This window comes from Longispora urticae, assembly GCF_053902585.1.
Window position 1 is genome coordinate 1 of record NZ_JAQZSH010000032.1, and the last position, 57,671, is coordinate 57,671.

Sequence of the window (57,671 nt, forward strand, 5' to 3'; positions counted from 1 at the left end):
SGGGCGCCCCCCCCCCCCCCCCCCCCCCGGCCCCGCGACCGTAGGTCACCGCTCGCCCCGCCGGTACCGCCGCACCCGCGCCCGGAGCCGCTCCCCGGTCGGCCCCCACCCGGGCTCCGGGGCCGACCGCGGGATGACCACCGCGTTGAGTACCTGGCTGTTGGGCACCGAGAGGGCCCCGTCCTCGCCCTCCAGGCGCACGTACGCCAGGCCGATGTCGGTGACCGCGCCGTCGATCTCGCCGCCCAGCGCGCCCGAGGACAGCCGCACCGTCTGGCCGACCCGGAACGGCCGGGCGACGAGCAGCACGATGCCCGCGAACAGGTTCGCCAGGGTCTGCTGGCCGGCGATGCCGACGACCACGCCGGTGAGCGCGCCGCCGAGCAGCAGCTGGCCGATCGGTACGGACATCAGGCCGAGGGTCGTCAGGAGCGCGACCAGGCCGCCGGTGAGGACGACGACGAGGCGCAGTACCCCCGCGTGGGAGCCGCCCAGGGTGGCCTCCGCGACCCGGCGCACCCGGCCGGCGACGGAGAACGTGGCCGCCATCGCCAGCACCAGGAACGCGAGCGCCCCCCCGACCGCGACGAGCTTGTCGGCGATCCGGTCGGACCGGCTGTCGCCCCAGGTGGACACGACGATCGCGGCGGCGAACGCGGCGACGACCAGGGCGGCGGGTCGCCACGCGCCGCGCAGCGCCCGCCGGGCCATGTCGGTCGACACCGCGGTCAGTTGATCTGGCCCCGCCAGCCGCCGGTCTCGGCTCCGCGTTCCTCGATGAACGTGCGGAACCGTTCCAGGTCGCTCTCGACCCGCTTGGAGATCAGGCCGAGCGCGTCGCCGACGTGTTCCACGAACCCCTCGGGCTCGGCGCTGATCAGCGCGGTGACCCGGGTGTGCTCGGCGTCGATCGCCTGGAAGGTGATGACACCCGCGTGCCGGGGGCCCTGGACCGAGGCCCACGCGACCCGTTCGTCGGGGGTCTGCTCGACGATCTGCGCGTCGAACTCCCGCTCGATCCCGCCGATCTTGATCTTCCAGTGCGTCCGGGCGTCGCCGTGCTGGACGACGGACTCCACGCCCTCCATGAACCTCGGGAACTCCTCGAACTGGGTCCACTGGTTGTAGACGGCGCGCACGGGTACGGCGACCTCGATGGACTTCGTCACGCTGCTCATGTGCTTCTCCCTCTGTCGTCGTCGGTGCCTGACCCATACCCGGAAAACCCGAACTCATGCGGGTACGCCGGGGGCGCCCCCGGATCGGCCCGCCCCCGGACGTCGCGTTACCGCTGGGCCCAGAGCTGGTTGTCGATGGGCCCGACGCAGTCCCAGACCTGGATCCGCGCCCCGTTGGAGCCGGACCCGTTGTTCAGGTCCAGGCACAGCCCCTTGATCCACGTGGTGAACGTCAGGTACCCGGGGGCCGAGGGGGAGAAGGACAACTTCCACCGCTCGCTGGTGTACAGCTCCGCGTTGCACTCGAACTGCTGGACGAGCGTGCCGTTGAAGACCTCGTCGTCGTTGTTGGCCCGCAGGTCCATGCACTTGCCGCTGTTCACGTTGATCAGCGAGTAGTAGCCGGGGGCCGACTGGACGGGCTGGGCGATCCACAGCTGGTTGGCGCCCCGGGCACAGCTCCACTGGTGCACCAGCGCGCCGTTGAGCAGCGACTTGCCGGCCACGTCGGCGCACTTGCCGGTGCCCCGGTTGACGATCTCGAACGCCGCCCCGGCCAGTCCCGGCTGCCCGGCCGACGACGCCGTGACCGGCGCGGGGGCGGTGGCGGCCTGGGCCGGTCCGGCGGTGGCGAACCCGCCGGCCACCGCGCCCGCGAGTGCCACGACGACGGCGAGCAGTCTGCGACTTCTCATGAGTTCCTCCTGATCACGACCCGTCCCCGGCGGACCGGTTCCGGGCATGCCGCTCTGGCACCCCGGAACGATGACCCCGGCCGCCCCCGTCCGCGTCGATTTCCGGACAACCACGGACATGGCCGCGGGTTTACGCTGCCGGGTGGCCGTACCGGACGGATCGGCACCGGACAGCACCGGACAGCCGGAGAGGAGTGTCCACCGTGGAGGAACCAGCCCGGGAACTGCTCGCCTCGCTGTGCGCGGACCTGCGGTTGCTGCGGACCCAGGCGGGCGGCCCCGGTCTGCGGGACCTGGCGCGGCGGGCGGGGCTGGGCAAGAGCCAGGTCGGGGCGATCCTCGCCGGCCGGGTCCGGCGCCCACCGGACTGGCGGGTGGTGGCCGCGCTGGTCGAGGGCGTCCGGGCGCACGCGGTCGAGCACGGCCGGACCGCGCGGCTGTCGCTGAGAACGGGAGTGGAGGAGTACTGGCGGCCCCGGTACGCGCTGCTGGAGCACGCCTTCGAGCACGCGGCACCGGTGTCGGCGGCCCCGGGCCCGACACCGGCCGGCCTGCCCGCCGCCGTGCCCGGGTTCGCCGGCCGGCACGAGGCGCTGGCCACCCTGGACGACCTGCTCCCCGGCCCCGGGAACCCCACCCCGACCGGGGCCCTGGCCGTGGTCTGCGGCCCGGCGGGCGTGGGCAAGACCGCCCTCGCCGTGTACTGGGCGCACCGCGTCGCCGCCCGCTTCCCCGACGGCCAGCTGCACGTGGACCTGCGCGGGTTCGCCCCCGACGGCCGCGCGCTCGACCCGTCCGACGCGCTCCGGGGCCTCCTCGCCGCCCTCGGCGTGCCCGCCCCGCGGATCCCGGCGGCCCTCGACGACCAGGTCGCCGTGTACCGGGCCACGCTGGCCGGCCGGCGGTTCCTCGTCGTCCTGGACAACGCCCGCGACGCCGGACAGGTCCGCCCGCTGCTGCCCGGCGCGCCCGGCTGCGTCGCGGTGGTGACGAGCCGCGACCAGCTCACCCCGCTGGTCGTCACCGAGGGCGCGCGCCCGGTGCCCCTGCGCCCGCTGACCGCCGGGGAGGCCCGGGACCTGCTGATCCACCGGCTCGGCAAGGACCGGGTCGAGGGGGAGCCCGGGGCGGCCGACGAGATCGTCGAGCGGTGCGCGCGGCTGCCCCTGGCCCTGGCGGTGGTGGGGGCGCGGGCCGCGACGTACCCGGAGTTCCCGCTGGCCGCGCTCGCCGCCCAGCTCCGCGACGCCGGGGGCCCGCTCGACGCGCTGGACGGCGGCGACCCCGGCACCGATGTGCGGGCCGTGTTCTCCTGGTCGTACCGCGCGGTCAGCCCCGCCGCCGCCGGACTGTTCCGCCTCCTCGGCCTGCACCCCGGCCCGGACATCAGCCGACCCGCCCTGGCCAGCCTCGCCGGGGTGCCGCCGCGCGGGATCGCCGCCCCGCTGGCCGAGCTGACCCGGGCCCACCTGGCCACCGAGCACGCCCCGGGCCGGTACGCGCTGCACGACCTGCTGCGCGCCTACGCCGCCGAACTGGCCGACCTGCGCGACCCGCCGGACGTCCGGGACGGGGCGGTGCGCCGCTGGCTGGACCACCTGCTGCACTCCGGGTTCGGTGCCGCCCTGCGCCTGCAACCGGGCCGGACCCGGATCCCCCTGGCCGGCCCGCGCCCCGGCGTCACCCCGGAACGCCCGGAGGACGTGGCCGCGGCCCTGGCCTGGTTCACCGCCGAGCACCGGGTGCTGCGGGCGGCCGACGACCTGGCCGCCGGGCTGGGCCTGGACACCGAGCGCTGGCAGCTGGCGTGGGTGCTGTGCGACTACCTGCTCCGGCAGGGCCACCGGCACGAGCACCACGAGCTGCACCGCGCCGCCCTGGGTGCGGCGGAGCGTACCGCCGATCCCGGGGCGACCGCCTACGCGCACCGGGGCCTGGCGCTGTCCGCCGCCGCCCTCGGCCGACCGGACGACGCCCGCCGGCACCACGGGGACGCCCTGCGGCTGTTCGCGAGCGTCGGGGACCTGGCCAGCCAGGGCAAGGCGTACCTCGACCTGGGGGGCCTGTCCGAGGTGCGGGGGCGGCACGCCGAGGCGCTGGACGCGGCGGAGCGGGCCCTGGACCTGTACCGGCGGGCCGGCCACCGGACCGGCGAGGCCCGCGCGCACACGGCGATCGGCTGGTGCCACGCGCTGCTCGGCGACCAGGCGGCGGCGCTGTCCTGGTGCCACCGGGCGCTCGACCTGCACCGCGACCTCGACGACCGCGAGGGCGTGGCCGACACCTGGCACAGCCTCGGGCACGTCCGGCACGAGCTCGGCGAGCACGGGGCGGCGGCGGACTGCTACCGGGAGGCCCTCGACGGGTACCGCGCGCTCGGCCAGCGGCCCGCCGAGGCGGACACCCTGACCCGCCTGGGCGACGAGTACCGCGAAACGGGCTCTCCGGGCGAGGCCCGGGCCGCGTGGCGCGAGGCGGCGGCCGTCCTGGAGGAGCTGGGACTGCCGGGGGTGTCGGAGATCCGGGCCAGACTCAGCACGCACGCTGATTGAACCGGGGCCCGTCTGGGTAGAGAATCGGCAAGGTGAATCGGTTTCGCGGGCATTAGGGGACTGGGATGCTCAATCAGGACGACAGGCGACGACTGGAGGCCATCGAGAGCCTCCTGGAAACGGACGACCCGAGGTTCGTGGCGCGGATGCGCAGGCCCCGGCCACGCCTCTGGATCTGGCTCTTCGTGGGGTACGCGCTCGCCGGTCTCGCGGTCCCCGTGCTCGCCGTCGCGTCCGGCGCGCCGACCGTGCTGCCCGCGGCCCTGCTCGCGACCGCCCTGGCCGCCGGAGCGTGGTCCGCAGCGCGCGCCGCCAGGCGGATGGCGCGACGCGGCTGCCGGTAACCTCCGCCACCGCCGTACTCTTCCAGGACCGGGTCCGCCCGTAGAGTGCACACCTGACAGCCGATGAACCGCGAACCTGGAGCGTAGATGGTGGCACCGCAGGTCCGGGGTGGGCCGCTGCCCGGGTCCGCGCAGGCGCCGGTCGCCGTGGTCCTGATCGAGGACGACCCGGGCGACGCCCTGCTGGTGGAGGAGTTCCTCGCCGACAGCGGCCTGGCCGCGACCCTCACCTGGTGCCGGACCCTGACCGAGGCCGCCGGCGCGCTGGCCGACGGGCCGACGTGCGTGCTGGTGGACCTCAACCTGCCCGACAGCGACGGCCTGGCCGGCGTGCGCTGGGTGCTCCGCGAGGCCCCCGAGGCGGCCGTCCTGGTCCTCACCGGCCTCGACGACGAGGCCACCGCGATGGCCGCCGTCGCCGAGGGCGCCCAGGACTACCTGGTCAAGGGCCGGGTCGAGGGCGAGCTGCTGGGCCGGGCGATCCGGTACGCGATCGAGCGCAAGGTCGCCGAGGCGTCCGCCCGGGAGCTGCGCGACTCGACCCTGCGCGCCGAGGAGAACGCCCGCCTCGAACGCGGCCTGCTGCCCCGGCCGCTGGTGGCGGACCCCCGGCTGCGGGTGGTCTCCCGGTACGAGCCTGGCCGGCGGCGCGCCCTGCTCGGCGGCGACTTCTACGACGTGGTCCAGACCCCCGACGGCGTGGTCCGGGCCCTGATCGGCGACGTCAGCGGGCACGGCCCCGACGAGGCGGCGCTCGGGGTCGGGCTGCGGATCGCCTGGCGGTCCCTCGTCCTCGCCGGGATCAGCGACCCGGCCGAGCTCTGCGGGCACCTGGAGACCCTGTGCCTGGCCGAACGCCTGCACGACCGGGTGTACGCCACCCTGTGCATGCTCGAACTCGGCGCCCCCGACCCGACCGGCGGGTACACGGCGCGGGTGACCCTCGCCGGGCACCCCGCGCCGCTGCTGGTCGAGGAGTCCGGGGTCCGGGCGTCCGTCGTGCCGCCCGCGATGCCGGTGGGGCTGCTACCGGGGATCGCGGTGTGGCGCGCGCACGACGTGCCGGTGGCCCCGGGCGGCGGGCTGCTGCTGTACACCGACGGGCTGACCGACTGCCAGACCGGGTCGGGGGACGACCGGCTCGGGGTGGAGGGCCTGGCCCTGCTCGCCGACCGGTTGGAGCGGGCGGACCCCGACCGGTTCGTCGACGAGCTGGTGGGGCGGGTCAACGCGGACGACGCCGGTCGCAACGACGACGACCTGGCCGTGCTGTACGTGGACTGGAGGGGGTGACGGGCATGGCGGTACGCGGATGGCGGCGGTACCCGACGTCGGGGCTGATGTCCGTCGGGTTCGGCGTCCTGGCGGTGGTGCTGCTGGCGGCCACGGTCGCCGGGGGCCTGGCGATGCGGCGCACGGCGGCCGTGAGCGACCTGCTGGCCGACCGGATCAGCCCGGCCCGGATCGCGGGCCAGAAGCTCCGGGGGGCGATGCTGGACCAGGAGACGGGCCTGCGCGGGTACGTGCTGACCGGGGACAAGACCTTCCTGGGCCCGTACACGGCGGGCATCGAGGCCGAGAACGCCGCGCTGGGCGAGCTCCGGGGGCTGCTCAAGGGCCGCACCGCCGACCTGGCGGCCGTCGGCGCGGCGGAGACGCACGCGCTGACCTGGCGGAACTACGTCGCGGTCCCGGTCATCGACGCCATCGCGCTCGGCGGCAGGGAGGCCGCGCCGGAGCCGGCCGTCAACGGCGGCAAGACGGTGTTCGACGACGTGCGCACCGCCCTGGAGACGCTGGACTCCCGGCTGGCCCAGGCGCGCACCGACGTCCGGGCGGAGGTGGCGGCCGCGCAGAGCTGGCAGAACACCGTGTTCGGCCTGATGCTGGCGACGTTCCTGCTCGCCGGGATGCTGGTGACGTCCCTGGTGCGTCGCGGCGTGCTCCGGCCGCTCGGGCAGCTCGGCGACGCGACCCGAACCGTCAGCGCGGGCGCGTACGACCGGCCGATCACCGTCGACGGGCCCGCCGACATGGTGGCGCTCGCCGGGGACGTCGAGGGCATGCGCCGACAGATCGTGCAGGAACTGGCGTTCTCCAACACCGCCCGCGCCCAGCTGGAGGAGCAGGCCGCCGACCTGAAGCGCTCCAACGGCGAGCTCGAACAGTTCGCCTACGTCGCCTCCCACGATCTCCAGGAGCCGCTGCGCAAGATCGCGTCGTTCTGCCAGCTGCTGGAGCGCCGCTACGGGGAGCTGCTGGACGACCGGGGGCGGCAGTACGTGGCGTTCGCCGTGGACGGGGCGCAGCGGATGCAGGTACTCATCAACGATCTGCTCGCGTTCTCCCGGGTCGGCCGGGTCTACGACGACTCCGAGCCGGTGGACCTCGACCGGGTGTGCGACCAGGCGGTCACCGACCTGGCCGACCGGGTCGAACGGACCGGCGCGACCGTCGAGCACGACCCGCTGCCGACCGTGGCCGGGGACCCGACCCTGTTGACCATGCTGTGGCAGAACCTGATCGGCAACGCCCTGAAGTTCGCCAGCCCCGACCGGGTGCCGCACGTCCGGGTCACGGTCGAGGCGGACGGCGACCGGTGGCGGTTCGCGGTCACGGACAACGGGATCGGCGTACCCCCCGAGTTCGGTGAGAAGATCTTCGTGATCTTCCAGCGGCTGCACGCGCGCGGGGACGCCTACGGGGGCACCGGTATCGGGCTGGCCATGTGCCGGAAGATCGTGGAGCACCACGGCGGGCAGATCTGGCTGGACCCGGAGCACACCGGCGGGGCCCGGTTCGTGTTCACCCTGCCGGCCGCCCACCCGACCGCCCACGACGCGGCGGACCCGGTCGATCCGCCGACCCCGGACACCTCGGTCACGGACCGCGCGTGACCACCGCGTTTTCGCCCCACCCTGCCAAGGAGAACCCGACATGACCACGCCCCTGCCCCAGCCCATCACCGTCCTGCTCGTCGAGGACGACCCGGGTGACGAGTTGATGACCCGGGAGGCGTTCGAGGAGAACAAGGTCCGCAACGACCTGCGGGTGGCCCGCGACGGCATGGAGGCGCTCGACTTCCTGTTCCGCCGGGGCGCGCACGCCGACGCGCCCCGGCCGGACCTGATCCTGCTGGACCTCAACCTGCCGAAGTACGACGGCCGCGAGGTGCTGGCGCAGATCAAGGCCGACCCGGACCTGGCCATGATCCCGGTCGTGGTGCTGACCACCTCCCGGGCGGAGGAGGACGTGCTGCGCAGTTACCAGCTGCACGCGAACGCGTACGTGAACAAGCCGGTGGACTTCAACCGGTTCATCGAGGTGGTCCGGCAGATCGACGACTTCTTCGTCACGGTGGCCAAGCTGCCGACCCGGTGAGGCGCGTACCCGATGAGGCTTTTCGGGGTGTTGGGGATGATCTCCGCCCGACCCCCGGGACCTGCGGAAACAGGGTGCAGTGACGCTGATGGATCTATAGTGGATATATCACGGTCGACAGTGGACGGAATCTTTAGTTAAGACTCTTGACTGTTTCTTCCGGCAGGCCCTACGGTGACTCAGGTCGACGACCGGACGACCCGAGGGGAACGACCGTGGTGCACGAGACCGCTCCGCTCACCCTGGCCCAGGAACGCCTCTGGTTCCTCGACCGTTTCGACCCCGGCGACCCGGCCTACAACATCAACCAGGTCAGCCGGGTACACGGCCCGCTGGACCTCGACGCCCTCACCCGGGCGCTCACGGCCATCGCCGCCCGGCACGAACCGCTGCGCAGCACGTTCCCCGAGGTCGACGGCCTACCCGTGCAACGGATCGCCCCGCCCGGCCCCGTCGACCTCGAACTGGTCGACCTGACCGGCACCCCCGACCGGGAGACGGTCGCCTACGCCCTGGCCGCCGAAGTCACCAACACCCGCTTCGACCTCGGCACCGGACCCCTGCTCCGGGTCACCGTGCTGCGCCTCGGGCCCGCCGAACACGTGCTGTGCCTCGTCGTGCACCACATCGTCGCCGACGGCTGGTCCATGGGCGTGCTGCTCCGCGAACTGGCCACCCTCTACGACGGCGGCACCCCCGACCCGCTGCCCGTCCGGTTCACCGACCACGCCCGGGCCGAACGGGACCGCGACGACGAAGCCTCCTTCGGGTACTGGCGCGCCCGGCTCGCCGACCCGCCCGTCCTCGACCTGCCCACCGACCTGCCCCGCCCGCCGGTACGCTCCTCGCGCGGCGCGTTCGTGCACCGGACCCTGCCGGCCGGCACCCTCGACGCCGTCGCCCGGCTGGCCCGGGAGCGGCGGTGCACGCCGTTCGTGGTGCTGCTCGCCGCGTACCAGATCCTGCTGGCCCGGCACACCGGACAGACCGACCTGTGCGTCGGCACCCCGGTGCTCGGCCGCGACGACGAGGACCTCGAACCCCTGATCGGGTACTTCACCTCGGCCGTCGTCGTGCGGACGGACCTGGCCGGCGACCCCACCTTCGGGGAGGTGCTGACCGCGACCCGGGCGGCGTTCCTCGGCGCCATGGCCCACCCGGCACTGCCGTTCGAGCGCCTCGTCGCCGAGCCGGGCGTCGACCGCGACCCGAGCCGCACCCCGCTGTTCCAGACCATGTTCGGCTTCCACCGCACCGACGCCGACGTGGACGCCCGGCTGTTCGGCGGCCGGGCCGGCCCCGGATTCCCCGGCACCGACGCCGACCCCGGCGACCAGCACGTGAAGTTCGACCTGTCCCTCGACGTGTTCGTCAGCCCCGACCGGCTCGACGTCGGCTTCGCCTACAGCACCGACCTGTTCCTGCCCGGGACCGTCGCCGCGCTCGCCGACCGGTGGGAGCTGCTGCTGGCCGGCGTGCTCGCCGACCCCGACGCCCGGATGTCCGCGCTGCCGCTCCTCGTGCCGTCCGAAGTGGACGCGCTCGCGGCCTGGGGCGAGGGGGAGGACCTTCCGGAGCATCGACGGGTACCGGAGCTGGTCGCGCTCGCCGCGCGCCGGCACCCCGACCGCCCGGCCGTCCGGTGCGGGGCGATCACCCTCAGCTACGCGCAGCTGTCCGCCCGCGCCGACACCCTCGCCGGGGAACTGCGCGCCGCCGGGGTCATCCCCGGTGACCTGGTGGCGGTGTGCCTGCCCCGGAACCTGGACCTGGTGCCCGCGCTGCTGGCCGTGTGGCGGTGCGGTGCCGGGTACGTGCCCCTCGACCCGGAGCACCCGTCGGGCCGGCGCGCGGAGATCATCGCCGCGACCGGCGTCGCCGCCCTGCTCACCGGGGACGGCGCCCGACCCGTCGGCGGCCGGCGCGGGCACGCCGGGGCCGCGTACGTCCTGCACACCTCCGGGTCCACCGGCCGGCCCAAGGGCGTCGTCGTCGGCCACGCCGCGCTCGCCGCCCGGGTCGCGTGGATGGTCCCCGGCTACGCGCTGACCGCGGACGACAAGGTCGTGCAGTTCGCGTCCGTCGCGTTCGACACCCACGCCGAGGAGATCTGGCCGACCCTCGCCGCCGGCGGCACCGTCGTGCTGCTCCCCGACGGCGCGCGCACCCTGACCGACGCGCTGCCCCGGCTCGCCGACGTGACGGTGCTGGACCTGCCCACCGCCTACTGGCACGAACTCGTCGCGCACCCCGACACCGTCGCCTGGCCCGCCGCGCTGCGCCTGGTGATCCTGGGCGGGGAACAGGCGGACGGGACGGCCGTGGCCCGGTGGCGGCGGCTGCACCCCGGGATCCGCCTGGTCAACACGTACGGCCCGACCGAGGCCACGATCATCGCCACCGCCACGGACCTGCACCCGGCGCCCGGCGACGGCTCCCGTGACCCCGGTCCGGGAGGGGGGAGCGTGCGCGCGGACGCCCCCGGCGACACCGGGACGCCCACGCCCGACGAGACCTGGCCCGCGATCGGGCGGCCGCTCGCCGGGAGCCGGGTGCTCGTCCTCGACGGGGCCGGTCGGGTCGTGCCGCCCGGGGCGCCGGGGGAGCTGTACCTCGGCGGAGCGGGCCTGGCCGACGGCTACCTGCACGACCCCGAACTGACCGCCGCGCGGTTCACCACGATCGGCGGCGAGCGGTACTACCGCACGGGGGACCGGGTCCGGTGGCGGTCCGACGGGCAGCTGGAGTTCCGGGGACGGCTCGACGACCAGGTGAAGGTCCGGGGACACCGGGTCGAGCCCGGCGAGGTGGCGGCCCGGCTCCGGGAACACCCGGCGGTGGCCCGGGCGGCGGTCGTGGCGCGCGACGGGTCCCTGGTGGCCTATGTGGTGGCGGCCGCGCCGGGACCGGCCGGATCCGGTCCCGGCGGCGACGCTCCGGCCGTGGACGGTGCGGCCGTGTCCAGCAGGCCGGCCGTCAACGGTGCGGCCCTGTCCGGCACCGGGCGGGCTGCCGGGGTCGCCGTGACCGGGGCGGAGCTGCGGGAGTTCGCGGCGGAACGGTTGCCCGCGCACCTCGTGCCCTCGGCCGTGGTCCTGGTCGACGCCCTGCCGCTGACGTCCGCGGGCAAGGTCGACGTCCGCGCGCTGCCGGCACCGGGGCCGCGCCCCGCCGGCCGGGCGCCGGCCACCCCCACGGAGGTGCTGGTCGCCGGCATCTGGGCGGAACTCCTCGGCGCGGCGGACGTCGCGGCCGGGGACGACTTCTTCGGGCTCGGCGGGCACTCCCTGCACGCGGTCCGGGTCGCCGCCCGGCTCCGGGCGGCCCTCGGCCGGGAGGTGCCGATCCGGGTACTGTTCGCGCACCCCACCCTCGAGAGCCTCGCCGCCGTGGTCGACGGGCTGGCCGGCGGCGCGGAGCCGCTCCGGGTCCGGCCGGCCGACGCGGCCCCGGTGCTGTCGTACGGGCAGGAGCGGTTGTGGTTCCTCGACCAGTTCGACCCGGGCGATCCCGCGTACACGATGTGCGCGGCGCGGCGGTGGCGCGGGCCGCTCGACCTCGACCTGCTGGACCGGGCGCTCACCGCGATCGTCGCCCGGCACGAGAGCCTGCGGACCCGGTTCGTGGCGGGCCCCGACGGCCCCCTCGCGATCGTGGACCCGCCGGGCCCGTTCCGCGCCGAACGTCTCGACGTGACCGGGCCGCCGGTTGCCGGGCAGGGCGGCCCGCCCGACGCCGGGCAGGGCGGCGGCCGTCCGACCGGTGCGGATCCGGACGGTCCCGGCGCGGAGACGGCCGGTCCGGCAGGGGAGACGGCCGGTCCGGCGAAGGAGGCGGCCGGTCCCGCCGGGGAGTCCGCGGCGGAGCGGCGGGCGCGGGTGCTCGTCGCGGAGCGGACCAACGGGGTCTTCGACCTGGCCACGGGGCCGCTGCTGCGGGTCAGCGCGCTGCGGCTCGGCGCGGACGACTTCGTGCTGTGCCTCGTCGTGCACCACATCGTCGCCGACGGGGTGTCCGTCAACGTGTTCCTCGACGAGCTGCTGGGCCACCTCGGCGGGCGGGAGCCGAAGCAGCCGCTGGCGGTCCAGTACCCGGATCACGCGCACTGGCAGCGCTCCGGGCCCGACGGCGCGGCACTCGCCTACTGGTCGGCGCAGCTCGCGGACCCGCCCGTCCTGGACCTGGCCACCGACCGGCCCCGGACGGCGCAGCCGGCCTCGGCGGGCGGCACCGTCGGCCTGCACCTGCCGGCGGGCCTCGCCGCCGACCTGGAGGCCGCCGCCCGGGCCGAGGGCTGCACCCTGTTCATGCTCCTGCTGGCCGCCTGGCAGGCGCTGCTCGCCCGGCACGCCGGCCAGGACGACATCTGCGTCGGCTCGCCGGTCGCCGGCCGGGACCGGGTCGAGCTGGAACCCATGATCGGGTACTTCCTCAACACGCTCGTCCTGCGCGGCGACCTGTCCGGGGACCCGACGTTCCGGGAGCTGCTGGCCCGGACCCGCGCGACGGTCCTCGACGCGTTCACCCACCAGGACATCCCGTTCGAACGGCTCGCCACCGGGCTGCGGCCCGACCGGGACCTGAGCCGCACGCCCCTGTTCCAGACGATGTTCGTGCTGCACAACCAGAACGGCGCGCCGGCGGAGCCCCCGGCGGGCGTGGTCCTCGACGGCTTCGACACCGGGTACCGGTCGGTCAAGACGGACCTCGACCTGGAGGCCTGGCGCGAGCCGGACGCGTTGAACCTTAGCCTCGGGTACCGGGTCGACCTGTTCGACGTCGCCACGGCCGAGACCCTGGCCGCCCGGTACGCGCGCCTCCTGACGGCCGTCGCCTCCGATCCGGCGGCCCGAATGTCCACATTGGTCGATCCGACGCCCGCCGAACGCGCCTGGCTGACCACCGTCGGCACGGGTCCCGACCCGGACCCGGAGGAGCGGGCCGCGGGCTCTACACCCGACGGTGCTGCGGATCCAGGTCACGACAGGCACCCGGGCGGTTCCGTGCTGGGGCTGTTCGAGGAGCGCGCCGCGGCCCGACCGGACGCGCCGGCCGTGTACGACGGCGACCGGGTGCTGACCTACGCGGAGCTGGACCGGCGCGCCGACCGGCTGGCGGCGGCGCTCCGCGCCGACGGGGTGCGGGCCGGCGACGTCGTCGGGGTCTGCCTCCCCAGGTCCGCCGACCAGATCATGGCCCTCGTCGCGGTGTGGAAGGCCGGCGGCGGCTACCTGCCCCTGGACCCGGACTACCCGGCCGACCGCCTCGACCACATGCTCGCCGACAGCGGCGCCGCCCTGGTCGTGACCCGCGAACGCACCCGGTTCCCGCGCACCCTGCCCCCCGACGCGGCGACGTCCGGTGACCAGGAGTCCGGCGGCGCGCCCGGTCCGCTCGCCTACGTCATCTACACCTCCGGCTCCACCGGCCGCCCCAAGGGCGTCGTCGTCAGCCACGCGGCCCTGGCCGTCCGGATCCCCTGGATGGTCGACGACTACGGGCTGACCCCCGCCGACCGGGTCCCGCAGTTCGCGTCGATCAGCTTCGACACCCATGTGGAGGAGGTCTGGCCCGCGCTCGCGGCCGGGGCGGCCCTGCTCACCCTCCCCGAGGGCGGCACCGGCCTGCCGGAGCTGCTGGCCTCGCCGGCCGGCCGCGGGGTGACCGTCCTGGACCTGCCGACCCCGTACTGGCACGAACTCGTCGCCGACCTCGACGCCGTGGCCTGGCCGCCCGGGCTGCGGCTCGTGCTCCTCGGCGCGGACGCCGTGCAGGGGGAGGCGGTGGCCGCGTGGCGGGCCAGGTTCCCGCACGTCCGCCTGGTGAACACGTACGGACCGACCGAGGTCACCGTCATCGCCACGACCGCCGAGCTGACCGGGCCCCGCGCGGACGGGGCGCCCGACGGGGTCCGCCCGACGATCGGCCGGCCGCTGGCCCGCACCACCGTCTCGGTACGGGACGACGACGGCCGGCTCGCCGCCCCCGGCGTACCCGGCGAGTTGTGGGTCGGGGGTCCGGGCCTCGCCGACGGCTATCTCGGCGCGCCCGAGCTGACGGCCGCCCGGTTCGTCACCCTCGGCGGCGAACGGTTCTACCGCACCGGGGACCGGGCCCGCTGGACCCGCGACGGCCAGCTCGACTTCCTCGGCCGGATCGACGGCCAGGTGAAGGTACGCGGCTACCGGATCGAACTCGGCGAGATCGAGTCCCGGCTCCTCGGTCACCCCGGGGTCGGGGGCGCGGTGGCGGCGGTCCGCGACGGCGCGCTCGTCGGGTACGTCGTGGGCGACGCCCCGCACGCCGACCTGCGCGCGCACCTCGCTGCGACCCTGCCCGGGCACATGGTCCCCACCGCGTTCGTCACCCTGGACCGGCTGCCGCTGACCCGCAACGGCAAACTCGACCGCCGCGCCCTGCCCGCGCCCGCGCCGCCGGCCCCCGGGCGGGCCCCGGCGACGGCCGCCGAGGACCTGGTGGCCGGGATCTGGGCCGAGGTGCTCGGGCTCGCCCACATCGGGGCCGACGACGACTTCTTCGCGCTCGGCGGGCACTCGCTGCTGGCCGTGCGGGTCGTCGCGCGGCTGCGGGCCGCCGAGCTGGACGTCCCGGTCCGCACCCTGTTCGCCCACCCCACCGTCGCCGGGCTCGCCGCCGAAGTCGAGGCCCTGATCGTCGCCCAGCTCGAAGCGCTCTCCGACGAGGAGGCGGAGCTGTTGCTCCAGGGAGGACCGCATGACTGAGGTGTCCGCGCTCTCGGCCGCGAAACGCGCGCTGCTGGAACGGCGACTGCACGGGGCCCGTACGGCGGTGGCCGACGGCATTCCGCGCCGGGCGCCGGGGAACCCGCCGCTGTCGTACGCGCAGGAGCGGGTCTGGTTCATGGAGCAGCTCGCGCCGGGGACCGTGGCGTACACGATCCCCGTGGTGCGCCGGCTCGGCGGGCCGCTGGACGCCGACGCGCTCGGCCGGGCGCTCGACGCGCTGGTGGCCCGGCACGAGGTGCTGCGGACCCGGTACCCGGCGACGGAGGACGGGGTGCCCGTCGCGCACGTCGAGCCGGTGGTGCGCGTGGAGCTGCGCCGGGCGGTCGGCGACGCGGACGCCCGCGTGCTGGCCGAGACGGAGGAGCCGTTCGACCTCGCCGAGGGGCCGGTGCTGCGCGCCCTGCTGGTCGAGCTCGGCCCCGAGGAGCACGTCCTGGTGCTCACCGTGCACCACATCGCCTGCGACGGCTGGTCCGTGGACGTGCTGACCGGGGAGCTGTTCGCCGACTACGCGGCCTTCGCGGCCGGCGACCCGTCCCCGGTGGCCGAGCCGGCGGTGCAGTACGGCGACTTCGCGGCCTGGCAGCGCGGCCGGACCGCCGACCGGGCCGGCGACATGGACTACTGGCGCGCCCAGCTCACCGGCCTGGAACCCCTGGCGCTGCCCACGGACCGGGCCCGGCCCGCCGAGCAGACGTACGTCGGGGCCGCGCACGGGTTCACGGTCGACGCCGCCCTCACCGAGGGGGTGCGGGACCTGGGCCGCGCGCACGGGGCGACGCTGTACATGACGCTGCTCGCCGCGTGGGGCGCCCTGCTCGGCCGGTACTCGGGCAGCACCGACTTCGCCGTCGGCACCCCGGTCGCCGGCCGGTCGCACCGCGAGGTCGAGCCCCTGGTCGGCATGTTCGTCAACACCCTCGCCGTGCGGTGCGACCTGGGCGGGGAGCCGACGTTCGCCGACCTGCTGGGCCGGGCGCGGGAGACGGCGCTGGACGCGTACGCCCACCAGGAACTGCCGTTCGAGCAGCTGGTCACCGAGCTGCGGCTGCCCCGGGACCCGGCCCGCTCGCCCCTGTTCCAGGTGCTGTTCGCGGTGCAGAACTACGCCGACCCGGGGCGGACCGGCACCCGGGGGCTCGCGGTCAGCGGCTACGGCTGGCGGGCGGCGGCCACCCGCTTCGACCTGGAGCTGTACGTCGCGGAGGAGGCCGACGGGCTGTCGGTGTCGCTGACGTACAACGTGGACCTGTTCGACGCGGCCACCGTCGAGCGGATGGCCGGCCACCTGGACCGGTTGCTGCGCCTCGTGGTCGCCGACCCCGCGACCCCGGTCGCGGACCTCGACCTGATGACCCCGGCCGAGCGGACCCTGACCCTGGACACGTTCAACGCGACCACGGCCGAGTTCCCCGACACGGCCACCCTGCACGGGCTCGTGGCCGCCCAGACGGCCCGCACGCCCGACGCGGTGGCCGTGCAGTGCGAGGGCCGCACCCTCACCTACGCCGAACTCGACGCCTGGTCCAACCGGATCGCCCGCCGGCTGCGGCTGTTCGGGGTCGGCCCCGAGGTGCTGGTCGCGATCTCCGCCGAGCGGTCCGTGGAACTGGTCGCCGGGCTGCTGGGCATCCTCAAGTCCGGTGGCGCGTACGTGCCGCTGGATCCGGAGTACCCGCCGGAGCGGTTGGCCTTCATGCTGGAGGACGCGGCCGTCCCGGTGCTGCTCACCCGGCGCAAGGGCACCCTGACCGGCCCGACGACCCTGTACCTGGAGGACCTGGCCGTCGGCTCCCGCCGCGACGGCGCCGCGCTGCCCGACCTGGCCACGGCCGACTCCGCCGTCTACTCGATCTACACCTCCGGCTCCACCGGCCGGCCCAAGGGCGTCGTCAACACCCACCGGGGCATCGTCAACCGGCTGCACTGGCTGCAACGCGAGCACCCGATCGACGGCGCGGACACCGTGCTCCAGAAGACCCCGGCCAGCTTCGACGTGTCGGTGTGGGAGTTCTTCTGGCCCCTGATCAGCGGCGCGCGGCTGCTGCTGGCCCGGCCCGGCGGGCACCGCGACCCCGACTACCTCCGGGACCTCATCGCCTCCGAGGGCGTCACGGTCACGCACTTCGTGCCATCCATGCTGGCCCTGTTCCTCGACACGGAGGGTGCGGGGGAGTGCACCTCGCTGCGCCGGATCATCTGCAGCGGCGAGGAACTGCCCGTCGACCTGGCCCTGCGCTGCCTGGACACCCTGCCCGCCGCCCTGCACAACCTCTACGGCCCCACCGAGGCGTCCGTCGAGGTCACGGCGTGGCAGTGCACCCCGGAGGCTCTGGCCGGCCTGTCGAGGGTGCCGATCGGCAACCCGATCCAGAACATCCGGGTGTACGTCCTGGACGCGCGCGGCAACCCGGCCCCGATCGGCGTCCCCGGCGAGCTGCACCTGGCCGGCGTCGGCCTCGCCCGGGGCTACTGGAACCGCCCCGAACTGACCGCCGAACGGTTCGTCGAGAGCCCGCACGGCCGGCTGTACCGCACCGGCGACCTGGCCCGCTGGCGGCCCGACGGCACCGTGGACTTCCTCGGCCGCATCGACGACCAGGTCAAACTGCGCGGCATGCGGATCGAACTCGGCGAGGTGGAGACGCGGCTGCGCGCCCTGCCCGGGGTCCGCGACGCCGCCGCCGGGGTCCGCGACGACCGGCTCGTCGCCTGGATCGTCGGCGACGCGACCGGCCCGGACCTGCGCGCCGCGTTGAAGAGCCGGCTGCCCGACCAGCTGGTCCCCGGCGCGTACGTCACCGTCGAGGCCCTGCCCCTGTCGCCCAGCGGCAAGCTCGACCGGGCCCGGCTGCCGAACCCGACCGTCGGCCGGGACGCCGCCAGCGTGTTCACCGCCCCGCGCACCCCCACCGAGACGCTGATCGCCGCGATCTGGGCCGCGATCCTCAAGCTCGACAAGGTCGGCGTGGACGACGACTTCTTCGACCTCGGCGGGCACTCGCTGCTCGCCACCCAGGTCGTCGCGCGGCTGCGCCGGGAGGTCGGCGCGGGCGTGTCCGTGATGGACCTGTTCCGGTACCGCACCATCGCCGACCTGGCCGCGTACATGGACGTCCCCGACGGCGAACGCGGCCCCCGCGACCTGCTGCACGAACTGACCCGCCCGACCCGCACCGCCCAGCTCAGCTACGTGTGCGTCCCCTACGGCGGCGGCAGCGCGGTCGTCTACCAGCCCCTCGCCGACGCCCTGCCGCCCGGCCACCGGCTGTTCTCCGTCGCCATCCCCGGCCACGACGTGGGGCTCGACGAGCAGGCGGTGCCGTTCGACGAACTGGCCGCCCGGTGCGTCGAGGAGATCCGGGCCAAGGTCGACGGCCCCCTCGTGCTGTACGGGCACTGCGGGGTCGGCTCCGCGCTCACCGTGGAGATCGCCCGCCGCCTGGAGGCCGCCGGCCGCGAACTCGACGCCGTCTACATCGGGGCGATCTTCCCGTTCGCCCGGCCCAAGGGGGTGATGAGCCGGCTGTCCTCGATCGCCCAGCTCGACGGCCTGCGCTCCGACCAGGGCGACATCAACTGGCTCACGTCCCTCGGCGTGGACATGGGCGACATCGAACCCGCCCAGGCCCGCCAGATCATCACCAACATGCGCAAGGACTCCCGCAACGCCGAGGAGTACTTCACCGGCCTGTTCGGCGACGAGGCGTTCCGGCTGAAGGCCCCGATCGTGGCCGTGGCCGGCGAGCGCGACCCCGCCACCGACTACTACCAGGAACGCTTCAAGGAGTGGCACTTCCTCACCGACGACTCGGCGCTCGTCGTCCTGGAGGAGGCGGGGCACTTCTTCCTCAAGTACCGGGCCGCCGAGCTCGCCGAGATCGTCACCACCGCGCACCGCGACCTCGACGTGCCCCTGACCCGGGAGGTCCGGGGCGAGGAGGCCGGCTGGTGGCGCGAGGACGTGTCGCACTCGACCTCCACCGTCGTGCCCACCGGGCCGCAGCCCAGCATGCGCCGCTTCCTGCTGATCGCGATCGGGCAGCTCGCCTCGATCCTCGGCTCGGCGCTCACCGAGTTCGCCATCCCGATCTGGATCCTGCAGAAGACCGGGTCGCTCGCCCAGTTCACCCTGTTCGCCGCGCTCGGGCTCGTGCCGGGGCTGCTCGTCGCCCCGATCGCGGGGGCCGTCGTGGACCGGATCAGCCGGCGCAAGGTGATGATCGTCGGCGACTGCGCGGCCGGCGGTACGCAGCTGCTGCTCGGGGTGCTCGTCTGGACCGGCAACATCGAGATCTGGCACCTGTACACGCTCATCGTCTGCCTGTCCGTGTCGCTGACCTTCCAACGCCTCGCGTACGGGTCGGCGACGGCGCAACTGGTGCCCAAGCAGTACCTCGGGCACGCCAACGGGGTGCTCCAGATGTTCGGCGGCGTGTCGGCGGTCCTGGTACCCCTCTGCGCGGCCGGCCTGATGGCCTGGATCGGCCTGGGCGGCATCCTGGTCTTCGACGTGGTCAGCTACGTGATCGCCCTGACCGTGGTGTGCCTGGTCCGGTTCCCGCGCACCATGGCCTGGCGGCGCCGCGAGACCCTCGGCCAGGAGATCCTGGGCGGCCTGCGCTACTCCTGGGGCCAGCGCGGCTTCCGGGCCATCCTCGGCTTCTTCGCGCTGCTCAACATCGTGCTCGCCCCGCTGTTCATCATGGTCACCCCGCTGGTGCTGTCCTTCGGCACCCTCGTGGACGTCTCGCACGTGGCCGTCGCCTCGGGGGCCGGCGCGTTCCTCGGCGGCCTGATCATGACCGCCTGGGGCGGGCCGCGGCACCGCCGGGTGGCCACGATGCTGCTGTGCGCCCTCGGCCTGGCCGCGTTCGGCATGGTCACCGGCCTCAGCCCCACGGTGTGGGTGATCGCGGTCGGCGGCTTCGGCATGAGCCTGTGGATCACCCTCGTCAACGGCATCTACGGCACGATCGTCCTCGTCAAGGTGCCGCAACGCTTCCACGGCCGGGTGTTCGCCCTCAACACCGTCGTCGCCTGGTCCACGCTGCCCGTCGGCTGGCTCGTCGTCGCCCCGTACACGAGCAAGTTCCTCGAACCCATGATGGCGCCCGACGGGTCCCTGGCGTCCACCTTCGGCGCCGTGATCGGCACCGGCGCCGGCCGGGGCATCGCCCTGATGTACCTCCTGTTCGCCGTCGTCATCGCCGTGCACGTCCTCGTCTCCCGCCGGACCGGCGCGCTCGCCCGGTTCGACGACGAGGTGCCCGACGCCCGGCCCGACGACCTCGTCGGCTTCGAGGCCCGGCAACGCCGGCTCGCGGAGCGCCGCCGATGAGAACCCTGCCCGGGGTACTGGCCGCCCGCGCCGCCGAACAGCCGCACCGGGTGGCCGTCCGGCACGGCGCGCGCACCCTGACCTTCGCCGACTGGGCCGCCCGGTCCGCCAGCGTCGCCCGCGCCCTCCTCGACCGGGGACTGCGGCCCGGCCAGCGCGTCGCCCTGCCCTTCGCCGGCGGGGAGTGGATCGACTACGCCGTCGCCTACTGCGGGGTACTCGCCGCCGGCGGGGTGGCCGTCCCCGTCAACGACCGGTCGGCGCGCGCCGAGGTGCGGCACGTCCTCGACCACAGCGCCGCGGTGGGGGTGGTGCACGGGCGGGACCTCGTACCCCCCGAAGGTGCGTTCTGGGTCCTGCCCTTCGAGGGTCTCGACACCGGGCCGGGCGGGGCGCTGCCCGAACCCGCGCCGGGGGACCTCGCCCAGCTGCTCTACACCTCCGGGACCACCGGCCGGCCCAAGGCGGTCGCGGCCACCCACGCCAACCTGACCCACGGCTTCGCCACCGACCCGCGCCGCCGGCCGCTCGGGCACTCCGAGCACTTCCTGCACGCGTTCCCGATCGGCACCAACGCCGGCCAGAACATGCTGCTCAACGCCCTCGACGCCCGGGCGTCCGCCCTGGTCCTGGGCAGGTTCACCCCGGGCCGGTTCGCCCGGCTGATCGCCGAGTACGAGGTCGGGTCCGTGTTCGTCGTCCCCGCGATGGCCATGGAACTGCTGTCCGCCCGCGCCCACGAACGCCACGACCTGTCCAGCGTCCTGCTCCTCGGCTCCACCGCCGCCGCCCTGCCGCCCGCCGTCGCCCGGGAACTCGCCGACGCGCTGCCCAACGCGACGATCGTCAACTACTACACCTCCACCGAGGCCGCCCCCGCCCAGACCACCATGGTCTTCGACCCCGACCGGCCCACCTCCCTCGGCCGGCCCGCCACCGGGGCGCTGCGGATCGCCGGCCCCGACGGGGTGCCCCTGCCCGCCGGCCAGGTCGGCGAGGTGTGGCTGCGCTCGCCCGTGCCCCGCGCCTACCACCGCGACCCCGACGCGACCGCCGAGGTGTTCCGGGCCGGCTGGGTCCGGATGGGCGACCTCGGATTCCTCGACCCCGACGGGTACCTGCACCTCGTCGACCGGGACTCCGACGTCGTCAAGTCCGGCGCGTTCAAGGTGTCCACGCTCCAGGTCGAGGCCGCGCTGCACGAGCACCCCGAGGTGGGGGAGGCGGCCGTGTTCGGCGTCGAGCACCCGGTCCTCGGCACGGTCCTGGCGGCCGCGATCGTGCCCCGCCCGTCGACGGCCGACGACGACGGCGCGGGTACCTCCGTGGCCGACGGTGCCGGTGACACCGGAGCCGGCCCGGAGCCGGAGGGGATCACGCTGCGCGCGCTGCGGAGCTTCCTCGTCGACCGGCTCGCCGAACACGAGCTCCCCACCCGCCTGCTCCTCCTCGACGCCCTGCCGCGCAACGCCGGCGGCAAGGTCCTCAAACGCGAACTCCGCACTCTGCTACCGGAACGGGAGCCCCGACGGTGACCACCCCCACCCCCGCCCAGCACGGCCTCTGGATCACCGAACGCGCCGGGTACGGCGGAGCGGCCCACCACCTGGCCCTGACCGTCCGGTTCACCGGCCCCCTCGACACCGACGCGCTCCTGGCGGCCTGCCGGGACGTCGCCGCCGCGCACCCGGCCCTCGGGCTGGCCCTGCGCGACCGGGACGGCGAACCGGTCCTGGTCCCCGCGCTGGTCGCGCCCGGGGTGGCCCTGCTCGCCGGCGCCGACCCCGGCGCGGTGCTCGCCGCCGAGACCGCCCGGCCCTTCGACCTGGAGACCGGGCCGTTGGCCAGGTTCACGCTGGTCGTGGGGGCCGACGACCACGTGCTGGTGGTGGTCGTGCACCACCTCGTGTTCGACGGCCACTCGAAGGACGTCCTGGTGACCGACCTGGCCGCCGCCTACGCGAACCGCGCGGGTGGGCCGTGGGCGGGAGCCGGGGCCGCCGCCACGGTGCCCGGACCGGCGGCCTCGTCCACGCCGGGACTCCCGGCCGGATCTGGTCCCACGGCCGGGCACAGCGCCGCCGTCCCTTCGGATACCGGGGTCGGCGCCCACCCGGGCCCGGACGGCGCGGTCGGCGGCGATCCGCTCCCGGCGGCCCGGGAGTTCTGGGCCGGACGGTGGCGCGAGCCCGCGCCCGTCGCGCTGCCCGGCCACCGCCCCGGCGGAACACGGTCCGGCCCCCGACGCGGGGCTGCCCTCGACCTCCCCATCGGCCCGGGGCTCGACCGGGGCCTCGCCGACGCGGCCCGCGCCCTCGGCGTCACCCGGTTCGAGCTGCTGCTCGGCGCGGTGCGGGCCCTCCTCGCGCGCTACGGCGACCCGGAGCCGACCGTCGCCGTGGACCTGTCCACCCGCACCCAGGACGACCGCCACCGGATCGGCCTGTACGTCAACGAACTGCCCGTCACCGGCCCAGTCGACCCGGCCGCCCCCTTCGCCGACACGGTCACCGCCACCCGCGCCGGACTCCGCGCCCTCTACCCGCACCGCACCGTCCCCCTCGCCCGGGCCGTCGGCCGGCTCGCCCCCCGGTCCGCGATGGCCGACGTGTCCGTCAGCTACCGGGCCCCGGGCCCCGAACCGGTATTCCCCGACGTGAGGGCCACAGTGGACCGGATGGTGTTCTGCGGCGCGGCCCGCAACCCGCTGCACCTCCAGATCCTCGACCACCGGCCCGGACTGGCGGTGAGCCTGCGGCACGACCCCGACGTGCTCGACGGGCCGGCGGCGGCCCGGATCGGCGCGGACCTGCTCGCCCTCCTCACCGCGGCCGTGGCCGCCCCGACCACCCCGGTGTCGGACCTGGCGCTGTCCGGTGCCACGGACCTCGGCGCTCCCGACGGGCACGGGCCGACCGTCGACGTGCCGTTCGGTACGGCGCTCGACGCGTTCGACAAGCAGCTCGCGGCCACCCCGGACGCCCCCGCGGCCTCGTGCGGGGACGTCCGGGTCAGCTACGCCGAGCTGGACGAGGCCAGCCGCCGCCTGGCGCACCGGTTGCGCGGGGCGGGGGTGCGGAACGGCACCCTGGTCGCGATCCGGCTGCCCCGCTCGGTGGACCTGCTGGTCGGCGTCCTGGCGGTCTGGCGGGCCGGCGCGGCGTACGTGCCCGTGGATCCGGGCTATCCGGCCGAGCGGCAGGCGCTGATCCTGGCCGACTCCGGCGCGCCGGTCCTGCTCACGTCCGGGGCGCTGCACTCCGCTCAGCAGCCGGGGGAGGGCACCCGCACCGTACTCGTCGAGGACCCCGTGGCCTCCCCGCCCTCCGACGGAACCGGCCCGGGATCCGGCCCCTCCGCGGTCGGCCGGCGCGACGAGGACCCGCGCCGGGAGGCCGGGACGGCCGGCGACGTGACGCCCGCCGACATCGCCTACGTCCTCTACACCTCCGGCTCGACCGGCCGCCCCAAGGGCGTCGTCATCGAGCACCGCGCCCTCGCCAACCTGCTCGCCGCGATCCGCGCCACGGTGCACGGCGACTCCTGGCTGGCCTGGACCTCCCTGTCCTTCGACATCTCCGTCCTCGAACTCCTCGGCCCGCTCGTCGGCGGCGACCGCGTGGTCCTCGTCCCGGAGTCCGACGCCCGCGACGGCGCGGCGGTCGCCCGGCTGATCGCGCGGGAGAACGTCACGGTCGCCCAGGCCACCCCGTCCGGCTGGCGGCTGCTCCTCGACTCCGGCCTGCGCGGCGGTGACCTGCTCGCCCTGTGCGGCGGCGAGGCGCTCACCGCCGCGCTGGCCGGCGAGCTGCGGCCCCGGGTCCGCCGGCTGCTCAACGTGTACGGGCCGACGGAGACGACCGTGTGGTCCACGCTCGCCGAGGTCGACGACCCCGACGACGTCCACATCGGCCGGCCGCTCGCGAACACGACCGTCCACCTGCTGGACGACGAGCGGCGACCGGTGCCGCCCGGTACCCCCGGAGAGGTGTGGATCGGCGGCACCGGCCTGGCCCGGGGCTACCACCGGCGACCCGACCTCACGGCCGACCGCTTCCCGACCGTGGCCGGCGAACGGCTGTACCGGACCGGCGACCTCGCCCGACGCCGCCCCGACGGGACCCTGCACTTCCTCGGCCGGCTCGACGACCAGATCAAACTGCGCGGCCACCGGATCGAACCGGGCGAGGTCGAGGCCCGCCTGCTCGGCCGCCCCGGCGTGACCGGCGCGGCGGTGGCGGTGCGCGGGGACACGCTCGTCGGGTACACGCTGGGCGGTGTCCCGGCCGAGGAGCTGCGCGCCTGGGTGGCCGCCGCCCTGCCCCCGGCCATGGTGCCCGGCGTGTTCGTCGCGCTGGACCGGCTGCCCCTGACCCCCAACGGCAAGCTCGACCGGGCCGCGCTGCCCGCCCCCGCCCACGCCCCGGTCGCGGCGGCCGCCGGCGGGTCGGCGCTGACCGACGCGGTCCGCGACATCTGGCAGGAGGTGCTCCGGGTGGACGGCATCGGCCCCGACGAGGACCTGTTCGACCTGGGCGGGCACTCGCTGAGCATCACCCAGATCTCCGCCCGGATCCGCAAACGGCTCGGCGCCGACGTCGCCCTCGACGTCTTCTACGACACCCCCACCATCGCCGGGGTCGTCGCGGCCATCGAACGGAAGGACCACCGATGACGGTACGAGACGAGCTCGCCGCCCTGGTCAGCGCCGCCAGCGACGGGGAGGTGAGCCCCGCCGACGTACTGGCCGCCGACAGCCTGCCGGAGATCGGCGTGACCTCCCTGACGATTCTTCGGCTCGTGGACGCCGTGGAGGACCGCTACGGGCTGTCCCTGGACCTGGACGCCGACGCCACGTTCCTGCACACCCTCGACGGCCTGACCGCCCACGTCACGGCGCACACGGATCCGGCCGGCGCGGAGTCGGCGCCCGCCGGGACCGGGACGGGGCGGTCGTGAGCACCGTGGAGTTCCGGGGCGACCGGGCCGGCGAGGACGTCCTGACCTGGGGCCAGCGCGCCATCTGGAACGCCGTCATGCGCACCGTCCCCGGCGACCACTTCTTCAACTTCGGCAGGATCCTGAGGCTGCGCACGCCGGTACCCGTCGAGGCCGCGCACCGGGCCGTCGCCGCCCTCGTCGCCCGGCACGAGTCCCTGCGCACCCTGTTCCAGGACTCCGCCGGCGAACCCCGGCAACGCGTCGCCGCCTGGGGCACCCTCGACATCCTCGAACTCGACGACAGCGAGGACCCCGAGACCGTCCGCGACCGGCTGGAGGACGTCACCTTCGACTACCCGGCCGAGTGGCCGCTGCGGGTCGCGTTCCTGACGAAGGACGGTCTGGTGGGTACCGTCGTCCTCGTCTTCTGCCACCTCGCCGCCGACGGCAACGGCGCCGACGTGGTCGTCCGCGACCTGCGCCTGCTCCTGGTCCGCGGCGCCCTGCACACCCCCGTCGGCCGCCAGCCCCTCGACCTCGCCGCCGAACAGCAGTCCCCGGCCGGCCAGCAGGCGGGGCGCGCGGCCCTGGCGCACTGGACCACCGGGCTGCGCCGGGTACCGCCCACGATGTTCACCGACCGCCGCGCCGAGCCCCGGCCGAGGCCCTACTGGTGCGCCCTGCTGACCTCCCGGGCCGCCGACCACGCGGCGCGCCTGCTGGCCGCCCGGTACGGCGCGAGCAGCTCCACGGTGCTCATGACGGCCGCGGCGGCCCTCGTGGGGGCGGTCACCGGGCGCCCGGTGTGCGCGATGACCCCGATCGTCAACAACCGGTTCGCCGCCGCCGACCGCGACATGGTCAGCACGCTCGCCCAGGACGGGCTGTTCGTGCTGGACCTGACCACGGCCACGTTCAACGAGCTGCTCCGGTCCGGCTGGCAGGCCGCCCTGACGTCGTTCCGGCACGCCCGGTACGACCAGGTCGCCCTCGACGCGGCCGTCGCCGGGATCAGCGAGGAACGCGGCGAACCCGTGCACCCGTACTGCTGCTTCAACGACGTCCGGTTCGCCGACCTGGCCGGGTTCTCGGGCGCGCCGCCCACCGAGGCGGAGGTCCGGGCCGCGATGGCCGAGTCGACCGTCGGCTGGTCCAAGCAGCTCGACCAGCTGGTCTGCCGGTTCTGCCTGCACGTGGAGGGGGAGCCGGGCCAGCTGGGCGTGTCCCTGACGGCGGACACCGCGTACCTGCCGCCCGAGGCGATCGAGGAGTACCTGTGGGCGTTGGAGCGGCTGCTGGTGGAGGCGGCCTTCCGCGACGTACCCCTCGCGGAGCTGCCGGCCTGGGTCGGGCGGTGACGACGGGCGGCCACCCGGTCGGAGCGGGTGCGTACCCTTCTGTCTGATCAGTGACACCGCCGCGCGCCACCCGGCGCATACGGTGGGTGTGGACGGTCCGCGATGGAGGGTGACGCAGGTGCGCGAGCTGGTGGAACTGGAGATGCCCGACGGCCAGGTGATCTGGGCGACCGTCGAGGACGCGGGACCCGGCGACGTCGGCCTGCTCCCCGGCGCCACCACGCTGCGCGGCTTCGCCGAGTCCCTCGACTCCGTGGCCACCAACGTCCGGGCGGCCCTGGCGAAGGCCGCACCCGACGAGACCACCGTGGAGTTCGGCCTCGAACTCGCCGCCGGCAAGAACGGGGTCGTCGCGGCCCTGGCCGGCGTCAGCGGCGCGGCCACCCTCAAGGTCACCATGACCTGGAAGCGCCCGGAAGCGCCGGCCGGGCACTGAGCGGATGTCGCGGCTGAGGGACCACGTCGTCCTCGTCGAGGAGGGCGCGAGCGTCGGCACCGGATTCCTGGTCGCCCCCGGCCTCGTGCTGACCTGCGCGCACGTGTCCGGGGCCGAGGTCGGCGCGAAGGTGACCGTGCGGTGGGCGGGGCACGCGCACGACGCCGTCGTCCTCGCCGCGTCGCCGGCCCCGACGGTCGGCCGGCTGTGGCCGTACCCGGACCTGGCCGTCCTCGAACTGACCGACCCGCCCGAGCACCCCTGCGTGTGGCTCGACGGCCGGCTCCCCGAGCGCCGCGCCGACCTGGAACTCGCCGGCTTCTCCGCGGTGTACGAGGCCGCGCCCGCAGGCCTGGACACCGACGCCCGGTTCGGCGGCACCCAGGACTACCACGGCGGCGAGATGCTCCAGATCACCGGCGCGGAGATCACCCCCGGCATGTCCGGCGGGCCGGCCCTCAACACGGCCACCGGCGGCGTCTGCGGCATCGTGAAGGCCACCCGGATGAAGGAGACCGCGCTCGGCGGCCTGGCCACCCCGGTCCGGGGCCTGCGCCTCCTCGACCCCCAGGTGTACGCGCGCCTGTGGCGGGCCCACGACCGCCACCACGCCCGGGCCCCGCACCCGGCCGGCGACCCGGTCCTGGCCAGCGGCCTGCGGCGCAGCGAGGAGATCGGGCTGCGCGGCCTGCTCACCGCCGCGCACCCCCCGGACCTCACCCCCGGCTACCTGCGCGCCGCCGGCCGGCTCGCCCGCGACCCCCGGCACCCGCTGCTCGTGCCCGGGGACGTGCTCAACGACCTCGGCGAGCTGATGCACCCGCCCGGCGGCCTGCTGCCCACCCTCGCGTACGCGGCGGACCTGTGCGGGGCGCGCGGGGCGCTGCGGGACTGGGTGTTCGCCACCGCCGGCCGGCTCGACGTCGGCGCGGCGGTCGCGGCCCGGCTCGACCGGTCCGGGGTGCTCGACGCCGCCTCGGTGATGGTGTGCCTGCGGCCGGCGGGCAACGACCACACCCGTTACCAGATCAGGGTCTGGCGGTTCGTCGCCGTCGACGACGTGACCGAGGTCCCCGGCCCCGGGGCGGCCCTCACCGCCGAGGACGCCTGGGCGTGGCTGCGCGCGCACCTGCCCGCCCAGCTCGCGATCCTCGCCGGCCGCGCCGAGAACGTCATGGTCGAACTGATCCTGCCCGTGGAACTGATGGACACCGCCGCCGAGGACTGGCGGGTCTGGCCGAAGGCCGCCTGGGCCCGGCTCGGCACCCGGCACCCGGTGCTGCTCCGCGACCTCGAACGGTTCGAGGAACCGCACCACCCCGGCTGGCAGCGCCGCTGGCGACGCCTCCTCCAGGAGGGCCTGGACCAGGCCCTGGCCCTCGTCGCCTGCGACGACGCCCGCGACCACGAACAGATGGACGCCTGGATCGAACAGGGCCTGCTCGCCCTCGTCCTGCCCGGCCCGGTGGGTTCCGCCCCGGCCCGCACCGCGATGGAGGCCGGCCTGTTCGCCGGGATACCCCTGATCCTGTGGCGCCGCACGGCCTGCGGACCCGACGCCTGCACCGTCGCCGAGTTCCACGCCGCCCTGACCGCCGGGCTCGCCGGCCACGGCGTCGTCGACGTCCCCGAACGCGTCCGGGCCCTGCGCAACGCGGCCGCCGCCGCACCCGGCGACGCCCGGCACCACGGGGCCGACCTCGCCGTGCTGTGGGACGACCCGGGACGCCGTCCCGGAGGCAACCTGATGAGGAACGTCCAGTGAGAGGTGACCCGATGCCGCAGGACTGGCGGATCTTCCAGGGGACCGGTGTGCCGCACGACGGCATCGACGGGCTGCCCGAACCCCCGCCGTGGCGGGACTTCCGCGGCGCCTCGCCCGGCACGGTCGCCGAGGACCGGGGCGCGCACAACCTGGCCCGGGCGACCACGTACCAGGCGAGCGCCGAGACCGTCGAGCTCGTCAACGCCGCGATGTACCTGCGCCGGCCGCTCCTCGTCACCGGCGCGCCCGGCACCGGCAAGTCGACCCTCGCCTACGCCGTCGCGCACGAACTGCGGCTCGGCCCCGTCCTGCGCTGGCCGATCACCAGCCGGTCCGCGCTCGCCGACGGGCTGTACCGCTACGACGCCATCGGCCGGGTCGGCGACGGGGACGCCGACATCAGCCGGTACCTGCGACTCGGCCCGCTCGGCACCGCCCTGGCCCCGTTCACCCGGCCCCGGGTGCTGCTCGTCGACGAGATCGACAAGAGCGACATCGACCTGCCCAACGACCTTCTCGACATCTTCGAGGAGGGCGAGTTCGAGATCCCCGAACTGTCCCGGATCGCCGACAGCACCCCGCGGGTCGCCATCCGCCCGGCCGACGACGGCCCGGCGATCACCCTGGACCGGGGCCGGGTCGGCTGCCACGCCTTCCCGGTCGTCCTGCTCACCAGCAACGGCGAACGCGACTTCCCACCCGCGTTCCTCCGCCGCTGCGTCCGGCTCGAACTGCCCCAGCCCGACCACGCCCGGCTCGCCGCCATCGTCACCGCGCACCTCGGCGCCGCCGAGGCCGACGCGGCGGCGGGACTGATCGAGCAGTTCCTCCAGCACCGCGAACGCGGCGAACTGGCCACCGACCAGCTGCTCAATGCGGTCTTCCTCGCCCGGCACATGGACGGCCCGCGCGAGCACCTCGCCGACCTCGTCCTCCGCCACCTCAACACGCCATGACCGTCGAACGGCTGCACGAGGTCCTCGCCGCCGCCGGCGTGGACCTCACCGGGCGCGAACTCGCCGAGATCCTCTGGCTCGCCGCGCGGGTCGGCCCGCCGCCCGCCGGGGCCCCCGGGGAGGACGTCCCGGCGGACGCGGAGCCGTTCGACCCGCCCGGCGGCACCGGCTCCCCGCAGCCCACCGGCCGGACACCCGAGCCGACCCGACCGGAGCGGGTTCCGCTGCACATCGACGACGACGAGCCCGACGGCGTGCCCGCCCGACCGGTCCGGGTGCGCGCCGCCCGCGCCCTGTCCGGGCCCCAGGCCGTGCAGCGGGCCCTGCGGCCGCTCAAACGCCGGGTGCCGTCCACCCGGGACCTGCGGCTCGACGAGGAGGCCACGGCGCGCCGGATCGCCGAGACCGGCATCAGGCTCCCCGTGCTCGTGCCCGCCCCCGCCCGGTGGCTGGACCTCGTCCTCGTCGCCGACGTGGGCGCCGCCGAACAGCTGTGGCTGAACCTCGCCCGCGAACTGCACCTCCTGTTCCGGCACCTCGGCGGCTTCCGCGACGTCCGGCTGCGCTACCTGCACGGCACCGACGGCGGCGCCCTCGGCCTGTCCGCCACCCACCAGGCCGACGACGCCCGCACCCAGTCGCCCACCTCCGTCATCGACCCCACCGGACGCCAACTCGTCCTCGTCCTCAGCGACTGCGTGGGCGCGGCCTGGCGGGACGGCACCGTCGGCGACGTCCTCGCCCGCTGGGCGGCCACCGGCCCCACGGCCATCCTGCAACCCCTGCCCGAACGCCTCTGGTCGCGCACCGCCGCGCCGCCCGTCCGGGGCCGACTGCACGCCCCGGCACCCGGCACGGCCAACACCCGACTGACCTTCACCGGGTACCAGCGGCGCTGGCGCTCCCTGCCCCCCGACGCCGTCGCGGTACCCGTCCTCGAACTCGGCCCCGACTGGCTCGCCCCGTGGGCCCGCCTCGTCGCCGGCCAGGGCGCCGCGGACCTGTCGGTGCTGCCCGCCGGCGTCCCCGGGCCGATGCTCGTCGAGGAACCCCCGGCCGACCTGGGCCCCGTCGAACGGGTCGCCCGGTTCCGGGCCGAGGCCAGCGCGACCGCCTACGAACTCGCCGGGTACCTGGCGGCCGCGCCGCTCAGCCTGTCCGTGGTCCGGCTGATCCAGGAGGTGATGCTGCCGGAGTCCCGCCCCGCGCACCTCGCCGAGCTCATGTTCAGCGGCCTGTTGCGCGCCGAGTCCCCGGCGGCCGGCGGCGACCGGCTGTACGACTTCGCCCCCGGCGTCCGCGACCTCCTCCTCGGCACCCTGAGCCGCAACGAGGTCGACCGGGTGCGGGACCGGGTCTCCCTGCGGGTCGAGCGCGACCTGCACCGGGCCGGCCCCGCGTTCACGGTCCTCGCGGCCGACGACGACGGGACCGCGCGGCTGCCCGCCGGGAGCCGGTCGTTCGCCCGGGTGGAGGCGCAGATCCGGCGCCGGGTGCACGGGGTACCGGCGGCCGTGGTGACGACCGCGCCTGCGGAGGTGGCGCTGGGGGACCTGGCCGACGTGCTGCGCTGGGCCGAGGAGACCTCCGACGTGGACGACGTCACGGAGGCGGTGGCCCGGGTGCGCCACCGGGTGGAGGGCACGCCCCCGGCGAGCCCCGCGCACTGGTTCGCCCTCGGCTACCTGGCCCGGCTGCACCTCGTCCTGGCCCGGAGGTTCGGCCGGACGGACGCGCTGACGGACGTCGAGTCGATCTGCCGCACCGTGATCGCGGAGGGTCCGGCCGAAGCGCGCGCCGGGGCTCTGGCGACCCTGAGCGAGGCTTTCGAGGAGGAGGTCATGGCGGGGGAGAACCGCCACAGCATGGACGAGGTCATCGCCACCGCCCGCGCGGCGGTCAAGGCGGAAGCCGACGGCGCCGGGCTCGTGGCGGCCAGAGCACGGCTGGGGCGGCTGCTGGCCTTCGACTCGCTGACTCATCCGCCGCTGGCCAGGCCGGAGGACGTGGACGAGGCGATCGAGCTCCTCCGGGAACCGGCGCGCCGGGCGACCGCCGACGACCGCTACAGCCTCGCCACCGTGCAGGACCTCGCGCGGGCCCTGACCGTGCGGGGCGCCCGACGCGCCGCCCTGTCCGACCTGGACGAGGCGATCGAACTCTGGGACCGGACCCTCGACTGGTTCGTCCCCGGCCGGCGGCAGAGCGGGTACCTGTGCGTCGCGCTCGGGGAACGGCACCGGCTGACGGGTGACGCCGGGGACCTCGACCGGGCGCTCGCCGTGTACGACATGATCGACCGCCCCGAGGAACAGGCCGTGTTGCGGGGCCTGCTGGTCGGGCTGCTCCGGCGCCGGTTCGCCGTCCTCGGGGATCCGGCGGACCTCGACCGGGCGGTCACGGCGGCCTGGTCCTCCACGAGAGACGACGCCGAGGTGCCAGCCAGCTGGGAACTGCTCGCCGACGTGCTCGCCGAGCGTGCCGAGCTGCCGTCGGCCGGCACGGAGACGCCGTCGGAGAGCGGGGAGACCGGTGGAGACGACCGGTCTCAGGCCGTCGCCGCGCAGCTCCGGGCGGTGGGCCTGCTCGCCGGTACGGGGCTGTGGCGGGAGTACGCCGGGAGCCTGGCGCGCCTGGCGGCGTTCCAGGGGCGGGCGGGTCGATGGGCGGACGCCCTCGGCAGCCAGAGCTCCGCCGTCGAGGTGCTGCGCGACGCGCGCGCGGAAAGGTACTGGAACGACGCCGGGTTACTGGCGGAAGCACTGCTCACCCTGGCGTGGGCCGGGAGGTCCGCGGAGGACGGTGCCACAGCGTGGCGCGCCCAGGCGGAGGCGGAGCAACTTCTGACCCTGTCGACCTCCGACTCCGGTGTCGAGGAGGCGACCCGGGTCCGTCTTCTGGTCGAGCTCGCCAAGTTCCGCCTGGCAGCACCTGGGTTCGACGAGCCCGGACCGTCGGTCGACCTCGCGGAGGACCTGGCCCGCGCGCGACTCGTCGCCGACCCCGGGTCGGAGAGCCTGCTGGACCTGGCCAGGGTGCTCACGACGAAGGCCCGGATCCTGTTGTCGCCGTCCGCCCCCGACGTCGGGTACGTCGCGGACATTCTCCGAGAGGCGCGGGGGCTGTGCGGGCGCGCCGTCGGATACGCGGTCGCCCCCGTCCTGGAGGAGATCCGGTCCGTCGAGGAGGAGGCGGCGTTCGCCGAGGCCCAGCACGACGCGGCCGGCAGGCTGGTCGTCACCGGTGATCCCGCGACCGGCCGGCACCTGCCGGACGCCGCCCGGTCCCAGGTCGTCATGATCGGGCCCGACATCCAGGGCTCGCTCCGAGCAGCCGTGCAGGTCCGCGAGGCCCTGTCGGCGCTCAGCGACCAGCTGACCGGTTCCGGCGGCGTGTTCGCCGCCGACAGCGTCCTGCGGCTCGGCGACAACGACCCCACCCTGGAGCAGGACCTGCGCCGGGCCGCGTCCCGGGCCACGGACACCTTTTTCGTGTACTACGCGGGCGAGGTCTCCTTCGACACCCGCAGCGCCCTGCGCCGCCCCTCGGGCCGCTCCCTCAACTTCCACGCCCTGCGCCGCCTGCTCGCCGAGAGCCCGGCCCACCGCCGGGTGCTGATCGTGGACCACTGCATGGGCGCCCCGTGGACGGGTCGGACGCCCGACGCCCGCTTCCTGGAGGGCGCGGACCCGCCGGGACCGGGCTACCAGGCGCTGCTCGTGGCCCTGTCGGGGGACGCGGCGGCCAGCCCGTCCGGATTCCCGTTGACCGAGCGCATGACGGCGCTGCTCTCCGAGGGCGTCCCCGGCGCCGGTCCCGTGGTGCTGGTCAGCGAGCTCGCCCGGTGCCTGGCCCCGGACCTGCGCCGACGGGGACTGGCGTTCGGCTGGTCGGCCTCGTCGGAGGAGTGGGACCTGGCCCTCGCCCACAACGCGGCGTACCACCGCCGCTGATCACGCGCGGACCTTCGCCGGTCCGCAGGCACCGCCCCTTCCGGCCGGACAACCCTGGGGTGTCCACCACTCCCGGGTCCCGGCCCCGCTGGATTTCCCGGAGGCGCTCACGCGGCTCCTCGACAGACCCATGATGTGAAGGGGGTGCGTGATGGGAACACAGGTGGCCGCCGGTCGGACGGGATGGGGCCCAGCGGCCGAGCGGGCAGCTCGGCGGCTGGCCGCGTCGACCGCCGCCGGCGCCCTGCTCGGCCTGCTCGTCGGCGGCGTGGGCGGCCGGCTGGCCATGGGGCTGCTCGCGGCCATGAACCCCGCCGCCACCGGCGTGATCAGCGACGACGGGTTCCGGATCGGCCAGTTCACACCGTCGGGTACGGCGAACCTGCTGGTCGCCACGACCCTGATCGGCGTCCTGGGCGGCGGGATCTACCTGGTACTCCGACAGGTGGTGTTCGGTCCCCGATGGTTCCAGGTGCTGTCCCTGTCGCTGGGTCCCGCGGTCGTGGTCGGTTCCCTGGTCGTCCACGTCGACGGGGTCGACTTCACCCTGCTCGGGCCGCCCCTGCTCGCCGTAGCCCTGTTCGTGGCGCTCCCCGGGATCTACGCGGCGCTGCTCACCGTGCTGGCGGAACGCTGGCTCGCACCGGACGGTCCGTTCGCACGCGGGCGCCGGCTCCCGACGCTGGCTCCCCTGCTGCTCTGGATTCCCCTCGCACCCGTTCCGGTCGTCCTCGCGGCCGGCTGGCTGTTCACCCGGTGGGTACGCCCCCCGGCGCGCATCCGTGAGCTGGCGCTCGGTGTCGCCCGTACCGGCCTGGTGGTGCTCTTCTCCGTCAGCCTGTACGCGCTGGTCCGCGACACCGTGCGTCTCCTGGAGTGAGCGGACCGTCCGGAGACCGGGGTCGGGGCCCGGGTGCCGTCACTCCTCGCCGAACAGCGCCCGGGCGTTGCTGACCAGCTCCCTGGTCCCGAACTCCTCGCGGGTGAGGAACAGCATCGCCAGCCCCTCACCGAGGACGACGTCCTCCTGGCACGCGTCGGTGTCGCCCTCGAACACGTGGAAGCGGACCCCGGTCCCGTCGGCGCCGACCTGCTCCAGCACCCGGCAGGGCTCCAGGACGGCGGTCAGCCCGGTCTCCTCCAGCAGCTCACGGTGGGCGGCGGTCAGGGCGTCCTCCCCGGGCTCCACCAGTCCGCACGGCGGCCCCCACCGTCCCGGCTCCGCACGCTTGTCGTGGCCTCGGTGCTGCATCAACACCCGCCCCACCCGGTCGGTGAGGAGGATGACCGCCACGTCGTCAGTGATCATGCACGGCACCCTAGGCGACGGGTACGACATCCCCGCGGGCCCCGCTCCGCCCGGCCCCGGCGGGGCCGCCGCGCCTGGTCCGGCGAGCCCCCGGACGCCGGTCAGCTACCGGTTCCCCGGCGGGCGATGACCAGGCCCCGCCAGCCGAGCACCAGTGCGACGAGGCCGAACACGATGGCCATGGCGCCGCCGACGACTCCGTTCCCGGTGCCGGGTCCGCCGTCGGAGACGACCAGGTTCAGCACGCCCACGACCACGGCGGTCAGCCCCGACACCACGGCCACCGGGGCGCCGCGCCGCCCGAGGCCGGTGCCGCGTGCCCGACGGGTGAGGGCGGCGGCGCCGATGACGAGGCCGAGGAGGCCCAGGAGCGCGGCCGAGGTGGCCCAGGCCCGTGCGACGGTCCAACCGGTGACGGTCCCGGCGGCCTGGACGGTGGAGCGCGCGGATGCCGGTGGGGCGAGGACGAAGGTCGTGACCGCGGCGGTGAAGGACGCGGCGAGCAGACGGCGAACGGACATGGGAGTTCCTCTCCGTGGTGGTCGGTCAGGTCTGATCGTGTCCGCCCGGCCGCCGCCGGTCGTCGTGCGGCTGTGGACACTTCCACCTACGACGGACGCGGGAGTGGACGGTTGTGTACCGCGCCCGTGGTAGCCGGACTCTCCTCCTCGGGCAGGAGCCGCCGATGATCATGCCCGGATAGGGTCTGGGGCATGACCACCGGACCGTCGCGCATTCGGCCCCGCCTCCTCGACGGGGCGGTCGCCGTCGGGGTCGCCGCGATGACGCTGGTCTCCGGACTGTCCGGACAACACCCCAGCACGGCGCTCGGCCTGCCCGGCTGCGCGCTGCTGGCGGCCAGCGGCCTCATCCTGACCGTGCGCCGCCGGGCTCCGGTCGCCGTCCTGGCCGCGACCGGCCTTTTCACGGTGGGGTACCTGGCGCTGGGCTTCGGCAGCCCGGCTCTGGGTTACCTGTTCGCTGTGTTCACCGCCGTACGGGCGGGGCACCGCGTCGCGGCCCTCGGTAGCACTGTGCTGCTGTTGGTGGCGATCCCGGCCGCGCTCATGGTCTCCGTCCGGGACTGGTCGCTGGCGGAGGCGGTCGCCGGCAACCGGGACGTGCTGCAGCTGGCCTGGCTCGTGGCGGCCGGCGCGGCGGGTGAGGCGCTCCGCCAGGCCGACCGTCGGGCGGGGGAGGCCGAACGGAACCGCGAGGAGACGGCCCTACGCCGCGCGGGAGAGGAACGGCTGCACATCGCACGCGAGCTGCACGACTCGCTCACCCACCAGATCTCGGTCATCAAACTGCAGGCCGAGGTGGCCGTCCACTTGGCCCGCAAGCGGGGTGAGCAGGTGCCGGCGGCGTTGCTGGCGATCCAGGAAGCCGGCCGCGAGGCGTCCCGGGAGCTGCGCGCGACCCTGGAGACGCTCCGGGACGACGACGCGACACCGCCGCGCGGCCTGGACCAGCTTCCGGACCTGGTGGACCGGGCGCGGGCGATGGGGCTGGACGCGACCCTGACGGTCGAGGGGCGACGGCGCGAGGTGCCGACCCCGGTGGACCGCGCCGCCTACCGGATCGTCCAGGAGTCGCTCACCAACGTCGCCCGGCACGCGGCGGCCGCGTCGGCGTCGGTCCGCGTCGACTACCGCCCGGACGTGCTCGCCGTGACGGTCGAGGACGACGGCGCGGCGACGTCGGACCCGGTAACGCCCGGGACCGGACTGCTCGGGATGCGCGAACGGGTCGCAGCCCTCGGCGGCCGCCTGCACGCGCGACCGCGTCCTGAGGGTGGATTCGCCGTCCACGCCGAACTTCCTATGGGCCGCACCCTGTGATCCGGGTCCTGCTGGTCGACGACCAGCCACTCATCCGGAGCGGTTTCCGGGCACTTCTCGACGCCGAGGACGACATCGAGGTGGTGGCCGAGGCCGCCGACGGCCAGCAAGGCGTCGCGCTGGCCCGGCGACACCTGCCGGACGTGGCGCTCGTCGACATCCGGATGCCCGTCCTCGACGGCATCGAGGCGACCCGCCAGATCGCCGCCGACCCCGCCCTCACCGCGGTGCACGTGGTCATCCTCACCAACTACGGCCTCGACGAGCACGTCTTCCACGCGCTGCGCGCCGGCGCGGCCGGGTTCCTCGTCAAGGACATCCTGCCGGAGGACTTCCTGCACGCGATGCGGGTCGCGGCCCGTGGTGACGCCCTGCTCGCACCGTCGATCACCCGGACCCTGATCCAGCGGTACGTCGCGTCCCCGCCCGCCACCGCCGGCCGGGAGCTCGCGGAGCTGACCAACCGGGAACGCGAGGCCGTCGTCCTCGTCGCCCGGGGCCTGTCCAACGACGAGATCGCCGACCGGCTCGTGATCAGTCCGCTGACCGCGAAGACCCACGTCAACCGGGCGATGACGAAACTCCACGCCCGCGACCGCGCCCAGCTCGTCGTCCTCGCCTACGAGTCCGGGCTGGTCGCGCCGCGCACCTGACGTGCGCCGCGGGTGTCCGTGCCGGCCCTGGTTCCCGGGTACCGCTCCGGCCGGTTCCCGCCACGGAACGCCGCGCGGATGGCACGCTCGGATACGGGGACGGCCGGCGTCGGGCGCAGGCCGGGCTGACCGGAGGGGGCCGCCATGACAGCGCGGGACGCCGTGGCCGACCTGCGGGCGATCGCGTTCGCGCTGGAACGGGCGGGGGAGGCCGCGTACCGGGTCAAGGCCTTCCGCAGGGCCGCCGACGCCGTCGGCGCGCTCCCGGCCGACGAGGTGACCCGGCGCGCGACCGACGGCACGCTGACCGGGGTGCCGGGGATCGGGGAGGTCACCGCCCGCTGCGTGGCCGAGTCGCTCGCGGGGGAGGAACCGGTCTACCTGCGCCGCCTGCTGGCGACGGCCGACACCCCGCTCGACGAGGCGACCGCGGCCCTGGTGGCGGCGCTGCGGGGCGACTGCCACACCCATTCGGACTGGTCGGACGGCGGTTCCCCGATCGAGGAGATGGTGGCGGCGGCGGTCGCGCTGGGACGGGAGTACCTGGTCGTCACGGACCATTCGCCGCGCCTGACGGTCGCCCGGGGGCTGTCGGCGGACCGGCTGGCCGAGCAGCTGGACCTGATCGCGGCCCTGAACGCGACCGTGCCGCCCGGCTTCCGGATCCTCACCGGCATCGAGGTCGACATCAACGCCGACGGCACCCTGGACCAGACCGACGAGCTCCTCGGCCGCCTCGACGTGGTCGTCGCGAGCCTGCACAGCCGGTTGCGGGACCCGTCGGAGCTGCTCACGCCCCGGATGCTGGCGGCGGTGGCGAACCCGCACGTCGACATCCTCGGGCACTGCACGGGCCGGATCGTGCGCGCGGACTCCGCCCGGGCGGGTGGCCGGACCCGGCCGCCGAGCGAGTTCGACGCGCCGGCGGTGTTCGCGGCCTGCGCCGAGCACGGGGTCGCCGTGGAGGTCAACGCGCGGCCGGACCGGCAAGACCCGCCCAAGCGGCTGCTCCGGTTGGCGGAGGAGGCCGGCTGCCTGTTCGCGGTGGACTCCGACGCGCACGCGCCCGGGCAGCTCGACTGGCTGCGCCACGGGTGCGAGCGGGCGGCCCGGTGCGGGGTGCGCGCCGACCGGATCGTCAACACGTGGCCGGTGGCGGAACTGCTGGCGTGGACGGCGGGTCGCGGTACCCGATGAAGGTTCGACCGCGGAAAGCTTAGTGCTCAGTTGAACACCGCTAAGCTTTCCGGGGGTACCGATGAACCGCCGCGCCTTCGTCGCCGGCATGCTGATCGACGCGCTCGCCGGCACCGTGTTCGCGGTCAACCCCGTCATGATCGCGGTACTCGGCGTCCCGGCTCGCCCTCCGGGCCCGGCGGACCCGGGCGGCGGCCCTCGGCGGTGCGACCCTGGCGGGCTCGGGCCTGCTGCTCCACCTCGAACGGCGGCTCCCGGCGCACGCGGCGCACCCGGTGCCGGCCCCGGTCCCCGTCGCGGCCTGAGGCTCCACTCCCGACCGGCCCGCCCCGCCCGGGGAGTGTTCGGACTGGTTACAGACTTCTGACGCGCGCATCGCGGGTGACCCGGACGCGAGTAGTATTCAGATAAGGCCCAATACGGATGAAATGGGGCGATTCACATGACGGTTACCGGACGCGGCTTCGCGACCCTGCCGGCATCGGACCTGGAGCGGGCGAAGAGCTGGTACGCGGAGAACCTCGGGCTCAAACCGGCCCAGGAGGTCGACGGCGGGGTGGTCTACGACATGGCGGAGGGCACCAAGGTCTTCCTGTTCACGTCGAGCGGCAAGCCGAGCGGCACCCACACCCAGGTCTCCTTCGAGGTGGACGACGTCGAGGCCGAGGTGCGGGGCATGAAGTCCCACGGCGTGCAGTTCGAGGAGTACGACCTGCCGGGGTTCAAGACCGTGGACAGCATCGTGACGGACGCCAACGGGAAGGGCGCCTGGCTGCACGACTCGGAGGGCAACCTGATCGCCATCTCCGAACGCCTGCCGTTCTGAACCGACCAACCACAATGGGCGGACCACACGGGCCCGCCCATTGGCCGTGAAATCGCGTTGCCGCCCTCCCCGGAGCGCCCGTACTGTTCTTTCGGCGGCAGGAAAAAGACCAGTTGAGGGGTACCCGATGATGCGGCGGACGGCGATGAATGTTCGGTGGTTCGCCGCTCGCGTACTCGGGTGGGACGCTCCCGTCGCGGCGTGGAACTGGGCCCTCGGGCAGCACGCTCCGGGGCGGTGGCCCAGCTAGCGCGTGACAGTGCGACTGCCGCCCACCCGGTACCCGGACAGGGCGGCTCTTCCGTTTCTGGAAACCGTCGCCGCGACTTGTTTCCCCATCTGAGTCTCCCGCGTCCTCCACCGTGGGCGGTGCGAGAGCGTCGGCATCCATGCGCGGTGCCGAACAGTCCCGGGCGCGACACGGTTCCACGGTGCCGCGTCCGGGACGCCACGGTTCCGCGGTGCGGAGTTCGGGGCGCTACGGTTCCGCGGTGCGGCGTCCGGTTTGTCGCGCCGGCAGACCTGGTGTCGCGGTGCGTTTCCAGGGTGAGCGGCCCGTGCGGTGGACTCTGCTCGGTGGGATCCGTCGCCCGCTAGGACAGGTAGCGGAAGAACGTGGCCAGTTGGGCCGCGCCCGGGGAGGTCGTCTCCAGCCCGGTGGCGACCAGGGCGCCGTCCGGTTGCAGGGCCACGGCCGACAGCGAGTCGAACACCCCGGTCCCGCTGTTGTCGGCGACGACCACCCCGTCATCGCTGAACGAGGTGTCCAGGGTCCCGTCCGGCAGGTACCGGGCCAGCAGCGCATCCCGCAGGAATCCGGGCCGCTCGGCCGTACCCACGACGACGATCCTGCCGTCCGGGCGGAGCGTCACCCCGGACACTCGGCTGGACAGGCCCATGCCGCCCAGATCCGCCAGCACCAGACCGCCGGGGCCGAACGTCGGGTCCAGGGTGCCGTTCGTCCGGTACCGGGCGAGGGCCGCCCTGGTCCTGCCCGTGGCCGGGTCGGTACCGATCCCGGTGACGACGACGCGCCCGTCCGGTTGCAGCACGACCGTGTCGGCGATGGCGGTCCGGCCGGACTGGGTGGTGACCGTGCCGTCCCCGCCGAACGTGGGGTCGGGGGTGCCGTCCGGGCGCAGGCGGAGCACGCCGAACGCGTAGTAGTAGCCGGAGGTGGGTGTGCGCCGGCCCGCCTGCCCCGCGGCCAGGATCCTGCCGTCCGGCCCGACGGTCAGCTTCGACACCCGGTCGTACCGGCGGCCGGCCCCGGGAGCGTCGAACACGCCGGTGACCAGGCCACCCGTGCCGAAGCTGGGATCCGGGGAGCCGTCGGCCCGGAAGCGCAGGACCGCGAACTGCTCGCCGGTGCCGGCCGCGACGTACCCGCCGACGACGATCCGGCCGTCGGGCAGCACCGCCGCGGTCGTGGCCGACAGACCGTCGAGAGCCGCGCCGAGGACCAGTCCGCCGGTGCCGAACGTCGGATCGGGAGTCCCGTCCGCCAGGTACCGCACCAGGGCGACCCGCCCGTACGGATAAGCGTAGTGGTCCCCGACCGCCAGGATCCGCCCGTCGGGCAGGGCGGTCACCGACCGGAAGGAGTCCGCGCCCCCGGGCACGTCGGTCACGACCAGCCCGCTGGTGCCGAACGCCGGATCGGGGGTCCCGTCAGGCCTGAGCCGGACCAGCGCGGATGCCTGGGTCCCCGTGCCCGCCGCCACGCTGCCGGCCGCGAGGATCCGGCCGTCCGGTAGGACCAGGACGTCGGAGAAGGCGTTGTAGAGCCGGGGCGCCACGGTCACCTTGCCCGCGACGCCGAACGTCGGATCGAGGGTGCCGGACGGGCCGGCGGCGGAGACGGGGGACGGCAGGGCCACCAGGGCGGTGGCCAGTCCGAGGGTGAACCACCAGCGACGCACGGGACCACACTCCTCATCATGTGGGACGAGATGTCCGACAAAGTCGATACGCGGGTATCGGACCATCCTGCATGGACAGTGGCAAGCGAACTGCCGATAACCGACCGCCGCCGAGACCAGGTGTCAGCGACCGGCCCGGTGCCGGCCGCCCCCGTTCCCGTATGGCGACTGGGAAGTGGCGGCAGGCCTGCCTACTCGGCGTCGCCGTGATCATGTGCGCCCCACGTACCTAGACCACCAGTGGCAGGATGCACGCCTCCAGTGCCCAGCTCCCGCTGCCACCGAGCTGGATCAGGTTGCCACTCTTGCCTCGACGGTAAACCCGTACCCGGGTACGACATGCAAGGCCGATCTTGGAGCGAGTCTGGTTGACTCCTCGAGTGAGGCGTCAACGGTGGCCTGCCCATCCACGGCGGCGCCGCCCTCCTGGGATACCTGAGTATCGAGACCCTGCGGCTCCGTCGCCGTCCGGCGAAGGCGTCATCCGCCACTGCCAGCAATACCTCGCGACCCGCCGCGACCTACGCCCACCGGTGGAATGCCGGGCTGTCAACGAGGCCGAATGGACGGAGTCCGAGGAGCACTTCGACAAGCGCAAGTTCGAGCTCGGCTCGATCCGTCAGCGGAAACGCTGACGAGTATGGCTGCTACGGTCCGGTCATGGACGAGGACACGTTCTGGGCGCTTATAGCGGAGTCGCGGCAGGAGAGCGAAGACAACACCGAGCTCGCCTCGCGCGTCCTTTTCCGCCGCCTGCGCACGCTCGACGTAGCCGAGGTAGTCGAGTTCGTCCGGCTCTGGGAACGAACAAGGTCTCGCTTGTACTCGTGGCCGGTTACCGACGCGGCCTGCCTGCTGCTCGGACCGGTGGAGGAGGAAGATCTGCGCCATGTCCAGAACTGGGTCATCTCCTACGGCCTCCCGGCGGTCGAGCGGATCGCCCGGGATCCAGATGCCCTCACGGATCTCGCCGCGGATGCGGGCAACGCCCGTGCGCACTGGTTCGAGGAGTTCACAACGGAGGCGCACATCGTCGCCAGTGGCACCTGGCCGCCCGGCTACGATCCGGACGGGCCGGAGGATCTGATCGGCGAGCGAACGGACCTCGAAGACCGGACTGCCGTCGGTCGGCGGTTTCCCAGACTGGCCGCGTTCCGACGTGACCACCCCGAACTCGGAACCCCCGAGCTTCGATGATCAGTCCGTCGCGGATGAGATGATCACGGCATGGACGCGAGGCCGCTGACGCAGCGAGAACGCGCCGTACTTGAGGCATCGCCCGACGCCGAGCCGAGCGGCCCAGTGAGGAATACCGCGATCTCACCGCCGCCGAATGGGACGCATTCCTCGCCCACTTCGAGCTCAGGAAAGTGGCTCTCGGGACCTGCGGACGCGACCACGGAACGCCCTGCGCGCACGAAAACGCGTGTGTCAGATGCCCACTCCTTCGAGTCGACCCGACTCAGATCCCGCGACTCGAAAAGATCCACTCCAACCTCGCCGACCGGCTCCAGGAGGCCAAGAGGCACGGCTGGCTGGGCGAGGTCGCCGCGATCGAGACCACCATGGCGGCGGCAGCCCAAAAGCTCGACGCCATGCACACCGCCCGTAAGAAGCCCGTTCACCTCGGCATGCCGGACGTCCGGCTATCCGCCGGCTGATCGACCTCGTCAAGACGCGGCGACAATTGACCCCAGCCTCCTGGCATCAAGATGCTGTCGCGCCTGGCCGAACTCGAAGACGACCTGCAACGGCGCCGCGCCCAAGCGCTCGCCGAGGGTTGGATCGGCGAGATCGAGGGCATCGACCTGACGATGCGGTTCCTGGCCGAAAAGCGCCACCAAGCCCAGCGGGTCCAGCGCCTCACGGTCGAACTCGGCCTACCATCCATCCGGACCATCAGCGCCCAGGCATGATTCCCAAACGCGCAGGTACACGTCGGCGCACCTGCGACCTGGAGATCGCTCACGGGCTCGTGAGGGCCTTGGCGTAGACGGTGGTGGTGCGTGCCACGCTCATGCCGACGCGTTCGTACAACGTCAGCGCGCCGGTTCGGGAGTGGGTCCACAGCGCGCAGGAGTGCCGGCCGTTGAGGTGGAAGGCCCGGAATGTGTCTTGGAGCAGCAGGCGAGCGATACCTCGGCCCCGATGATCGCTGCGGACGGCAAGCCTTTCGATGTAGCCCTCGGTCGAGTCCGGCACGGCGAGCGCGATGACCGCGCCGACCATCTGATCGCCGACGAACGCCACGGGCGAGGCTTCCGGCACGAAGGATGCCCGCTCGACCGTGAGCACAGCCCACTCCTCATACGACCTGGCCCGCTGGTTCCACTCACCGAACGCGTCCTCCAGAAGACGGTGAGCGGCAGGACCATCGCCGTCTCGGAACGGCCGCACCGTAACGCCGGTGGGAGCGGCCGGGACCTTAGGCTCGGCTGTCCAGGCGATCTCCAGCCGCCAGTTCACCACGATGGGCTCGAACCCACGTGACCTCAGCAGCGCGACCGCGGCCACGTCACCATCCGAGACAGTCTGGGTAAGCTGCTCGGCTCCGTCCGCGCGAGCCCGGTCCTCGATCCAGCTCAGCAACGCACCACCGAGCCCACGCCCACGGTGCCCGGGATGCACGCGCGCCTCGCAGCGCTGCTTCACCCAGGCCCATCCGGCCAGCGTGTCGCTTTCGTCGTACACCAACACGGTGTCTGCGTCAGCGTCGAACCCGGGCCGAGCGAACGCAGCCGCTACTGTGCCGGAATCCGTTTCGGCCCGCCCCAGAAGATCACGCTCACAGGAGGCGACCAAAGCCTGAATCTTGGGAACGTCGGCAAGATCAGCGGGCCGTGTCCAATAGCCGGCCGGCACGGCGATGCGAAAGGGCATGCGCAGATCCTGCCTGCGATCGGGCTCGAACGCACACCATTTCAGAGACGGGGACGATTCCTAGATAGAACAGGAGGATTTGACATTGTGCAGTGAAGGTTCGCCTGGTCGAAAGGCGATCGTCTGGAATACCGAGGCGGGTGTGTCTCGTGAGGAGAGGGACGCAGCTGGCGGATGGTTGGCCGTCCAGCGCCGGCCGAACCGGTCTCCTCAGCCCAGAGAGTGAGAGGTAGGCCTGGTCCAGACAACGACGGGTAGATCCGGATGCGCCTGCCAGCGGCCGTCCGGATCTACCCGTCGTGTCGTGTCGCGCGTTCAGCGGACGTCGTCTGGCACTTTCAGGCTTGCCTCAGGGGGCGCGGCCGGCGCTGGTGCGGTGGGCCGGTGGTGGTCGGTGCGGGCTGGCGTCCGCCCACGTGTTCAACCCCGTTGGGCGTCGGTGTCTGGGCCAGGCCCGGTCGTCGAATCGGGCGGGCAGGGCGTTGCGGGCGGACCGTCGACCTCCGTGGTGGGGTGGTGTCAGCGCCGGGCCGGGTCCCGGCTCGCCGCCAGGAAGCAGGCGACCGCCGCGCACAGTACGACGAACCACCGCACGTGGCCCGCCGCCCACCCCGGGTCGCCCGGCGCGACGAGCAGCGCCACCGGGTCCGGCAGCACCGTGGTGAGCCCGACGAGCGCGAGCACCGTCGGGGCGGCGAACACGGCCCCGCGCCGTTCGGACGAGCGGCGATCGGCCAGGGCCGCCGCCGCGCACCCGACGACGGCGACGGTGGCCGCCTCCAGGGTCAGCGCGGCCACCGGCCACGGGGTGTCGGGCAGCCACAGCCGGACGCTGGCGACCACGCCGAGCCACCAGAGGGCCACGGCCGGGCAGGCCAGGGCGAGCCGGGTCGCCCGGCGGCGGAGCAGTGACACCGGGACGGGCGCGACCGTGGGGCCGGTCGGGTCGTCGAGCAGGAACGCGAGCCCCACGGCGGCGAGGACCGTGACGACGCGCAGCAGGCGGACCAGGCCGGTTCCGTCCAGCGGGTCGTCGGGGTCCAGCACCAGCTGGAGGAGGCCGACGCCGGCCAGGGGCGGGACGAGGACCGGCCACCACAGGACGGACCGGGCGGTCGGCCACAGCAGGGCAGGGGTCAGCATGCCGGGGCCGGAAGGCTGAGTGCGGTCGCCGCCTGGGCCAGGGTGCCGCCGGGTGCGGTGAGCAGGGCCCAGTGGTCGGCCACGAGTCCGCGCACCTCGGCCTCGGGGCGGTCGAGGAGCAGCACCGCCTGTTCGCCCTCGGCGCGGCTCCACGTGAAGTCGGAGAGGGAACTGTGCGAGGAGTTCACGTACAGCAGGCCGGAGCCGGCGTCGCGGAGGTCCTGCAGATCCGCCCGCAACGCGGCCGCCGCGCCCGGGTCGGCCACCGCGGCCAGCCACAGCGCCACCCCGCCGCCGGCGGCCGGGCGGCAGCCCTCGCGTCCGGCCGTGCTCAGGGCGGGCAGGGCCAGGGCCCGTTGGGCGACCGAGATGCCGAGGCGGAGCCGTTCGAAACCCGCGGTGTCGCCGGCGGGCCAGGACACGGGCACCACCACCGGATCCGCCGGCCCGCTCGGCGGCAGCTTGCCCATCGCGCCGGACGACGCCGCGTCCCAGTGCTGGGCCTGCTGCGTGACCCTCAGCGGGGCACTCGCGGCGGCGGCCGGTATCCGGTCGCGGACCCGGCGGACCACGTCGTGCCAGAGCGGGACGCGGACCTCGAATCCGGGGTACGCGCAGTAGGTGACCGGCCCGCGGTCCTGGCACGTCTGCCGCAGCGCCGCTTCGGCGGCCGCCACCCGCGCGTCTCCCGTCGCACTGCCCGGTGCGGTGCCGGCCTGCAGCACGCCCGCCGCCAGGACGAGCGCGAGAGCCGCCGCGAACCCGCCGAGCCCCGACCTCCGCGCGCCGACCCGGGCCACGGTCAGCGCGGCGAGCCCGGCCGCGAGCGCCAGGAGGTAGACCACGTGCCACCCGGCCGGCCGGGCGAGCACCGCGCCGGACGGCGGGGCGTCGGGGCGGAAGTCCGGGACCAGGGCGGAGAACCAGAGCAGGCCGGGGCCGACCGCCGGGCCGACCGCGAACACGACCATGGTGACCAGCAGCCAGCCGACCAGCGCCAGCGGCCCGGCGACCGGGACCGGCACGAGCCGGCCGAGCGCGACGCCCAGTGTCCCGGCGAGCAGGACGACGACCGGGCCGGCCGCCAGTTCGAGGAGGCTGGGGATGCCGACCGCGTACGGATCCGTGGCCGCCCACGCCATGCCCGCCGCCACGAGCGCGACGGCCACCAGGGCGACGGGGAACAGCGCGGCCAGGTGCGCGGCGGCCCGGGGCACCGGCCGGCCCGGCGTGGTCGTGTACAGGTCCTCGGTGTGGTCCCGCCGGGCGCGCAGGGTGGCGAGGTTCGCCGCGACGAGGGTCGCCCCGGCGAGCGGCATCAGGGCGGTCGGGGTCGCCAGGTCGAGGAAGTGCAGGACGGGCCGGTTCGCGGTGATCTCCCGCCACAGCAGCCAGCTGCTCAGCGCGAGCCCGACCAGCACGAACGGGTGCCGGAGCAGACGCCAGGTCTCCACCCTGGTCAGCGCGGCGGTCACGCGGTCACGCCCGGGTCGCCCAGCAGGAGCAGGTAGCCGTCCTCGAGGGTCGGTTCGGCGGGGACGCCGTCCGGGGGCGCGGTCGCCCCGACGCTGCGGTGACCGCCGGCCCCCGTGCGCCAGGAGGCCCAGGCGCCCGGCGCGCGCTCGGTGCCGACCCAGACGTGGCCGTGGGCCCTGCCGCGCAGCTCCTCCGGCGTACCCGTGAAACAGATCGTGCCCTTGTGCAGTGCCACGATCCGCTGGCACACGGCGGCGACGTCCTCGGTCTGGTGGGTGGACAGCACGACGGTGCGGCTCTCGCCGAGGTCGGACAGCAGCTCCCGGAACCGCATCCGCTGCTCCGGGTCCAGGCCGTTGGTCGGCTCGTCGAGCAGGAGCAGGGCCGGCTCGCCGAGCAGGGCCTGGGCCAGGCCGACCCGGCGGCGCATCCCGCCCGACAACGCCTTGATCTTCTTGTGCCGGACGTCGGCGAGGCCGACCAGGTCGAGCACCCGGCGGACCTCGTCGTGCCGGTCGCGGCGGCGGGTGTGCTCCTTGAGGATCGCCACGTAGTCGACGAACTCGAAGGCGGTGAAGTGCCGGTGGAAGCCGGGATCCTGGGGCAGGTAGCCCAGGCGGCGGCGGATCGCGAGCCGTCCGGCGGCGGTGGACGCGTCGTGGCCGAGGGCCAGGATCTCGCCGCGCGGCACCGGGGTCGCCGTGGCCAGGAGCCGGAGCAGGGTGGTCTTGCCGGCGCCGTTGGGGCCGAGGAGACCGGTCACGCCGGGGTGCAGGCCGAAGGTGACGTCGCGGAGCGCGTGCGTCCGGCCGAACTGGACATCGACGCCTCGGACGTCGACGGACGGGCTGGTCATGGGGTGGCCTCCGGATCGGGGGTGGTGCGGGTCGCCGGACCGGTGTCGAACCGGGCGCGGCGCAGGTAGACGACGAGGGCGGCCCCGACGGCGAGCAGGACGAGCCCGCCCTGGCCCGGGCCGGTGGACAGCCGCGTGTCGGCCGCCACGACCAGCCAGAGCCAGCCCGCGCAGACGGCGGCCGCGGCGACGGGCGCCGCGATCACCGAGGACACGGCGAGGGTCAGCGCGGTCAGGGCCAGGGCCGGCACCAGCCACGCGAGGGCGGTCGGGGCCGGCCCCGGCAGGGTGCAGGCGCCCACGACGGCGATCGCGACGGTGCTGGCGAGCACGGCGGTGGTCCGCAGCAGCAACAGCCGGAACCCGTTGACCGGGGCGGTCAGGGTGAGCTCGTAGGTCGGGTCGACGCCGCGGCCGAACGCCGCCGCGACCCCGAGCACCGGCAGCACCGGCGCGACGGCCAGGAATGCCAGACCGGCACCCGGCCCCTCCCACACGTAGGCGGCGAGGACCGCCGTCGCGAGCAGGCCGATCACGGCCGTCAGCCACGACAGCCGCAGTGCAGGGGTCGCGCCCAGCAGCCGCGCCGTGTGCTCCGGCACCCCCAGCCGGGTCAACAGCGCCTCGCCCGGCCGGTGCCGGACGTCGACCGCCGCGACCAGGTCGGCGCGGATCCGGGACAGCCGGGTGGGATCCACCAGGCGGGTCGCATCCGCCCTGCACCGCGCGCAGTCGGGCAGGTGGGCCTCGACGGACCAGGCGCGGTCTGCGGGGAGTTCGCCCGTGGCGTAGGCCGCGAGCAGGTCTTCGTCGACGTGCCAGTCCTCGGGGGCGCTCATGTCAGGCTCCGGCGGAGTTGGACCCGGGCGCGCATCGCCCGGGTCTTGACGGTGTTGCGGGGGATGCCGAGCAGCTCGGCGGCCTCGGCGGTGCTCAGCCCGTCGAGCACGGTCGCCTGGATCACGGCCCGCAGTTCGGGGGACAGCCGGTTGAGGGCCGGCGCCAGGTCGCTGTGGGCGAGGCCGACGAGCACCTGGTCCTCGGCGGAGGACTCCACCGGGTTCGACCGGCGGAGCAGACGGTCCAGCAGGCGGTGCCGGGAGTGCGAGGCGCGCAGGCCGTCGACGAGCCGGCGGCTGGCGATCGTCCAGATCCAGGCCCCGACGGCACCGCCCCGGAACCGTCGGGCGTCGCGCCACACGGACAGGAACGTGTCCTGGAGGACCTCGTCGACGAGGGTCTGGTCCGTGCAGCGTCGCCGCAGGCGCAGGAGCAGCCAGGCGGCATGTCGGTCGTAGAGCACGCCGAGGGCGTCGGCGTCGTGGTCCGCGACGGCGGCGAGCAGTTGCCCGTCGTCGCGCGGATCCTCCTGTCGGGTGGTCACACCGCACTATCGCAACGGGACGCCCGAACGGTTCCCACGGACCGGGAGGCGTCGCCGCGGCACCCGGCCCGGTCGCCGCGCACACGGGGCCCGGCGGCCCGGGAACGCGAATCTCCGGACAGGACCGTGCGAACCGCACAACGACGATCGCCCGCCCCGACACACGGAGCGGGCGATCACCTCACCACCTAGGAGTTGCAGACCCCCTGGTCCTCCCAGACGGAGGCCACCCCGGGCGTCTCACCCTGCGTCCACCACTTCGCCCGGAACCGGTGCCCGTTGTGCGACACCACCGTCCCCCCGTTGTAGGCCCGACTGGACACCCAGGCGGCCACCGTGCACGATCCGGGCGGCGCGCTGGTCTGCGTCCCGCAGGCGCCCTGGTCGAGCCACACGGCGGCGGTACCCGGCGTCTCGCCCTGGGTCCACCACGCTGCCTTCCACGTCCGGTTGGCGTGCGAGACCAGGGCCCCGCCGTTGTACACGGTCGCGATGCTCCAGGCGGCCGCCGAGCACTGGTTCGGCGGGGTACTGGTCGGCGGCGCCGTCGTGGGCGGCCGGGTCGTGGGCGGCGCCGTCGTCGGGGGACGGGTGGTCGGCGGCGCGGAGGTCGGCGGCTGGGTGGTCGGTGTGGTGCCACCGCTCGTGAACGGCGCGAACGTCTGGCTGAACTGCCAGGTCGTCTGCGGGATGCCGGAGCAGTTGTCGGCCGCCCCGCCGCCCGGGCAGTTGCCGTTGTCGCGTTGCAGCGCCCAGAAGGACAGCATGGCCAGGCCCTGGGTCCGCGCCCAGTCCAGCACGGTGACCGCGTCGGCGGTGTAGAACGTCTCGGCCGGCCCGAAGTCGTCGACGCCGATCATCTCGGTGACGCCGATCATGTTCCACACCTCGGTGGCGGACTTCGTCGGGTACAGGGCCCGGAGCTGGCCGTGCAGCCCCGTGGCCGCCGTCTTGGTGTCCTCGGCCATCTGGTGCGGCTGGTTGTCGTAGTAGTCGAACGTCATCAGGTTGACGATGTCGATCCGGGCGTTGTTGGCGACGGCGTTGCGCAGCACCGCCAGGCCGCTCTCCGCGAGCCCCCGGGTGGTGGTGGGCAGCGTGTAGACGAACTGCACGGTCCGGCCGTTCGCCGCCGCCCAGTCCTCGGTGAGCTTGATGGCCTTGTTGCGCCGGTCGATGCCGGCGGTGTTGGTCAGCGAGTTGTCCTCGATGTCGAGGTCGATCCGGGTCACGTTGTAGGTGGTGACGACCTTCTGGAACACCGCGGCGATCGCGTTGACGTCGGTGCAGCTGTCGGCGATCTCGGTGGCGTTGTGGTCGGCGGTGTACCCGCCGAAACTCGGCACGACGTCCCCGCCGGTCGCCCGGACCGCGGCGATGTCGGCGCCGAACGTGGAGTTGGCGATCGGCATGCCGGGGTCGCCGTTCCAGTAGGCGGTGCAGGAGCCCTTGGTCTGGGTCTGCAGGAACGCCATCGTGAGGTACTTCGCGCCGGACTGCTGGGAGAGGGTGGCGAGGTTGTCGCCGGTCCACGCCTCGAAGTACGGCGCGAACACGTGCGCCGGCAGCGGGGTGGGCGCGGCCTGGGCCGGCGCGGAGCCGGACAGGAACGCGGCGCTGGCGGCGGCGACGGCGGCCACCACGGACGCGGCGGCGAGGGAACGGATGCGTTGCATGAGGGGTGGGTCCTTCCGGGACGGACGGTGCGCTGAGGGGAGGCGATCCGGGTTCATTTAGGAAGGTTTACTAAACTGGGGGAACCGTACGCACGTCCGAAGTGGCCCGTCAAGGGGGATCCGTCCCGCAAGGGGTGGTCAAGGGTGTCGATGTCGCGCCAGGGTCACCGCTGGCGGGCCGCGTGCGCCAGGGTCAGGTGGGCCAGGTCCACGGCCGGGCACGGCCACGCGGTCGACCGGCCGAAATGGTGCGCGCACCCGGCGCAGACCCCGGTGTCCTCCAGGCGGTGGTGGTCGTCGAGGACCCGGCGGGCGGTGTCGGCCAGTGCCGACCAGGACTGCCGGTCGGGCCGGCGGCGGCGCAGAAGACGCATCAGGAACCTCCGAGGGGTACGGGCGGCGTGCGTCGCCCGGTTCGGTTCGTCGCCGACCCCGTACCGGATGGGTCCTTTTTCACTATCTGCGACGCGGCCCGATTCGGGGCACCGGAACTCCCGGTCCGTCGTTGAGTCCGAGGGTCGTTCCCACCGTTGGGGGTGGCCACCGGATCTCGGGGTGTCTCCGATCAAGCTCCCTCAGGTCCACACCCGCGGGCCGTCCGCCCGGTGTCGGCCGCCGGCCCGCGGGTGCCCGCCGCCGCGCGGACCTCGACGCCGACCGGTAGACGCTCAGGTCCCCGGAAAGAACTCCGCGCTCGTCGCGTACTCCATCGCCGCCACGAACTCCGGCAACTCCGCCCGCCGCGCGGCCTCCTCGCCCGTCACCTCGGCCACCCGCTGGTGGATCCACCACAGGTTCCCGTGCGGGTCGCGGAACCGGCTGATCCGGTCGCCCCAGAACATCTCCGTGGGCCGGGTGACGACCGTGGCGCCGAGCTTCGTCGCCCGGTCGAGCACGGTCGCGTCGTCGGCGACGTACAGCCGGAGGAACGCCGGGGTCGCCGGCCAGCCCGGACGGCTGTCGAACAGCATCACGACCGAGTCGCCGATCCGCACCTCCGCGTGTCCGATCGCGCCGTCGACCTCGACCCGGCCGAGCTCCTCGGCGTCGAACACCGCGACGACGAAGTCGATCAGTCCGGCGGTGTCGCGGCCGATCATCCACGGGGTGACGGTGTGGTAGCCGGCCGGAACGGTGTCGATCATCTGGTACCTCCCGAGTAGTGGTCTCTTTCTCCACCGTAACGGCCATCTAGGTCAGAACATGGCCTAGACCCCGTGTCATGCTGAACGGGTGACCGACACCCCGGCCCGGCTGCTGCGCCTGCTGTCGCTGCTGCAGAACCCGCGCGAGTGGCCCGGCAGCGAACTCGCCGACCGCCTCGGGGTCAGCCCGCGCACGGTCCGGCGCGACGTCGACCGGCTCCGGGGCCTCGGCTACCCGGTGGAGGCGACCCTCGGCGCGGCGGGCGGCTACCGCCTGGTCGCCGGCGCCGCGATGCCCCCGCTCCTCCTGGACGACGAAGAGGCCGTGGCCATGGTCATCGGCCTGCGCGCCGCGGCCCGCCAACCCGTCACGGGCATCGGGGAGGCGTCGGTGCGCGCGCTCGGCAAACTCCAGCAGGTGCTCCCCGCCCGCCTGCGCCGCCGGGCGGCCGCCCTCACCGCCGCGACCGCCCCCGCGCCCGGCTGGGGCCAGTCGACCGTGGACCCGAAGGACCTGACCGTGCTGGCCGCGGCGATCGCCACCCACGAGCGGGTGACATTCCACTACACATCCCCGACGGGTACGAGGAGCCGCCGGCTCGCCGAACCCGCCGGCCTGGTGGTGGTGGGCCGGCACTGGTACCTGGTCGCCTACGACAACGACCGGCACGCCTGGCGCACCTTCCGCGCGGACCGCCTCGGCCGTCCGGAGTCGACGGGCGCCCGGTTCGCGCCGCGCACCCTGCCGGCCCCGGACCCCGCCACCTACGTCACCGACACCCTGTACGAATCCGCCCCCACCTACCGAGCCGTCGTGACCCTGCACGCGCCGGTGGCCCGGGTGGCGCCCGGGCTCGGGGACGCGCCGGGGACCCTGGAGGCCGGGGACGACGGGAGCTGCGTGTGGCGCTCGGAGGCGGACACCCTGGACTGGCTGGCGTTCCGGCTGGTGGCGCTCGGCTGCGAGTTCACGGTACGGGAGCCGGCCGAACTCGTCGCGCACCTGCGCACCCTGAGCGCCCGCCTCGCCCGGGGCGCCGGGGACTGAGGCGTCGCCGGTCCGAAGCGGTTCCGGATGGTCAGTCAGGTGTGCCCCGTCCAAAGAATGTGGCCGAGAGGTAAGTCCCGCGCGAGCGTCACTCTCGGTAGCGGAATCCGGCCTGCGGGGTGCCGGAGAGTATGACCTGGATTACAATCCTCAGGGGCCTCTCGCGGGCACCGCGATCGCGCGCCGAGTAGGTAGGCGACGAAGCCAACCCCGCAGAGCCCCAATTCGGACATCGCTCTGAGTATCCGGGGCAGCGGTGCCGGCCGGCCACTGTCTACAGTACGGGCGCGACTCGCCCGGTTCCCGCTGGAGGATCTGCCCACAGGAAACACGGGGGCGGCAGGTTCACCGGCGACGGACGCGCTCGGCCCGCCGAGCGAACGGTTCCTGTGCGCGTGGAGATAGCCCCCGGTTACATCCCCTCGCACAAGGAGCGCACCGTGCTCACTTCACCGCTCCGGGTTTCCACCCTGCGGATCGCGCTGGTCGCGCTGGTCGGCGGCCTGCTGCCGATCCTGGCGGCGACGGCCGCGCCAGCCGCACCGTCCGCACCACCCACGGAACTGCGCGACCCCGCGGCCGCGACAGCGGCGGCCCGGCAGTTCCACACCAGGGTCGGAGTCTCCGGTCAGCGGACCGAGACCACCGAGGTCTTCGCGAACCCGGACGGCAGCTTGCGGGTAACCGTGGGTACGCAGACATGGATGAGGTTCTGCACGGGGCGGGGACATACATGGCAAATAGGCTGAACACCCGCAAGTTGCGATGAGGTACTCGATGAACATGAGTGACGTTGCCGTGGTCGAATGTGCTTTGGATTCCTTTCGGAAGGCCAGGGAGCACATATTTGAGGCATTCGGCAAGCCATCCGCCTCGGAGTTGGTGTCTGCGGTGCTTGCCGGTGAGATTCCCAGGCGGGGAAAACTTCCGAATGGCTTAGAATACTTCGTGCATGGGATTGGTTACACGGTCGTGCTCGGTACGGGCTCTCACGTGCACGTCGACGCAAGCGAGATGGGAGACTCATTTTCCGTCTATGACATTGACTTCTTTTTCAAGTCCGACGATGCGGAAATTATTGCTCCGGAATTGTTGACGATCACTGAGATATGCGATCGCCTAGTCATTGGCGGAACATTGGGAAAAGTGGGTGAGCGTCACTACGTGTTGGATCCGAATCTGCGTGGAGTCGGATAGTTTGTCGAATTAGTTAGATTGCTCGAGGGTCGCGTCAGTTTGTGACCCGTGCTGGAGGAGTTCCTGTGAGTGGTGCCGCCAGGGCTATTGGCGGCACCACTCACGTTGCCGTCTCTGCGCTTCCGGCGGGAGCAGAGCTCGGGACTGGGTTCCCGGCTGTCGGCAGCGTGACTGTCGTGTGTGGGGTGCGCGCGGCACGATGGAACGACCAGTGTGCCGCCCGCGGGAGGTAGTCATGGTCGACCCCCAGAACCCGGCGACCCCGCCGTCCGAGAAGCCGTGGGTCCGGTGGCTGAAGTGGCTGGTGCCCAGCGGATTCCTCGGCCTGCTGCTGATCGCGGTGGTGCCGGTCGTGGTGCCGGCCTGGATGCAGCGCGCGGCCCCGACCACCACGTCCCCGGCCAGTTCCGCGCCCGCGACCCCGCACCCGCCGAGCACCCCGCCGGCGACCGGCCCCGGGTCCAGCGGCCCCCCGGCGCCGGGTCCGCAACCCGGACCGGTCCAGCCGACCTGGCCGAACCCGGTTCCGACGCCGGGCCCGACCGTGCCCCCGGTCCCGAAGTTCGCCTTCGCCCAGGCCGGGCCGGTGCACTGGTTCGCCGCCATCAGGGGGACCGGGAACGAGCCGGCCACGAAGTACGCTGTGATCTTCGTGCAGCCCCCGGGCGGGCAGTACCACTACGGGCGGCAGCTCACGTTCAAGTCGGACGGCACCTGGGAGTCGGCGAAGATCTGCTTCGGCGGCCCGGCCGACACGACCGCGACCTTCAAGTTGTTCGCCCGCGCGGTCACCGCCGACGAGGCCAGGACGCTCGAGGAGACCAACGGGACCGACTTCGTGGTCGACACCCTCTACGGCTCGCCCCTCGCGGAGGGCGAGGCGAAGCGCGACGGGACCGCGGGGAGCTGCTCGACGGGTCCGTGGTGACGCCGGCCGGCCTGCGCGCTGACAGCCCGTGGAACCGGCCGGTCGCCGCGCCGGTCGGGATGGGGCGTCGACGCACTCCGCGCCGCTGGCGGCCCGTGGAGCCTGCCGCGCGGGGGTGCCGGATCCGATCAGGCGGCCGGACCCCGGGGCGCCGTGTCGTCCGGGGCGCGCAGCGCCACCCCCAACCCCCGGGAACTGTGCAGATAGCGCGGCCGGGCGGCGCTCTCGCCGAGCTTGGACCGCAGCCGCGACAACAGCACGTCGATACTGCGGCACGAGGGCGACGGCCGGTCCAGGCGGAGCCGGGTGGCGAGCAGGTCCCGGGGGAGTACCCGGCCCGGGTGTTCGCTCAGGCACGCCAACAGGTCGAACTCGGCCTGGGTCAGGTGCAGGGCGGTGCCCCGCAGCGAGGCCTCCCGCGCGCCGACGTCGAGGTGCAGCTGCCCCACGACCCGGGCCCGGGGCGGCGGCGGGCACGGCACCCGGCGCAGCACGGCGGTGACCTGGGCGTCCACCAGCGCGGCCGTCACGTGTTCCGTCCAGCAGCCGTCCGCGCCCGCGTCGAGCATCCGGACGACCTCGGCGTCGGGCTGGCCGGCGGCGCAGACGATGACGGGGCGGCCCGAGGCGAGCCGGACGAGGCGGAGGACAAGCAGGCTGTCGACGCCCTGCGCGTACGGGTTCATGACCACGACGTCGGGGCGGCCGTGGGTGGGTTGGGACAGATCGGACAGTACCTCGCCGACGTGGTGCAGGGGGAGGGCCGAGACGTGGTACCCCCGGACGGTCAGGTTCGTGGCGGTGGACTGGCGGCGGTCGGTGTCCTCGTCGATGAGCAGGATGTTCGTCATGTACCCGCTCCCGTCCCGTGACCGGCACCGGCGTACGCCGGACGCCGCTGTCGTGTGTCCGCGGCTGCGTGACAGCCGCTGTCGCGCGCCGACGGCCTTCACCCCTACCGCCGCCGACCTCACGGTGCAGGCACCGCCGGCGCGCACCCGCAGCCTCGCACGCTGTGGGGATGCGCGGTCATACCGGCGTGTATAACGTTGGTCTATGGATCTCGAGGTACGGCACCTGCGCGCGATCTGCGTGATCGCCGAAGCCGGGAGCCTCTCGCGCGCCGCCCGCCACCTGGCCGTCTCGCAGCCCGCGCTGACGGCCCTGCTGCAACGCGTGGAGCGTTCCCTCGGCGGGGCGCTGTTCGCGCGGAGCCGGCTGGGCGTGGTCCCGACGCCGCTGGGTGACCGCGCGGTCCGCCGGGCCCGGCTGGTGCTGGCCGAGTTGGACGGTTTCGTCGGGGACCTGTCGCAGGGCGATCTGCGGCCGGCCGCGCCGTTGCGGCTGGGACTGCCGCATATGGAGTGCTATGCGGCGATCCTGCGGGAGGTGGCCGCCGAGCTGCCGGAACGCGAGGTCACGTTGTACGTGGACCCGTCCGCCGCCGCGTTGTCCGACGCGCTGGCCCAGGACCGGCTCGACATCGCGGTGGTCGGTACCCCGGAGGACCGGCAGGCGATGACGGCCCCGGAGCTGGCCCATCGGCTGTTCGTGGCCCGGACGCCGTGCTGTGTGGCGCTGTCCGCCGACCATCCGCTCGCCGCGCGCGAGGAGATCGAGCTGGCGGACCTGGCGGCGGAGGCGTGGATCGGGCCGTGCGGGGCCGACGACGGGACGCTGGCCCAGTTCCGGGCGGCGTGCCGGCGGGCGGGGTTCGACCCCCGGGTCCGGTTCCAGGTGCCGAGCGGGGGCGGTCGGCAGCTGATCGAGTCCGGGCAGGCGGTGGAGCTGGTCGGGCCGACGTCGTTGTCCACGGCCGGGGTGGCGGTGCGGCGGCTGGCGGGGAACCCGATGTACGGGCAGCTGCTGGTGGTGTGGCGGCGGTCGCGGGTGTCGGCGGCGGTGGCCGAGCGGGTGTTCCTCGCGGCGGCGCGGGTGTACACGGAGCACGCCGAGCGCAGCCCCGTGTACGGGCCGTGGTGGGCGGCGAACCCGGAGGCCCACCCGCGGGTCGCCTGAGGACCGTTCTTAGGCTCCCGGCAAGGTTCGGGGTGTCCGAGGTGAACAGGACACTAAGCACGGTTGTGACGTGATGGGTGACACCTTACGTTTCGTGCACCGGCCGACCGGGGCCGGACCGATCCCCTCTCGGAGACCCCAGTGACAACGAGACCGACCCGAACACGCACCCTGTTGGCCCTGCTCACCACGGCCGCCCTCGTCACGGGCCTGGCCCTGACCAGCGCGCCCGCCCAGGCCGGCCCCACCAGGATCGAGGCCGGCGGTACCCGCGCACCGGCCCCGCCGGCGGCCACCACCACCGCGGACCGCACCGCCCCCGCGCACGGCACCCAGAAGGCCCGCCCCGAACTCCCGCCGTCCCTGGCGGACGGTTCCGCGCCCCGGGCATCGCTCGCGGCCGCCGCCTGCGCCCCGTCCGACTTCGGCTCCAAGACGGGCGCCGCCCTCGTCACCTACGTGCGGACGAACACCACCACCTGCATCAACACGCTGTTCTCCCTC

Annotated in this window: 44 protein-coding genes (1 of these 44 running past the window's edge); 28 read left to right on the forward strand and 16 right to left on the reverse strand. The window is 74.2% G+C overall.

Annotated elements, in window-relative coordinates:
* Nucleotides 1-45 precede the first annotated feature (45 nt).
* The 3 genes from PT931_RS21795 to PT931_RS21805 form a co-directional block, all read right to left on the reverse strand.
* Nucleotides 46-723: a mechanosensitive ion channel family protein gene (locus PT931_RS21795; RefSeq protein WP_456247611.1), complete on the reverse strand. Its 678-nt coding sequence runs from the start codon at nucleotides 721-723 to the stop codon at nucleotides 46-48.
* 5 nt (nucleotides 724-728) lie between these two features.
* Complete coding sequence (locus PT931_RS21800) at nucleotides 729-1,178, reverse strand: SRPBCC family protein (RefSeq protein WP_456247612.1); 450 nt, start codon at nucleotides 1,176-1,178, stop codon at nucleotides 729-731.
* Nucleotides 1,179-1,285: 107 nt separating this feature from the next.
* Nucleotides 1,286-1,873 (reverse strand): RICIN domain-containing protein, encoded by a 588-nt coding sequence (locus PT931_RS21805; protein WP_456247613.1) that lies wholly within the window; start codon nucleotides 1,871-1,873, stop codon nucleotides 1,286-1,288.
* 203 nt (nucleotides 1,874-2,076) lie between these two features.
* On the opposite strand from PT931_RS21805, the gene PT931_RS21810 reads away from it, so the two are divergent.
* The 16 genes from PT931_RS21810 to PT931_RS21885 all read left to right on the forward strand — a co-directional run bounded on the left by PT931_RS21810 (nucleotide 2,077) and on the right by PT931_RS21885 (nucleotide 34,547).
* Nucleotides 2,077-4,425, forward strand: coding sequence for an ATP-binding protein (locus tag PT931_RS21810; RefSeq protein WP_456247614.1), 2,349 nt, complete (start codon nucleotides 2,077-2,079; stop codon nucleotides 4,423-4,425).
* Between the two features lie 65 nt (nucleotides 4,426-4,490).
* Complete coding sequence (locus PT931_RS21815; RefSeq protein WP_456247615.1) at nucleotides 4,491-4,769, forward strand: DUF3040 domain-containing protein; 279 nt, start codon at nucleotides 4,491-4,493, stop codon at nucleotides 4,767-4,769.
* Nucleotides 4,770-4,856: 87 nt separating this feature from the next.
* Nucleotides 4,857-6,062, forward strand: coding sequence for a PP2C family protein-serine/threonine phosphatase (locus PT931_RS21820; RefSeq protein WP_456247616.1), 1,206 nt, complete (start codon nucleotides 4,857-4,859; stop codon nucleotides 6,060-6,062).
* Between the two features lie 5 nt (nucleotides 6,063-6,067).
* Nucleotides 6,068-7,666: a sensor histidine kinase gene (locus PT931_RS21825; RefSeq protein WP_456247617.1), complete on the forward strand. Its 1,599-nt coding sequence runs from the start codon at nucleotides 6,068-6,070 to the stop codon at nucleotides 7,664-7,666.
* Nucleotides 7,667-7,706: 40 nt separating this feature from the next.
* Complete coding sequence (locus PT931_RS21830) at nucleotides 7,707-8,150, forward strand: response regulator (RefSeq protein WP_456247618.1); 444 nt, start codon at nucleotides 7,707-7,709, stop codon at nucleotides 8,148-8,150.
* 215 nt (nucleotides 8,151-8,365) lie between these two features.
* On the forward strand, nucleotides 8,366-14,893 hold the full coding sequence (locus PT931_RS21835) for an amino acid adenylation domain-containing protein (RefSeq protein WP_456247619.1): 6,528 nt from the start codon (nucleotides 8,366-8,368) through the stop codon (nucleotides 14,891-14,893).
* Entirely contained in the window at nucleotides 14,886-20,258 is a 5,373-nt protein-coding gene (locus PT931_RS21840; RefSeq protein WP_456247620.1) for an amino acid adenylation domain-containing protein, read from the forward strand. Before PT931_RS21835 ends, PT931_RS21840 begins: the two co-directional genes overlap by 8 nt.
* Complete coding sequence (locus PT931_RS21845) at nucleotides 20,255-21,793, forward strand: class I adenylate-forming enzyme family protein (RefSeq protein ID WP_456247621.1); 1,539 nt, start codon at nucleotides 20,255-20,257, stop codon at nucleotides 21,791-21,793. Before PT931_RS21840 ends, PT931_RS21845 begins: the two co-directional genes overlap by 4 nt.
* Complete coding sequence (locus tag PT931_RS21850; RefSeq protein ID WP_456247622.1) at nucleotides 21,790-24,933, forward strand: non-ribosomal peptide synthetase; 3,144 nt, start codon at nucleotides 21,790-21,792, stop codon at nucleotides 24,931-24,933. The genes PT931_RS21845 and PT931_RS21850 overlap by 4 nt, the downstream gene beginning before the upstream one ends.
* Entirely contained in the window at nucleotides 24,930-25,217 is a 288-nt protein-coding gene (locus PT931_RS21855; RefSeq protein WP_456247623.1) for a phosphopantetheine-binding protein, read from the forward strand. Before PT931_RS21850 ends, PT931_RS21855 begins: the two co-directional genes overlap by 4 nt.
* The gene (locus PT931_RS21860; RefSeq protein WP_456247624.1) at nucleotides 25,214-26,557 is read left to right on the forward strand and encodes a condensation domain-containing protein; all 1,344 of its coding nucleotides are present in this window, start codon (nucleotides 25,214-25,216) and stop codon (nucleotides 26,555-26,557) included. The genes PT931_RS21855 and PT931_RS21860 overlap by 4 nt, the downstream gene beginning before the upstream one ends.
* A 118-nt stretch (nucleotides 26,558-26,675) precedes the next feature.
* Complete coding sequence (locus PT931_RS21865; protein WP_456247625.1) at nucleotides 26,676-26,993, forward strand: CU044_2847 family protein; 318 nt, start codon at nucleotides 26,676-26,678, stop codon at nucleotides 26,991-26,993.
* A 4-nt stretch (nucleotides 26,994-26,997) separates the two neighbouring features.
* Nucleotides 26,998-28,758, forward strand: a complete 1,761-nt coding sequence (locus PT931_RS21870) for a VMAP-C domain-containing protein (RefSeq protein WP_456247626.1) — start codon at nucleotides 26,998-27,000, stop codon at nucleotides 28,756-28,758.
* Nucleotides 28,759-28,769: 11 nt separating this feature from the next.
* Nucleotides 28,770-29,714 carry an AAA family ATPase gene (locus tag PT931_RS21875; protein ID WP_456247627.1) on the forward strand — a complete coding sequence of 315 codons (945 nt, stop codon included), beginning with the start codon at nucleotides 28,770-28,772 and terminating at the stop codon, nucleotides 29,712-29,714.
* Nucleotides 29,711-33,667, forward strand: coding sequence for an SAV_2336 N-terminal domain-related protein (locus PT931_RS21880; protein ID WP_456247628.1), 3,957 nt, complete (start codon nucleotides 29,711-29,713; stop codon nucleotides 33,665-33,667). The genes PT931_RS21875 and PT931_RS21880 overlap by 4 nt, the downstream gene beginning before the upstream one ends.
* A 151-nt stretch (nucleotides 33,668-33,818) precedes the next feature.
* Entirely contained in the window at nucleotides 33,819-34,547 is a 729-nt protein-coding gene (locus PT931_RS21885; RefSeq protein ID WP_456247629.1) for a hypothetical protein, read from the forward strand.
* 39 nt (nucleotides 34,548-34,586) lie between these two features.
* Here the strand turns inward: PT931_RS21885 and PT931_RS21890 are convergent, their stop codons facing one another.
* Both PT931_RS21890 and PT931_RS21895 read right to left on the reverse strand, forming a co-directional pair.
* Nucleotides 34,587-34,976 carry an NUDIX domain-containing protein gene (locus PT931_RS21890; protein WP_456247630.1) on the reverse strand — a complete coding sequence of 130 codons (390 nt, stop codon included), beginning with the start codon at nucleotides 34,974-34,976 and terminating at the stop codon, nucleotides 34,587-34,589.
* Between the two features lie 101 nt (nucleotides 34,977-35,077).
* Nucleotides 35,078-35,497, reverse strand: coding sequence for a DUF6223 family protein (locus PT931_RS21895; protein ID WP_456247631.1), 420 nt, complete (start codon nucleotides 35,495-35,497; stop codon nucleotides 35,078-35,080).
* Between the two features lie 192 nt (nucleotides 35,498-35,689).
* On the opposite strand from PT931_RS21895, the gene PT931_RS21900 reads away from it, so the two are divergent.
* From PT931_RS21900 to PT931_RS21915, 4 genes are all read left to right on the forward strand, one after another.
* The gene (locus PT931_RS21900; RefSeq protein ID WP_456247632.1) at nucleotides 35,690-36,817 is read left to right on the forward strand and encodes a sensor histidine kinase; all 1,128 of its coding nucleotides are present in this window, start codon (nucleotides 35,690-35,692) and stop codon (nucleotides 36,815-36,817) included.
* Nucleotides 36,814-37,470, forward strand: coding sequence for a response regulator (locus PT931_RS21905; RefSeq protein WP_456247633.1), 657 nt, complete (start codon nucleotides 36,814-36,816; stop codon nucleotides 37,468-37,470). The genes PT931_RS21900 and PT931_RS21905 overlap by 4 nt, the downstream gene beginning before the upstream one ends.
* A 144-nt stretch (nucleotides 37,471-37,614) precedes the next feature.
* Complete coding sequence (locus tag PT931_RS21910) at nucleotides 37,615-38,667, forward strand: PHP domain-containing protein (RefSeq protein WP_456247634.1); 1,053 nt, start codon at nucleotides 37,615-37,617, stop codon at nucleotides 38,665-38,667.
* A gap of 442 nt (nucleotides 38,668-39,109) precedes the next feature.
* Nucleotides 39,110-39,493, forward strand: a complete 384-nt coding sequence (locus PT931_RS21915; protein WP_456247635.1) for a VOC family protein — start codon at nucleotides 39,110-39,112, stop codon at nucleotides 39,491-39,493.
* A gap of 593 nt (nucleotides 39,494-40,086) precedes the next feature.
* On the opposite strand, the gene PT931_RS21920 is transcribed toward PT931_RS21915, so the two are convergent.
* A complete protein-coding gene (locus PT931_RS21920; RefSeq protein WP_456247636.1) occupies nucleotides 40,087-41,415 on the reverse strand; it encodes a delta-60 repeat domain-containing protein in 1,329 nt (442 codons plus the stop codon).
* Nucleotides 41,416-42,075: 660 nt separating this feature from the next.
* On the opposite strand from PT931_RS21920, the gene PT931_RS21925 reads away from it, so the two are divergent.
* Nucleotides 42,076-42,612 (forward strand): DUF4240 domain-containing protein, encoded by a 537-nt coding sequence (locus PT931_RS21925; protein WP_456247637.1) that lies wholly within the window; start codon nucleotides 42,076-42,078, stop codon nucleotides 42,610-42,612.
* 515 nt (nucleotides 42,613-43,127) lie between these two features.
* Nucleotides 43,128-43,331 carry a recombinase gene (locus PT931_RS21930; RefSeq protein WP_456247638.1) on the forward strand — a complete coding sequence of 68 codons (204 nt, stop codon included), beginning with the start codon at nucleotides 43,128-43,130 and terminating at the stop codon, nucleotides 43,329-43,331.
* A 49-nt stretch (nucleotides 43,332-43,380) separates the two neighbouring features.
* Here the strand turns inward: PT931_RS21930 and PT931_RS21935 are convergent, their stop codons facing one another.
* The 9 genes from PT931_RS21935 to PT931_RS21975 all read right to left on the reverse strand — a co-directional run bounded on the left by PT931_RS21935 (nucleotide 43,381) and on the right by PT931_RS21975 (nucleotide 51,975).
* Nucleotides 43,381-44,295 (reverse strand): GNAT family N-acetyltransferase, encoded by a 915-nt coding sequence (locus PT931_RS21935; RefSeq protein ID WP_456247639.1) that lies wholly within the window; start codon nucleotides 44,293-44,295, stop codon nucleotides 43,381-43,383.
* Between the two features lie 519 nt (nucleotides 44,296-44,814).
* Nucleotides 44,815-45,438 (reverse strand): hypothetical protein, encoded by a 624-nt coding sequence (locus PT931_RS21940; RefSeq protein ID WP_456247640.1) that lies wholly within the window; start codon nucleotides 45,436-45,438, stop codon nucleotides 44,815-44,817.
* Nucleotides 45,432-46,913, reverse strand: a complete 1,482-nt coding sequence (locus PT931_RS21945) for a hypothetical protein (protein WP_456247641.1) — start codon at nucleotides 46,911-46,913, stop codon at nucleotides 45,432-45,434. The genes PT931_RS21940 and PT931_RS21945 overlap by 7 nt, the downstream gene beginning before the upstream one ends.
* A complete protein-coding gene (locus PT931_RS21950) occupies nucleotides 46,910-47,770 on the reverse strand; it encodes an ATP-binding cassette domain-containing protein (protein ID WP_456247642.1) in 861 nt (286 codons plus the stop codon). Before PT931_RS21950 ends, PT931_RS21945 begins: the two co-directional genes overlap by 4 nt.
* Nucleotides 47,767-48,609, reverse strand: coding sequence for a zf-HC2 domain-containing protein (locus PT931_RS21955; protein WP_456247643.1), 843 nt, complete (start codon nucleotides 48,607-48,609; stop codon nucleotides 47,767-47,769). The genes PT931_RS21950 and PT931_RS21955 overlap by 4 nt, the downstream gene beginning before the upstream one ends.
* Nucleotides 48,606-49,154 carry an RNA polymerase sigma factor gene (locus PT931_RS21960; RefSeq protein WP_456247644.1) on the reverse strand — a complete coding sequence of 183 codons (549 nt, stop codon included), beginning with the start codon at nucleotides 49,152-49,154 and terminating at the stop codon, nucleotides 48,606-48,608. The genes PT931_RS21955 and PT931_RS21960 overlap by 4 nt, the downstream gene beginning before the upstream one ends.
* Nucleotides 49,155-49,342: 188 nt before the next feature.
* Nucleotides 49,343-50,830 (reverse strand): chitinase, encoded by a 1,488-nt coding sequence (locus tag PT931_RS21965; protein ID WP_456247645.1) that lies wholly within the window; start codon nucleotides 50,828-50,830, stop codon nucleotides 49,343-49,345.
* Nucleotides 50,831-50,994: 164 nt separating this feature from the next.
* Nucleotides 50,995-51,204: a hypothetical protein gene (locus tag PT931_RS21970; RefSeq protein WP_456247646.1), complete on the reverse strand. Its 210-nt coding sequence runs from the start codon at nucleotides 51,202-51,204 to the stop codon at nucleotides 50,995-50,997.
* A 294-nt stretch (nucleotides 51,205-51,498) separates the two neighbouring features.
* Complete coding sequence (locus PT931_RS21975; RefSeq protein WP_456247647.1) at nucleotides 51,499-51,975, reverse strand: VOC family protein; 477 nt, start codon at nucleotides 51,973-51,975, stop codon at nucleotides 51,499-51,501.
* 88 nt (nucleotides 51,976-52,063) lie between these two features.
* Here PT931_RS21975 and PT931_RS21980 point away from each other — a divergent pair, with 88 nt between their 5' ends.
* The 4 genes from PT931_RS21980 to PT931_RS21995 all read left to right on the forward strand — a co-directional run bounded on the left by PT931_RS21980 (nucleotide 52,064) and on the right by PT931_RS21995 (nucleotide 55,148).
* Nucleotides 52,064-53,023 (forward strand): helix-turn-helix transcriptional regulator, encoded by a 960-nt coding sequence (locus tag PT931_RS21980; RefSeq protein WP_456247648.1) that lies wholly within the window; start codon nucleotides 52,064-52,066, stop codon nucleotides 53,021-53,023.
* A gap of 440 nt (nucleotides 53,024-53,463) precedes the next feature.
* Complete coding sequence (locus tag PT931_RS21985) at nucleotides 53,464-53,772, forward strand: hypothetical protein (RefSeq protein WP_456247649.1); 309 nt, start codon at nucleotides 53,464-53,466, stop codon at nucleotides 53,770-53,772.
* A gap of 28 nt (nucleotides 53,773-53,800) precedes the next feature.
* Nucleotides 53,801-54,220: a DUF6896 domain-containing protein gene (locus PT931_RS21990; RefSeq protein ID WP_456247650.1), complete on the forward strand. Its 420-nt coding sequence runs from the start codon at nucleotides 53,801-53,803 to the stop codon at nucleotides 54,218-54,220.
* A gap of 235 nt (nucleotides 54,221-54,455) precedes the next feature.
* Complete coding sequence (locus PT931_RS21995; protein ID WP_456247651.1) at nucleotides 54,456-55,148, forward strand: hypothetical protein; 693 nt, start codon at nucleotides 54,456-54,458, stop codon at nucleotides 55,146-55,148.
* Between the two features lie 128 nt (nucleotides 55,149-55,276).
* Here the strand turns inward: PT931_RS21995 and PT931_RS22000 are convergent, their stop codons facing one another.
* Entirely contained in the window at nucleotides 55,277-55,999 is a 723-nt protein-coding gene (locus PT931_RS22000; RefSeq protein WP_456247652.1) for a winged helix-turn-helix transcriptional regulator, read from the reverse strand.
* A 205-nt stretch (nucleotides 56,000-56,204) separates the two neighbouring features.
* On the opposite strand from PT931_RS22000, the gene PT931_RS22005 reads away from it, so the two are divergent.
* Nucleotides 56,205-57,167 carry a LysR family transcriptional regulator gene (locus PT931_RS22005; RefSeq protein ID WP_456247653.1) on the forward strand — a complete coding sequence of 321 codons (963 nt, stop codon included), beginning with the start codon at nucleotides 56,205-56,207 and terminating at the stop codon, nucleotides 57,165-57,167.
* Between the two features lie 141 nt (nucleotides 57,168-57,308).
* On the forward strand, nucleotides 57,309-57,671 hold the 5' end (the start) of the coding sequence (locus PT931_RS22010; RefSeq protein WP_456247654.1) for a collagenase. 2,127 nt of this gene lie beyond the right edge of the window; 363 of the gene's 2,490 nt are visible here — the first part of the coding sequence; it begins with the start codon at nucleotides 57,309-57,311; its stop codon lies beyond the right edge, outside the window.

Bases quoted from the DNA above. Each gene is read 5' to 3' on its own strand.
- PT931_RS21955 (WP_456247643.1), bottom strand. From the start codon at position 48,609: ATGAGCGCCCCCGAGGACTGGCACGTCGACGAAGACCTGCTCGCGGCC.
- PT931_RS21885 (WP_456247629.1), top strand. From the start codon at position 33,819: ATGGGAACACAGGTGGCCGCCGGTCGGACGGGATGGGGCCCAGCGGCC.
- PT931_RS21915 (WP_456247635.1), top strand. From the start codon at position 39,110: ATGACGGTTACCGGACGCGGCTTCGCGACCCTGCCGGCATCGGACCTG.
- PT931_RS21815 (WP_456247615.1), top strand. From the start codon at position 4,491: ATGCTCAATCAGGACGACAGGCGACGACTGGAGGCCATCGAGAGCCTC.
- PT931_RS21805 (WP_456247613.1), bottom strand. From the start codon at position 1,873: ATGAGAAGTCGCAGACTGCTCGCCGTCGTCGTGGCACTCGCGGGCGCG.
- PT931_RS21875 (WP_456247627.1), top strand. From the start codon at position 28,770: ATGCCGCAGGACTGGCGGATCTTCCAGGGGACCGGTGTGCCGCACGAC.
- PT931_RS22000 (WP_456247652.1), bottom strand. From the start codon at position 55,999: ATGACGAACATCCTGCTCATCGACGAGGACACCGACCGCCGCCAGTCC.
- PT931_RS21930 (WP_456247638.1), top strand. From the start codon at position 43,128: ATGCTGTCGCGCCTGGCCGAACTCGAAGACGACCTGCAACGGCGCCGC.
- PT931_RS21870 (WP_456247626.1), top strand. From the start codon at position 26,998: ATGTCGCGGCTGAGGGACCACGTCGTCCTCGTCGAGGAGGGCGCGAGC.
- PT931_RS21830 (WP_456247618.1), top strand. From the start codon at position 7,707: ATGACCACGCCCCTGCCCCAGCCCATCACCGTCCTGCTCGTCGAGGAC.
- PT931_RS21910 (WP_456247634.1), top strand. From the start codon at position 37,615: ATGACAGCGCGGGACGCCGTGGCCGACCTGCGGGCGATCGCGTTCGCG.
- PT931_RS21990 (WP_456247650.1), top strand. From the start codon at position 53,801: ATGAACATGAGTGACGTTGCCGTGGTCGAATGTGCTTTGGATTCCTTT.
- PT931_RS21840 (WP_456247620.1), top strand. From the start codon at position 14,886: ATGACTGAGGTGTCCGCGCTCTCGGCCGCGAAACGCGCGCTGCTGGAA.
- PT931_RS21965 (WP_456247645.1), bottom strand. From the start codon at position 50,830: ATGCAACGCATCCGTTCCCTCGCCGCCGCGTCCGTGGTGGCCGCCGTC.
- PT931_RS21800 (WP_456247612.1), bottom strand. From the start codon at position 1,178: ATGAGCAGCGTGACGAAGTCCATCGAGGTCGCCGTACCCGTGCGCGCC.
- PT931_RS21970 (WP_456247646.1), bottom strand. From the start codon at position 51,204: ATGCGTCTTCTGCGCCGCCGCCGGCCCGACCGGCAGTCCTGGTCGGCA.
- PT931_RS21825 (WP_456247617.1), top strand. From the start codon at position 6,068: ATGGCGGTACGCGGATGGCGGCGGTACCCGACGTCGGGGCTGATGTCC.
- PT931_RS21820 (WP_456247616.1), top strand. From the start codon at position 4,857: ATGGTGGCACCGCAGGTCCGGGGTGGGCCGCTGCCCGGGTCCGCGCAG.
- PT931_RS21995 (WP_456247651.1), top strand. From the start codon at position 54,456: ATGGTCGACCCCCAGAACCCGGCGACCCCGCCGTCCGAGAAGCCGTGG.
- PT931_RS21940 (WP_456247640.1), bottom strand. From the start codon at position 45,438: ATGCTGACCCCTGCCCTGCTGTGGCCGACCGCCCGGTCCGTCCTGTGG.
- PT931_RS21900 (WP_456247632.1), top strand. From the start codon at position 35,690: ATGACCACCGGACCGTCGCGCATTCGGCCCCGCCTCCTCGACGGGGCG.
- PT931_RS21890 (WP_456247630.1), bottom strand. From the start codon at position 34,976: ATGATCACTGACGACGTGGCGGTCATCCTCCTCACCGACCGGGTGGGG.
- PT931_RS21935 (WP_456247639.1), bottom strand. From the start codon at position 44,295: ATGCCCTTTCGCATCGCCGTGCCGGCCGGCTATTGGACACGGCCCGCT.
- PT931_RS21925 (WP_456247637.1), top strand. From the start codon at position 42,076: ATGGACGAGGACACGTTCTGGGCGCTTATAGCGGAGTCGCGGCAGGAG.
- PT931_RS21855 (WP_456247623.1), top strand. From the start codon at position 24,930: ATGACGGTACGAGACGAGCTCGCCGCCCTGGTCAGCGCCGCCAGCGAC.
- PT931_RS21880 (WP_456247628.1), top strand. From the start codon at position 29,711: ATGACCGTCGAACGGCTGCACGAGGTCCTCGCCGCCGCCGGCGTGGAC.
- PT931_RS21845 (WP_456247621.1), top strand. From the start codon at position 20,255: ATGAGAACCCTGCCCGGGGTACTGGCCGCCCGCGCCGCCGAACAGCCG.
- PT931_RS21895 (WP_456247631.1), bottom strand. From the start codon at position 35,497: ATGTCCGTTCGCCGTCTGCTCGCCGCGTCCTTCACCGCCGCGGTCACG.
- PT931_RS21975 (WP_456247647.1), bottom strand. From the start codon at position 51,975: ATGATCGACACCGTTCCGGCCGGCTACCACACCGTCACCCCGTGGATG.
- PT931_RS22005 (WP_456247653.1), top strand. From the start codon at position 56,205: ATGGATCTCGAGGTACGGCACCTGCGCGCGATCTGCGTGATCGCCGAA.
- PT931_RS21950 (WP_456247642.1), bottom strand. From the start codon at position 47,770: ATGACCAGCCCGTCCGTCGACGTCCGAGGCGTCGATGTCCAGTTCGGC.